Raw genomic sequence first — 57,671 nt, forward strand, 5'->3', positions numbered from 1 at the left:
ACCACCCTTCGTTCTACCGGGGTGCCCCGCCCTGTTACCGCGTTTGTGGGGCCCCCGCCTCCCCCCCCCACCCGCCCGGGGGGGGGGGGGGGGGGGGTGCGGGCCCGTGCGGGTGGGACGGGGCGCCGCCGAAATCGGCGCTCCGCGCCTCGTCCTCAAACGCCGGACGGGCTGGAAGGTGCGGGACGGGGTGAGAGGTTGCCGGGGCGGGCTGAGAGGTTGCTGAGGCGGGCTGAGGGTGCCGGGCTGTTGGGTGGTCTGGGGATAGATGGGGCGGGTGGGTGGGGGAGAGCCTCTCCGGCGTTTGAGGAGCGGGGGTCTGGGGGCGGAGCCCCCAGGTTCGGGAGCCCGGGGGCAGGGCTACTCGCGGATCTGGACCAGGGGTTCCTTGGTGAAGAGGGAGCCCAGGTGGGGGGCGTTGACTCGGCGGGAGGTGAGGCGGAGGGCTTCCCAGAGGGTTACCTGGTTGGCGGTGAGGACCGGTTTGCCGAGGGCCGCCTCCAGGGGCTGGATGTGGGCGGCGGTGTGGAGGGCGGTGTCGGGCAGGAGGACGGCGGCCGCGTCGGGGTGGTCGCCCGCGCGGGCGAGGGCGAGGACCTCGTCCCAGCCCCAGGTGCCGACCTCCGCGGCGGTGATGATGCCGCTGCCCCGCATGGCGACGACCTCGACCCCCGCCGACTTGAGGAAGGCGGAGAAGTGAAGGGCCACGTCCTCGGGATAGGTCGCGGCGATGGCGACGCGATCGACGCCGAGTTCACGTACCGCGTGGGCGAAGGCGAAGGACGTGGAGGAGGCGGGCAGCCCGGCGGCGCGGGCGAGCGCGCGGACCTGGTCGTGCGCCCCGTCCCAGCCGAAGACGAAGCTTCCGCTGGTACAGGCCCAGACGACGGCCTCCGCGCCGGTCAGGCGCAGTTCCTCGACCCCGGCGACGAGCCGCGCCGTCGAGCCCATCTCCAGGAGCGCGTCCACGCGGTGCGCGTCCTCGCCGATGTCCGTGTGCACGACGTGCAGGCGGATGTCCGAGTCGAGGAGTTGTTCCATGCGGGGGTAGTCGTCCTCGGCCGAGTGTCCGGGGTAGAGGAATCCGAGTGCGGTCAAGTCCAGCCTCCTTCGGTGGTCGGTCCTGCGGGCCCGGTGGGTTCCGCGGGCCCCGACGGCCCCCCGGGCGGGTCGGGCAGGCTGTCCGAGGGCGCCACGGCCGGCGGCACCGCGGGTGACACCGGTGGCTCGGCCAGCGCGTCGAGGGCACCGAAGTCCGCGGTGCCCGGCCGCGCGCCCGCGTTGATCAGCGCTTGGTAGGGCCCCACGGCTCGCGTACCCAGTCGGCGCAGGGACGACCACATCGTGACCTGGTTCGCCGAGATCACCGGCATCCGCAGCTCCGCCTCCAGCTGGGGGATGACGTCGTACGTGGGCAGGTTCGTACAGCTGATGAACAGCGCGTCGACGGTGCCGGACGCCGCCTGGCGCGCCATGTCGGCCACGTCCCGGTAGGGCACCTTCCAGATGTGCCGGGTGAGGCCCAGGTAGGCGCGGCCCACGACCGAGACGCCCGCCTCGGCCAGATACTCCTCCAGGGACTGGGTCACCGACCAGGTGTAGGGCGTGACCAGGGCGATCCGCCGCGCGTCCAGCTCGTCGAGCGCTTCGAGCAGGGCGCCGGACGTCGTCACCGAGCCGACCGAGCCCTCCCGCGACATGGCCTCGCACATCGCGCGCTCGCCCGCGATGCCGCCGACGAAACTGCCCGAGGTGCAGGCGTAGGCGAGGACTTCGGGTTCGGCGGCGGTGAGCGCGCGCACCGCCTCGGCCAGGGTCTCGTGCTCGCTGACCAGGCGGGCCAGGTCGAGGCTGACTTCGACGGGCACGTACGGCGTGCGCGTCAGATGCAGGGAGACCTCGTCCGGGACCCAGCGCCACAGCTCCCGGTCCAGGGCGAAGTCGAAGGGTGCGACGACACCGACACCGCGCTGAGGGTGTGGTCCGCCGAGGGTGGAAAAGGAAGTGACGTCCATGAGCAGGCCCTAAGTTCGTGCGTGCAGGGACAGGGCCGGCCGGGGGCCGGAAGTGGAGCTTGGCGGCGCGCGACGCGCCGGGACGTCGGGACGGGGGTGCGTGTGCGGCGAGCACACCGTGCGCGAGGGAAGGAGCACCCAGCGTGCTCGTCCCCTGTGATGGCGGAGCTGAACAGCTTCTGTTGACGAAGGTAGGTTGGGGTGCCAGCGTGGTCAATCCGCACATCTCAGACGGCTGAGAACGTCGGCCGCCGGGACGCTGCGGTGTCGTCCTGACGCTCTCCCAGGGAAGCGGGCTCTCGTTGCGAAACGGTTTCTCTGCCATGTCCGAAAGCGGTGGCTCCGGGAGCTCCGCGCGTGCCGGAAGCGGGGGCTTCGAGGGCGGGGCTTCCGGAAGCACGGCGCCCGGTGAGGGCGTGCCCCGGAGCACCGGGGCGCGGGCGGCGGGGCCCGCCGAGACCCTCGCGCCCCCCGCCGCCGCCTCCGCCACCTCCGCCACCTCCGCCACCTCCGCCTCTACTCACCCCACCGCCCCCACTGCCCGCACCGTCCCCACCACCCCCACCGTCCTGGTGCTCGACGCCCCCTCCCCCGCGCCCCCGCCCCGCCTCGGCTCCCTCACGGGGCGCGCCCGGGTGCTGCACGCCGACGAGGACTCCCTCGCGGACCGGCTGCCGGACGCCGACGTGCTCCTGGTGTGGGACTTCCTCTCGCACGCGGTGCGGCGCGCCTGGCCCGGAGAGGGCTCGCGGCCCGCCTGGGTGCACACCGCGAGCGCGGGCGTCGACCATCTGATGTGCCCCGAACTCGCCGCGTCCGACGCGGTGGTGACCAACGCGCGGGGCGTCTTCGACGAGCCGATCGCCGAGTACGTGGCCGCGCTCGTGCTCGCCATGGCCAAGGACCTGCCGCGCACCCTCGACCTCCAGCGGGAGCGGACCTGGCTGCACCGCGAGAGCCGGCGGATCGCGGGCACGCGCGCGTGCGTGGTGGGGTCGGGGCCGATCGGCCGCGCCGTCGCCCGCACCCTGAAGGCGCTCGGCATCGCCCCGGCGCTGGTCGGAAGGGCCGCGCGCGCCGGTGTGCACGGCCCGGAGGACCTCAACCGCCTGCTGGCGCGCGCCGACTGGGTGGTGTGCGCGGCGCCCCTGACGGACGACACCCGCGGCATGTTCGACGTCCGCCGCTTCGGCGTCATGCAGCCGTCGGCGCACTTCATCAACGTGGGCAGGGGTCAGCTCGTCGTCGAGGACGACCTCGCCGCCGCGCTGTCGAAGCGGTGGATCGCGGGTGCCGCGCTCGATGTGTTCGAGCGGGAGCCGCTGCCCGCGGACAGCCCGCTGTGGAGCGCTCCGGGCCTGATCGTCTCGCCGCACATGAGCGGCGACACGGTCGGCTGGCGGGACGAACTCGGCGCGCAGTTCGTGACGTTGTTCGGCCAGTGGGAGGCGGGTCGGCCGCTGACGAACGTGGTCGACAAGAAACGTGGGTATGTCCCTGGGCACTGATCGTCCGGCGCCCGCGCCGGGCACCGTCCGACCGGCGCCCGGCCGTCCTCGGCGCCCGCCCCGCCCCCGTCTCCCTGAGGAGCACGCATGACCGAGCTCACGGACCTCACCGCCGTACAACTCGTCGATGGCTACCGCAAGGGCGAATTCAGCCCCGTGGATGTCACCCGTGCGGTGCTGCGCAGGGCCGAGGAGATCCAGCCGGTCGTCAACGCGTTCGTACGTCTGGACCCGGAGGGGGCCCTCGCGGAGGCCGAGGAGAGCACGGAGCGATGGCGGCGCGGTGAGCCCGCCGGTCTGGTCGACGGGGTGCCGGTGACGGTGAAGGACATCCTGTTGCAGCGCGGCGCGCCGACCTTCCGGGGCTCCAAGTCCGTGTCGGAGGAAGGCCGTTGGGACGAGGACGCGCCGTCGGTGGCGCGGCTGCGCGAGCATGGCGCGGTGTTCGTCGGCAAGACGACGACGCCGGAGTTCGGCTGGAAGGGCGTGACGGACAGCCCCCGGCACGGCGTCACGCGCAATCCGCACGACCCCTCGCGCACCGCGGGCGGCTCCAGCGGCGGCAGCGCGGCGGCCGTGGCCCTCGGCGCGGGGCCGCTGTCGCTCGGCACGGACGGCGGCGGCTCGGTGCGTATCCCGGCGGCGTTCTGCGGGATCTTCGGGTTCAAGCCGACGTACGGCAGGGTGCCGCTGTATCCGGCGTCGGCGTTCGGCACGCTCGCGCACGTCGGGCCGATGACGCGGGACGCGGCCGACGCCGCCCTGATGATGGACGTGATCTCCGCTCCGGACGCGCGCGACTGGTCCCACCTCGGGCCGGTGGCGGGGAGCTTCCGGGACGGGCTCGACGGTGGGGTGCGGGGGTTGCGGGTCGCCTATTCGCCCTCGCTCGGCGGGCAGGTCGCGGTGCGGGCGCCGGTCGCGGCGGCCGTGCGGGGTGCGGTGGGGACGCTGGCCTCCCTCGGCGCGTACGTCGAGGAGGCCGATCCCGACTTCGCCGATCCCGTCGAGGCCTTCCACACCCTGTGGTTCAGCGGGGCCGCGCGGGTGGTGCAGCATCTGGCGCCCGAGCGGCGGGAGTTGCTCGATCCGGGGCTTCGGGAGGTCTGTGCGCAGGGGGCCCGGTTCAGTGCGCTCGACTATCTGGCGGCTGTCGATGTGCGGATGGGGCTGGGGCGGCGGATGGGGGTGTTCCACGAGACGTACGACGTGCTCGTGACGCCCACGCTGCCGCTCACCGCCTTCGAGGCGGGGGTGGAGGTGCCGGGGCGGTCCGGGTTCCGGCGGTGGACGGGGTGGACTCCGTTCACGTATCCGTTCAACCTGACGCAGCAGCCCGCTGCGACTGTGCCCTGTGGGGTGGACGGGGACGGGTTGCCGGTGGGGGTGCAGGTGGTGGGGGCCCGGCATGCGGACGCGTTGGTTCTTCGGGTTGCTCAGGCGTTGTACGGCGGGGGCGCTGCGCGGGGCATTCCCCAAGCCCGCCCCTAGACGCCGGACGGGCCGACTGCCCTCACGCTCTCCGGAAGTTCAGGCTCTCCCCCAGCGCCCCCGACCGCCACAGGTCGTTGCACGCCTCGGCCATCTCCTCCAGGCCCTCGACGATCTGGCCCCAGACGATGCCAGGGACCCAGCCCACGTCGGCGTTGATCAGGAGGTTGTTGCGTTCGTAGAAGAGGGCCAGGTCGACGATGGTGCCGCGTTGGTCCTGTTCGTAGCCGTAGGACTTGGTGCCCAGTTCTGTGCCGGTGAAGGTGAAATAGCACAGATCGCCGGGGATGGGGGTGATGGTGGGGTTTTCCAGAGGAGGCTCCTCGGGGGCGAAAGCCGGGAACAGGGCATAGATCTCGTTCCGGGCATACTTCGCATGGAACACCTCTCCGCCCAGGGGGAGCGCGTCCCAGACCGCCGCGCAGGTCACCGGGGCCCGGTCGTCGAGGAGCTTCGCCGTGGCCTGAACTCCCCGCTTGGCGAGGGAGACTTCGATGTATCGGTCTGCCATGCGTCCCATGGTCCCCTCCGGGCCGAGGCTCACGTCAAGTGCGCAACGATCGGATCAGGGGCCGAAATTCAACGGCATATCTCGTGTCGACTCGGGTAGCCGCGCGGCCATGGCTCCACCATCGAGGAACCCAAACAAGACAGAGCGCGCATCCGGCGTGCGCCGCAGATCCGTGCTCGCCTCCGCCGCCGTCCTGGGCGCGGGCGCGCTCGGCGCGACGGCGTGCAGCCGGGTGCCGACGGGCGACACGCTGGCCCGCCTGAAGTCGCAGGGCACGGTGCGGCTCGGCATCGCGGGCGAGGCCCCGTACGGCTACATCGACGACAAGGGCGACTTCACCGGTGAGGCGGTGGAGCTTGCGAAGATCATCTTCAAGCGGCTCGGCGTGGACGACGTGCAGCCCGTCGCCACCGATTTCAGCTCGCTGATCCCGGGACTGAAGACGCAGCAGTTCGATGTCGTGTCGGCCGGTATGTACATCAACAAAGAGCGCTGCCAGCAGGTGATCTTCTCCGATCCCGAGTACCAGATGCTGGACGCCTTCATCGTGCGCAAGGGCAACCCGAAGGGCCTGCACACCTACGCGGACGTGGTGAAGAAGAAGGCCAAGTTCGGGACCGGGACGGGCTACGCCGAGATCGCGTACGCCGTCGACGCCGGGTACAAGGAGAGCGACATCGTGATCCTCCAGGACCCGGTGGCGGGGCTCAACGCCGTCGAGGCCGGACGGATCGACGTCTTCGGCGGCACCGCGCTCACCGCGCGCGGCGTGGTGAAGAAGAGCCGCAAGGCCGAGGCCACCGAGGCGTTCGCGCCCATCGTCGACGGCAAGAAGCACGTCGACGGCGGCGGCTTCACCTTCCGCCCCAACGACACCGAGCTCCGCGACGCCTTCAACGTGGAGATCCACAAGATGAAGAAGAGCGGCGAGCTCTTCCGGGTGCTCAAGCGGTTCGGGTTCACCAAGGACGAGATGACCGAGCTGACCGCAGAGGAGCTGTGCAAATGACAGCGGGACTGTGGGAACACTGGGTCCTCCCGGGCATCTGGATCACCATCCAGCTCACGCTCTACAGCGCGGCGCTCGCGACGGCCGTGGCCTTCACCGTCGGCATCGCGCGCACGCACCATCTGCGGGTGGTGCGCTTCTTCGCCGGGTTCTACACCGAGATCTTCCGCGGCACCTCGGCGCTCGTGCTGATGTTCTGGATCTTCTTCGTCCTGCCGCAGCTCGCGGGCTGGGCGCTCGTCCCGATGTGGGCGGCGGTGCTCGCCCTGGGCCTGTCGTACGGTGCCTACGGTGCCGAGGTCGTCCGCGGCGCCCTGAACGCGGTGGCGCCGGCGCAGCGCGAGGCGGGGGTCGCGCTGAGCTTCACGCCGTGGCAGCGGATGCGGCTCATCCTGCTGCCGCAGGCCGTGCCGGAGATGATCCCGCCGTTCTCCAACCTGCTGATCGAGCTCCTGAAGGGCACCGCCCTGGTGTCGCTGCTCGGCATCGGTGACGTGTCCTTCGCCGCCTACCTGGTGCGGCTCGCCACCACCGAGAGCGCGGAGATCTACACGATCACGCTCGTCATCTACTTCGTGCTCGCGTTCCTGCTGACCCGCGGGATGCGGATCCTGGAGCGCCGGGCCAAGGCCGGGATCGGACAGCGGCCCGAGCCGGGCGTCGGCTTCATGCGCAGGCTGAGCCTTCGCCAGTCGACGGACGAGCTGACCAGCACGGTGAAGCAGAACGGGGGCGTCTCATGAACGACGGTACGGACAAGTGGGACTGGGGCGCCGTCTCCGACTTCATGCCGCACTTCTGGGACGGGCTGCTCGTCACCCTCCAGGTGCTCGCCCTCGGCTCGCTGATCTCGTTCGGGCTCGGTCTCGTCTGGGCGCTCGCGTTCCGGGCGCCGACGCGGTTCGTCCGCTGGCCGGTCGGGATCTTCACCGAGTTCATCCGCAACACGCCGCTCCTCGTGCAGCTCTTCTTCCTGTACTTCGTGCTGCCGGAGTGGGACATCCAGTACTCCGCGATGACCACCGGCACCATCGCGATCGGCCTGCACTACTCGACGTACACCGCGCAGGTGTACCGCGCGGGCATCGAGGCCGTGCCCGTCGGCCAGTGGGAGGCGGCCAAGGCGCTCAGCCTGTCGTACACGCGCACCTGGACCGCCGTGATCCTGCCGCAGGCGATCCGGCGCGTGATCCCCGCGCTCGGCAACTACGTCATCGCGATGCTCAAGGACACGCCGCTGCTCGCCAGCATCGGCGTCCTGGAACTCCTGCAGCGCTCGCGCCTCGAAGCCGCGCAGACCTTCCAGTACACCGAGGCCCTGACCGTCGTCGGTGTCGCCTTCATCCTCATCGCCTATCCGTCCTCCCTCCTCCTGCGAGCCCTGGAGCGCCGTCTTGTCCGCTGACACCAACCTCACCAAAGACCAGCCGAACCCGGCGGTGGACGGCAGCGAGCTGATCCGCTTCGACAAGGTGGTCAAGCGCTTCGGGTCCAACACGGTCCTGGACGAGCTGGACTTCTCCGTCGCGTCCGGCAAGCACGTCACCCTGATCGGCCCGTCCGGCTCCGGCAAGACGACGATCCTGCGCCTCCTCATGACCCTGCTCAAGCCGGACGAGGGCACGATCAAGGTCGGCGGGGAGTACCTGACGCACGAGGAGAAGAACGGCAAGCTCGTCCCGGCGGGCGAGAAGCACGTGCGCGAGGTCCGCAAGAACATCGGCATGGTCTTCCAGCAGTTCAACCTCTTCCCGAACATGAAGGTGCTGCGCAACATCACCGAGGCGCCCGTCACCGTGCTCGGCCTGTCCAAGGACGAGGCGGAGCAGCGGGCCAGGGACCTGCTCGACATGGTCGGCCTCGGTGACCGCTGCGACGCCTACCCGACGCAGCTCTCCGGCGGCCAGCAGCAGCGCGTCGCGATCGCCCGCGCCCTCGCGATGCGGCCGCAGGTGCTCCTCCTGGACGAGGTGACGTCCGCGCTCGACCCGGAGCTGGTGGCGGGCGTCCTGGACGTCCTGCGGGACATCGCGCACACCACCGACATCACGATGCTGTGCGTGACCCACGAGATGAACTTCGCCCGGGACATCTCCGACCAGGTGCTGATGTTCGACGCGGGCCGGGTGATCGAGTCCGGGCCGCCGGAGAAGATCTTCACCGAGCCCGAGCACGAGCGGACGCGGGGATTCCTGTCGGCGGTCCTCTGAGCACGTCGGCGCGTCGGCCGCCGCACTGGCCGGCGCACCGGGCGGCGCCATGAGCACGGCGCGCAACGCGTGAGGCCATGGCACCGACGCATTCACTTGGCATATGCCAGAGTGGCGCGTTCCTGTTCAGCTAGTCGGAAACGCGCCACTCTTGTGGCCAACACCCCCTCCCCATGGGGTATTTGGCGGTTATCGTGGACAGTGTCCAGCTGTCCGGAACCGTTCCATCTCAGGCTCAGGGATCAGGGAGAAGCCGTGGCGGTGCAGCGCGAGTCGACGACGGCCCACCAGTTGGTGCAGAACGCCCTGCGGGTGCTCGAGATCGTCGCGCGCCGGGGCACCGGCGTCACCGAGGAAGAGCTGACCCGGCGCACCACCCTGCCCGCCGCCCAGCTCGCCGCCCTCCTGCGCATGCTGCGCCGCGAGGGGTACGTCGAGCAGATCACCGACGGGGCGTACGTCACGGGCGTCTCGCTCACCCGCCTCGGCTCCGCCCACGACCGCGCCCTCGCACTCCGCGACAAGCTCCGGCACACCCTCGGGGGTCTGCGCGACTCCATCGGCGCCGCGGTCTACGTCAGCCGGTACGTGGACGGCGAGATCCGGGTCATAGACGTCGCCGACGGGCCGCGCACGCCGAAGGTCAACGAGTGGGTGGACTTCCGGGTCTCCGCGCACGCCAGCGCCGTCGGCAAGAGCCTGCTCGGCCAGCTCGACCTGGACGCCCGCCGGGACCATCTGTCCCGGCACAAGATGGCCCGCCTCACCTCGCGCACCATCACCAGCGAGCGCGTCCTGCTCCACAACCTCGACGCCCAGGCCGCCACGGTCCCCGTCCTCGACCTCCAGGAGTACGCGGTCGGCACGGTCTGCGCCGCCGTCCCCATCACCGCGGGCGCCACGGTCGGCTCCCTCGCCCTCTCCCTGCCCGTCGAACACGCCCACCGGCTGCGCGAGGCCGCGGACACCCTGAACCGGAGGGCCGCCCCGGTCCTGCTGTCCCTGGCGATCTAGCCGACTCCGACCGAGTCCAGGTCAGGTCCTGTCCGGGTCACGCGCCGGTCCGCCCCCGGTGATCCCCGGTGGTCCTGAGCACCCCTCGGGACCAGGTATTATTTTCGAGTCAGCAGGCGCCGCTAGCTCAGTTGGTTAGAGCAGCTGACTCTTAATCAGCGGGTCCGGGGTTCGAGTCCCTGGCGGCGCACAGACAGGCAAGGCCCCTCGTGATCACGAGGGGCCTTCGCTGTTGTCAGTGGAAACTCAGCGTCCGGTACACCGTCACGTTCCCCGCCAGTTCCTGGCAGTGCTGGGCCGCCGCTGTCAGCTTGGTGTGGCAGTCGGGTGCCGAGGTGTCCAGGAGGATGCCGAGGGCCGTGCCGCTGTGGCCGACCACGACGCCCAGGCCGCCCACGGACGCGCAGATGGCGATCATCGGCTCCAGGGACCACTTGTGCCGCAGGACCTGGTTCATCCGGGCGCTGGCCGTGGCGACCCGGCCGACCTCCGCGAGGTCGCGGCGGGCCACGGCGCGGGTGACGCGGTCCAGGAGCCGGGCGTACTCGCGCTTGTCGGCGGCGGTGAACGGCTTGGGGATGTTGTTGAAGTCGACTGTGTCCACCGAGCCGCCCTCGTCGACGCTGACCACCGCCATCGACGGCAGCGAGCCGAGCTTCGCGCGCAGCCGCACGCTGCGGTGGTGGAAGGCGACGACCGAGGGGTAGAGCACGCCGTCGGTGGGCTCGATCCTGGCGAGGTAGGTCTCGATGCGGCGCGGCGGCATGGGCTCGCGAAGGGCGTTGGCGACCGCGCGGGCCGTGGCCACCAGGTCGGCGGACGAGCTGGCGAGGCCCTTGCCCTCGGGCAGGGTGCTGTCGAGGGTGAGCAGGCCGCCGCCGGGGCGTCGCGCGTCCTCCATGATCATGGAGGTGAGGCGGAGCGCCTTCTTCTTGTGCGGCGGGACGACCGTCAACTCCTTCTCGCCAGGGTCGAGTTCGAAGCGGGCCATGGCCCAGCGGGCGACCGGCAGCGTCACCAGGAAGTCGCCGTCCCGCTCGGGCAGCACGCCCTGGAGCAGCTCCCCGAAGGTGCCGAAGGCCGCGCTGACGCCGACGGCCGCCACGCCGGGCGGGGCCGCGCCGGTCAACAGGTGTGCGTGCGTGGTCACGTGGTTCCTCCTTGCCCGGGCGGCCCGGCACGCAGCGCGGCCCGCACCGCCGCCGCCGCGTCCGCGGGGCGGGTACTGACGAAGTAGTGGCCTCCCAGAGGCAGTTCGTGGCTCGTGACGTGGTCGCTGACCGCCTTCCAGTCGAGGTGCGAGCGCGCGGAGCGGGCGGTGGCCGGGTCGTCGCGCGCGACGACGACGTCCAGGGGCGCCCGCACCCGGTGCGCGTCGGGGTCGGCGCGCACCCGCAGGAGGTGCGTGTGCGCGGCCTGGAGGTCGTGTCGGCACGCACGGGCCACGACCTCGGCGCGCTCCGGCTTGAGCGTGTCCAGCTCCACGTACGCGCCGCCCGCGCGGAGGCCGTCCAGGAGCGTGGCGTCGTCCGCCGAGGCGGCCAGGTCGGCCCGCGCGCGCAGGGTGTCGGGGTCGTCGAGGAGCTGGGCGCCGACGAGGACCCGCGCGACGGGGTGGCCCGCGGCCTCCAGGAGCCGGGCGGTCTCCAGGGCGGGCGCGGCGCCCGCCCCGTGCCCCCAGAGCAGGACGGGGCCGGTGGCGCGCGCGACCAGTTCGTCCCGTACGCGGCGGGCGAGTCCGGGGACGTCCGCGAGGGGGCCCGCGGCGCCCGCGAGGTCGTGTCCGGGCGGCTCCACGCCGAGGACGGCGATGCCATCGCCCTCCAACTCAGCGGCGAGCGCGCGGTAGTTGACGGCGTTCCCGCCCTCGTACGGGAAGCAGACCAGGGTGTGGCGGGGATTGCGGACCAGGGACAGCTCCTGGAGCAGGCCGCCGCCCGGGGCCCTGGTGCCGTCGACGGCGGCGGCCAGGTCTGCGAGGACCGGGTGGGCGGTCAGCCGGGCGAGGGAGAGGGCGCCGTCGAGGTGGACGAGGAGGCGTACCGAAGCGAGGGACGTGCCGCCCAGCTCGAAGAAGCTGTCGGTGCGGCCGATCCGCTCAAGGGGTACGCCGAGGACCTCCGCCCACAGCATGGCGAGCCGCCGTTCGGTGGCGGTGGCGGGCGCGGTGTGCGGGGCGCCGCCGTGGCCGAGGGTCCCGGCGAGAGCGACCAGGGCGGGCTTGTCGGCCTTTCCGTTGCCGGTGCGGGGCAGTCGCCGCAGCTGGTGGACGTAGGCGGGCACCATGTAGTCGGGCAGGCGGGCGGCGAGGTGGTCGCGGACCCGGTCGGCGGGCAGCGGTCCCGGGCCGCTGACGAAGGCGGCGAGGTGGCGCGGGGCGCCGGTGCCCTCGCGCGGGCCGCCGACGGCACCGGTGTCACCGACGTGCGGGGTGCCGCCGTCGACGACCACGGCGGCCTCGCGGACGCCCGGCATCGCCGTCAACCGGTGCTCGATCTCGCCGAGTTCGATGCGGTAGCCGCGGATCTTGACCTGTTCGTCGTGGCGGCCCAGGTACTCGATGCGCCCGTCGGGCAGCCAGCGTCCGAAGTCACCGGTGCGGTACATCCGGGCGCCCGCGCGGAACGGGTCGGCCACGAAGGCCTGCCGGGTGCGCTCCTCGTCGCCCACGTAGCCGCGGCCGACGCACACGCCGGAGAAGGCGATCTCGCCGGTCGAGCCCAGCGGCACGAGGTCCAGGTTCGCGTCGAGGACGTACGGGTTGACGTTGCGCAGCGGGCGGCCGAGCGGCACGAAGTCGCGCTCGGGCACGGCGTCGAGCACCTCATGCACCGTGTCGTCGCAGACCTCGGTGGCTCCGTAGGCGTTGACGAGCCGGATGTGCGGGTACAGCGCGAACCACCGCCGGACCAGGCCGAGGCCCAGCGCCTCCCCCGTCACCGACAGGACGCGCAGGGCGCCGAGCGGGCGCGGCGGCCCGCTCTCCAGGTGGGTGAGCAGGACTTCCAGGTACGAGGGGACGACCTGCGCGACGGTGATGCCGCCGTCGACGACCTCGTCCAGGAAGCCGTCCACGCCCAGCTGTTCCGCGGTGTCGACGATATGGACGGCGGCGCCGGTGAGCAGGGGCGCGGCGAACTGCCAGAGGGAGATGTCGAAGCTCTGGGAGGCGGTCTGGGCGACGACTTGGCCGCTCCCGCCGCCCCCGCCGCCTCCGCCGTCCGGGTCCGCGAGCCCCATGGCGTCGATCTTCGCCTGAAGGTGGTTGAGCAGCCCGGCGTGCTCGCACAGGGCGCCCTTGGGGGTGCCGGTGGAGCCGGAGGTGAAGTAGATGTAGGCGGCCCGGCCGGGGGTCACGGTGACGTCGGGGGCGCGATCGGGGCCGCCTGCGGCGAGGATGCCGGGGACCGGGAGGATCCGCGGTGCGGTGGGGGTGTCCGGTGCCGCGAGGGTGTTCGGTGTGGGAGGGGTTTCTGGCGCGGCTGGGGTGTCCGGCCCGGGAGGGGTGCCCGGCCCGGCAGGGGTGCCCGGCCCGGCAGGGGCGTCCGGCCCGGCAGGGGCGTCCGGCCCGGCAGGGGCGTCCGGCCCCACGCGCACGTCCGACCCCGCGACTGCGCCCGGCGCCGCAAGGGCCTCCGGCACGGCAGGAGCCTCCGGCCCGACAAGTGTGTCCGGCGCGGCCAAGGCACCCGGCCCCGTGAGCACGTCCGGCCCCATGAGCACGTCCGGCCCAGCTGGAGCATCCCGTTCCGCGAGGGCCTCCGGACCCTCCAGCACGACGGCCACCGCCTCCCGCGCGGGCCCCTCGCCGTCCACGTCGGTGAGCGCGAACGCGGCGCCGCTGCGGGTGAGCAGAGCCGCGATGTGCTCGACGGGGAAGTCGGGGCGCACCGGCAGATAGACGCCGCCCGCCTTGAAGACGCCGAGCGCTGCGGCGATCCAGTCGGGGCTGCGCTCCATGACGACGGCCACCACGCCCTCGGCCGCCAGGCCCGCCGCGAGCAGCGCGTGGGCGACGGCGTCGGCGCTCCGGTCCAGCTCCCGGTACGTCAGCCGACGCTTTCCGTGGACGACGGCGAGCGCGTCGGGGTGGGTTCGCACCCGGTCCTGGAAGACGTCCACGAACGTCCGCGTCGCCAACTGCGCGCGCGGGCCCGCGAATTCGTACAGCTGGGTCTCCGTCTCGCGCGCCGAGAGCAGGCTCTGCCGGTCGTGGCGCGCGGCCGGGTCGGCTGCGAGGAGGCGCAGGGCCGCGAGGTGGTATCCGGCGACGCGTTCGGCGTACGAGGCGTCGAGTGCGGTCGTGTCGTGGGTGACGCGCAGGGCGAGCCCGCCGTCCGCGTCCGGGGCGAAGCGCACGCGCAGGACGGTGCCGTCGGGCAGGTCGGCGTCCGCCCGGTCCCGCCCCGACAGGTCGAGGGTGACCTCGGGGCGGACCCGGCCGCGGTAGGTCGTCGCCCCGGCCGCGCCCGCGATCAGCTCGGCCCAGGTCGAGTCGGGCACGGCCAGGCGCAACGGGCCCTGGAACGCGGCCTGTTCGTGCGGTACGTAGCCGATGAGCAGGTCGCGTTCGTTGGTGAGGGTCGCCAGGACCCGGGCGTGGGCGGCGAGCAGCAGGGCGGGCAGCGTGGCGCCCAGGCCGGTGGCGGTGCGCTCCAGGGCCCGGGTGACGTCGGCGGGCAGCCGGGCCGTGCGGGTGCCGGTGCCGGGCCTGCCTCCGGGCAGGGCGGTCCAGCGGGGGATCCTGGTGGCGGGTTCACCGGCGGGCTCCCTGGCCAGACGCTCGGAGGGCCCTTGGGTCGCTTCGTACGTCGGGGCGCGCTTCGGGTCGTATTTCGGGGTGCGCTCTGGGTCGTCTGTCAGGGCTCGCTTCGGTTCGTGTGTCAGGACGTGCTTCGGGTCCTGCGTCGAGACGTGCTTCGGGTCGTACGTCGGGACGCACTCTGGGTCGTGCGTCAGGGCGCGCTTCGGGGCGTGCTCCGGTGCGGCCTTCGCCTCGTGGTCGGTCATCGGTCCCCCTCCGCGGCCTCGCCGAGTTCGACGTCGATTCTGCGCGTCGCGTCCCGCGCGTGCCGCGCCGCCGCCTCGGGGTCGGGCCCTGTGGCCACGACGCACGCCAGGCGGTCCAGGAAGGAGTGCGTGACGCGTACGTCCCTGCCGACGGCGGTGCTGACGGTCGCCGCGACGACCCCGGGCGCGGCCAGCGCGTCCGACAGCCCCTCGACCGCCGTGACCCGCCCCTCCCCCGCCGCCCGCAGGAAGCGGACGGCGGCGTGCCCGGCGCCGGTCCCGGCCGCGGCGGGCGCGAGGCCCGACGCGCGCGCGATCACCGCGTCGACCAGGTCCACGCCGGTGGCTGCCCGGACGGCGACGGGGATCATGCCGCCCGCGAGCCTCGGGTTGACCTCGATCACGACGGGTCCCCGCGCGGTCAGGCGCAGTTCGGTGTGGGCCGCGCCCCAGCCGAGGCCGAGGGCGGTGAGCGCCCGCAGCGCGGTGGCGGCGAGGTCGGCCGCCGTGTCCTCGGGGACGGGCGCGGGTACGTCGTGCCCGGTCTCCACGAAGTACGGCTCGGCCCCGACGTGCTTGGCGACGACCGCGACCACCCGGTCGTCCAGGGTCTCCACGGAGAACTCCGGGCCCTGGACGGCCTGTTCGACCAGGATGCGGGCGGGGACGGGGGCGCCGCGTTCGTCGGTGGCCCGCTCCAGGAGGCGGCCGGCCCAGGCGCGGGTCTCCGCGGGGTCGCGGCACAGCCGCACGCCGACGGAGCCGGAGCCGCTGACCGGCTTGAGGACCACCGGGAACCCGGTCTCCTCGGCGGCCCGGACCGCGTCGGCCACGGTGCGGGCCTCGGCGAACGCCGGGACCGGCACCCCGTGGGCCGCGAGCGCGGCCCGCTGGGTGCCCTTGTCACGGCAGCGAGCGACGGCGTCCCCGTCGGCGGCGGGCAGGCCGAGCTTGGCCGCCGCGCGGGCGGCCGTCGCCACGAAGTACTCGGAGCTGGAGGCGACTCCGGCGAGCCCTGGGGCAGGTCCGGCGGCCCCGCGACTCCCGCGTACGGCGCCTCCGGCGCCCCCGTCACCCCCACGAGCAGCACCCCCATCACCCCCACTCCCGGCGCCCTCGGCGAGCTCCCCGCACGCCTCCACCACCGCCGTCAGGTCCCCTGTGTCCACGATCCGTACGTCGACGGCGTCCTCGGCTACGTACGGATAGCGCGCCGGGTCCCGGGTCAGGAGCACGGGCCTGAGGCCGCGTGCCCGGGCCGCGGCGCAGAACTCGCGGCCCGTGCCGGTGGTGTTGCTCTCGACGAACGCGAGGAACGCGCCCTGGCTCATCCCGAACCTCCTGTGGCTTCCCCGGATCCGGCAGCCGCCGGTGCCCCGGGCCCGTACCGTCCGACGACCTCCGCCACGGCCGCCGCGAGCGCGCCGTCGGCGTCCCGCAGCCGGTCCCGGCAGGCCGTGCCCCAGTCGGCGTGGGCGCCGAGCCGTCGGCGCAGCGCGGCCACGACCTGGTCGCATTCGCCGGGGCCGCCGCCACGGTCGTGGTCGGCGACCACGGCGGCGAGCGGGGGGAGCGTCCCGCCGAGGCCGGGGTGGCCGTCGGGCGGGGTGATGTCGGTGAGTTCGGCGGCGCCGGAGTCGACGGCGGCGCGGACGGCGGCGCCCACGGCGTGGTGGGCGGTGCGGAACGGGACGCCTTGGGCGACCAGGCGGTTGGCGATCGCCGTGGCGGTCACGAAGCCCTCCTTGGCGCGCTGTTCCATCCGGGCGGGCACCGGCCGCGCCCCCGTGACCAGGACCTGGGTCAGGAGCACGGAGTCCCGCACGGCGGCGAGGGCGGGCCACACCACGGCGACGGCCTCCGTGCCGACCTCGATGGAGTTGGTGAACGGCGTCGACTTCATCGCGGACGCCGACGCGGTCCAGGCGCCGACGGCCGCGGCGGCCTTGGCCTTCACATGCTCCAGGAGGAACGCGTTCCGTTTCTGTGGCATGGCTGAGCTGCCGCCGACGAGCCGCTCCGGGAACTCCACGAAGCCGAACTCCTGCGTGGACCACAGCTGCAGGTCGGTGGCGAGCCGGCTCAGGGTCACCCCGGCCGACGCGGCCGCGGCGAGCGCCCGCAGCGCGGTGTCACGGGCGGCCACCGCGTCCGTGGCGTGCAGCGGCGGACCCGCGAAGCCGAGCAGGGCCGCGGTGCGCGCGGGCCGGATCGGCAGGTCGGTGCCCGCCACCGCGCCCGCGCCGAGCGGACAGCGGCGGCCCAGCTCGTCGACGGTGTGCCGAAGGCCCGCGATGTCCCGGTCGAGTGCGGTGGCGAGGCCCGCGAGGTAGTAGCCGTAGGTGACGGGCATCGCGGGCTGGAAGTGGGTGTACACGGGCATGACCACGTCCCGGTGGACGCGGGCCCGGGACAGCAGGGCCGCCTGGAGGCGGAGCAACTGGCTGAGCAGCTCCAGGAGTTCGCCGCGCAGCCGCATCGCCGTGACGGTGGCCTTCAGGTCGTTGCGGGAGCGCCCGGTGTGCAGCTTGCCGCCGACGTCCGCGCCGAGCTCGGCGACGAGGTGTCCCTCGTACATGAGGTAGAGCCCGCGCGGCGCCGGTGCGCCCACGAGGTCACGGAAGCCGTCGGCCCGCAGGCGGCCGACGCGGTCCAGGAGGGCCGCGGCGGCGGGGCCGGGGAGCAGTCCGCTCTCGGTGAGCATCACGACGTGCGCGAGGTCGACGGTGCTGGTGAGGTCCAGTTCGGCGCGGATGTCGGTGGGGGTCGGCTCGCCGTAGACGACGCGGCGGGTGCGGGGGCCGAGGACGGCGGTGAGGCGGCCGGTGCCGGGGGGCGGAGGCGGATTCGGGGCCGGGGACGGGGCAGGGGGCGGATTCGGGCCCGAGGTCGGGACTTGGGGCGGATTCGGGCCCGAGGGCAGGACCTGGGGCGGATTCGGGGCTTGGGGGGTCTCAAGGGTCCGGGACTGTTCCGGGGGCGGGGCCGCCGGGTCCGGGGCTCGGGACGGCTCCGGGGCCGCGGTGGACGCCGGGGCGCCGAGCGGTGGGGCCGTCACGACAGGACCTGTTCCGCGCGGTCGCGGGCCGCCGGGCGCGGCACCACGCCGGGCACGTCCTCGTAGCCGCGGCGGTTCCACGCGAACCGGGTCCAGGCCTCGCCCGCCTCGTCGGGCGAGGCGACGGTCACGGGTTCGGCGTCGGGGCGCGGGTCGAGGACGTACCCGTTGTCCGCGAGCCAGGCGTCGTCGTACACCGTGGCCTGATAGCGGTAGCCCTCGTCCGGCATCATCACCACGCACAGCTTGTCCGGGTTGCGCCGGGCCCACCACTGCGCGACGAGGTAGGCGGCGCCGCTGGTCGGCCCCTGGAACAGGGCGTGCTGGGCGTGCAGGGCGCGGGTGTGCGCGTACGCCTCCTCGGCGGCGCACCAGTGGACCTCGTCGAAGACGCCGTGGTCGAGGTTGGCGGGCCACAGGCTGTTGCCGAGTCCGCGCAGCGAGCGCGGCCCGTCGTCCTGGCCGAACAGCACACTGCTGTGCGTGTCGACGCCGATGGCGAGGGTGTCCGGGTCGTGCGCGCGCAGGCCGCGCGCGGTGCCGCACATCGAGCCGCCCGAGCCGACGGGGCCCACCAGGCAGTCCACCGCGCCGAGCGTGCGGATCAGCTGCTCGGAGACCCGCTCGTAGGAACGGGGGTTGTCGGGGTTGGTGTACTGCTCGGGGCAGAACGTCGAGGGCAGCGCGGCGCGGATCTCCGCGAGCCGCCGCAGCCTGGCCTCCTGGAAGCCGCCGACGGCGGCGGGCTCCCGGCAGATCTCGACCTTCGCGCCGAGGTCGCTGAGCCTGCGGTACAGGTTCGCGTCGATGGCCGGGTCGCTGACCAGGATCAGCTCGCGCTCGGTCAGCGCGGCCTGCATGGCGAGGGCGAGGCCGAAGGTACCGGACGTGGTCTCGACGATCACCGTGTTGTGGTGCAACTCGCCGCGCTCGCGCGCGCGTTGGAGGATGAAGTGGGCGGGCAGCAGCTTCATCAGGGTGAAGACCGCGCCGTAGAGATTGGGGCCGATCCGCACGAGGCGCGGCATCATCTGCGCCTCGGTGATCGAGTGGTACGTCGGGGGGGTCACCGGCATGGGAGCTCCCTGGGAATCGGGGTGGTGCTGGTCGGTGCGGCGGCGGGCGGAGCCCACGGGGTGGGCGGCGGAGCCCGAGAGGCGGATGGCGAGCGCGCCACGGGGGACGCGGGCCGGGCTCCGCGGGAGGCCGGCGCTGAGGCGGTGCCTCTCCTTCGGTCAGGATCCCGGGGACCCCTGACAGCGGACTGACAGGCCGGACGGGGGTGGGGCGCGGGCCGGACGGCGGTCGGGCGCGGGGCGAGTGGGGGCGGGGCGCGGGGCCCGGCCGGGGTGCCGCAGCTCACGTTCGGCGGTCAGGTCGCTGTCAGCGGGCGGTGGAATCATGGGGGCCGACCGGTGTGCCGTCGCACGCCGGTGGACGACCGGCTGACTGGGGGACGGCAATGGTGTGGACGCAAGCAGTCGAGGCACGGCCCTTCGCGGCGGGCCGCCTGGTGTGCTTCCCGCACGCCGGGGGCTCGCCGTACTTCTACCGCTCGTGGGGCAAGGCGCTCACGGACGTGGAGGTCCACACGGTCTGCTATCCGGGGCGCGCCGACCGCATCGCCGAACCGCCCGCCACGGACCTGAAGGCGATGGCCCGCGACCTCGCCGAGGAGCTGCGCCCGCTGCCCGACGGGCGGCCCACGGCGTTCTTCGGGCACAGCATGGGCGCGTTCGTTGCCTATGAGGTGGCCCGGCTCTGGCAGGCCGACGGCGCGGAGGTGAGCCACTTCTTCGCGTCGGCGGCCCGCGCCCCGCACACGGCGACCGGCACCCCGGAGCGCGCCGCCGAGGTGGACGACGCGGCCGTCCTGCGCACCCTCGCCCAGCTCGGCGGCACGGACGCTGAGCTGCTCGACAACCCGGTGTTCCTGGAGCTCGTGATGCCGTACGTGGGCGCGGACTTCCGGATGGTCGCGGGCTACGCGGGCGGCCCCGACGCGCTCCTCGACTGCCCCGTCACGGTGCTGCGCGGCGAGGCGGACACCCGGGTGAGCCCCGCCGAGGCCGCCGCCTGGTGGGAGCAGACCCGGGGCCCGGTCACGCTGCACACGCTCGCCGGCGGGCACTTCTACCTGACGGACGAGCCGCCGCTGCGGATCGTCGAGGACGCCCTGCGCGCGAGCTGAGGCCGGTGGGCGCGGGCTGAGGCCAGTAGGCGCGGGCTGAGGGTCGGGGGGCGCGGACCTGGCCGGGGCGGGCCCTCGTCAACTCCCGCCGCGCCCCCGGTACATCTCGGCGAGCAGGAACGCCAGGTCCAGGGACTGGGCGCGGTTGAGGCGGGGGTCGCAGGCCGTCTCGTAGCGGTGCGGCAGGTCCTCCTCCAGGACGGCGTTGCCGCCGCCGACGCACTCGGTCACGTCGTCGCCGGTCAGCTCGACGTGGATGCCGCCGGGGTGGGTGCCGAGCTCCTGGTGGACCTCCACGAACCCGCGCACCTCGTCGAGGACGGTGTCGAACCGCCGGGTCTTGTGGCCGCTCGGCGCCGTCGTGGTGTTGCCGTGCATCGGGTCGCTGACCCATGCGACCAGGGCGCCCTCGGCGTTGACCTTCTCCACGAGGGTGGGCAGCAGGTCCCGCACGCGGTCGGCGCCCGCGCGCACCACGAACGTGAGACGGCCGGGCTCCCGGTCGGGGTCGAGCCGGTCGAGCAGGGCGAGGACGGTGTCGGGGGAGGTCGTCGGGCCGAGCTTGACGGCGATGGGGTTGGCGACGCGGGAGAAGTACTCGACGTGGGCGCCGTCGAGGTCGCGGGTGCGCTCGCCGATCCAGAGGAGGTGGCCGCTGGTGGCGTAGGCGCGGCCGGTGCCGAGGTCGGGGTCGGGGTCGGTGCGGGTTCCCGGGTCGGTGCGGGTTCCCGGTTCGGTGCGGGCAGCGGGCTCGGTGCGGGTCAGGGCCGCCTCGTAGTCCAGGAGCAGCCCCTCGTGGCCGACGAAGAACTCGGCGGTGGCGAGCTCCCGGGTGTCGACGCCGCAGGCCCGCATGAAGTCGAGGCTGCGGCCGATCTCGTCGGCGAGCTGTGCGTAGCGCTCGCCGGCGCCGGACGCGGCCACGAACCCCTCGTTCCAGGCGTGCACTTGGCGCAGGTCCGCGAAGCCGCCCGTGGTCAGGGCGCGCACCAGGTTGAGGGTGCGCGCCGACGCCTCGTACATCGCGCGCAGGCGGCGCGGGTCGGGGACGCGGGCCGCCTCGGTGAACTCCAGGGCGTTGACCGCGTCGCCCCGGTACGAGGGCAGGACGACCCCGGCGCGCTCCTCGACGGCGCTGGACCGCGGCTTGGCGTACTGCCCGGCCATGCGGCCGACCTTGACGACGGGGAGCGCGGTGGCGTGCGTGAGGACCACGGCCATCTGGAGCAGCGTCTGGAGCTTGCCGCGGATCGCGTCGGCGGTGGCCCGCTCGAAGGTCTCGGCGCAGTCGCCGCCCTGGAGCAGGATGGCCTCGCCGCGCGCGACGGCCGCCATGCGCCGCCGCAGCTGGTCGCACTCGGCGGCGAAGACCAGCGGCGGCGCGGTGGCCAGGTCGTCGGTGACGGCCCGCAGGGCGCGCGGGTCCGGCCAGTCGGGCTGCTGCCGGGCGGGGAACGCCCGCCAGGATTCGGCGGCCGGATTCTTCGCCGCGATTTCCCTTTTGCTGGCTCTTGCGCTGGCTTTCATGACGGCCTTCCCCGTGCGGACATAGGACAGGAGGAACGGAAACGCCCCACAACTGAATCCGTACGGCCCCGCCGGGGTCAAGCGTTTCGGAATTGGTCCGCCCCGAGTCCCCGGAATTGGTCTGGCACGGTTCACGGCACCGCTGTTTGACTTTCCGGCAGCACCGAAAGGCGGCCGTGGGACAAGCCGACGGCGGCGAATTCACAAGGAGTTCACCATGCCGGACTTCACGCCGGACCGCACGCCGGACTTCACGCCGGTCGACGTGCGGGTGACCGATGCCGAACTGCCCCGCCACGACCCCCTGGACCTGTACGTCCCCCTGCGCGCGGCCCTCGGCGGGGACGACGTGTTCCTGTTCGAGAGCGTCGACGGCGCCGACCAGGACCGCCGTGCGGCCGTCGTCGGCTTCGGGCGGCTCGCGGAGATCCGGGTGTACGACGGGTACGTCGACCTCGACGGCACGCCCGCCCTCACCCGCGCGCTCGCCGGTGCGGCCCTGGCGGCCGGGCTGCGCGGGGACCATCCGCGGGAGCCGGACCCGGGCGTGCACCGGCTCCGCCTCACCGCCGCCGACCAGGTCTGGGACTTCCTCGGCCGCGCGCAGCACCTGTTCGCCCTCGACACCGAACTGCCCACGACGGCCTACGCGTTCGGCTTCCTCACCTCGCTCGCGTACGAGGCCGCCTGGCACCTGGAGGCGCTGCCCGCCAGGACCGGGGAGCCGGACGCGCCGGACATCACGCTGACGCTCTTCAGGGACACCGTCTGGTACGACCTGGCCGACGGGTCGGTGCGCCATCTGCGGGCCGAGAGCCGGGCGTTCGGGGACGGCGATCCGACGGCGGCCCGGGCGGTGGCGCACGAGGCCGCACACGCGGCGGCACGGTCGGGCGCGCGGCCGTCCGCGGTGGTCCCCGAGGCGCCCGGGCCCGAGTCCGTGCGGGACAGCGTGGACCGCGAGACGTTCCTGGGCTGGGCGAGGACCTGCCTGGAGCACATCGGGGTCGGCGACGTCTACCAGATCCAGATCGGCCACCGCATCGACGTCCGCACCGCGTTGACGCCCGTCGACGTCTACCGGCGGCTGCGCGCCCGCAACCCGTCGCCGTACATGTATCTGATGCCGCGCGCGGGCCGCACCCTGATCGGGGCGAGCCCTGAGCTGTTCTTCCGGATCGAGGGCGACGAGATCGTGATGCGCCCCATCGCGGGCACCGCGCGGCGCGGCCCCGACGAGGAGGAGAACCAGCGCCGGGTCAAGGAGATGCGCGAGTCCATCAAGGAGCAGGCCGAGCACATCATGCTGGTCGACCTGTGCCGCAACGACATCGGCCGGGTCACCACGGCGAGCACCAAGCCGGTGGACCGGCTGATGGCCGTGGAGGGCTTCAGCCACGTCTTCCACCTGGTGTCGACGGTGTCGGGGCAGCTAGAAGAGGGCGCGGGCACCTGGCAGGCGGTGCGGGCGACGTTCCCCGCGGGCACCATGACCGGGGCGCCGAAGGTGCGCGCCATGGAGATCGTCGACGGTCTGGAGCGGGAGCGGCGCGGTGCCTACGCGGGCGCGGTCGGCCTGGTCGACGTGCGCGGCTGGAGCGAGCTGGCGCTGTGCATCCGCACGGTCGAGCACGACGGGGACACCTACTCCACGCAGAGCTCGGCGGGGCTCGTCGCCCAGTCCGAGCCCGAGGCCGAGTGGCGCGAGACGCTGGCGAAGATGGGCGCCGCGTACTGGGCCCTCACCGGTGCGGAGCTGCTGCCGTGACCGGCGCGCCGCACCTTTGGCCGCTCGGGCCGCGCGGGCTCACCCCGCCGCCCGCACCGGCCGGGCCCCGCGCGCGGTCCGCGTACGACACTCCCCCGGCCCCGTACGAGAGAGGCATCCCGGACATGAACGTCCTGCTGATCGACGCCTACGACAGCTTCGTCCACATCATCGACCAGTACCTGCGCACGCTCGGGGCGCGCACCCGGGTGGTGCGCTCGCTGACCCGCTCCCCCGCCGAGCTGGCCGCGACCGAGCCCGACGCGGTGGTCCTCGGGCCGGGGCCCGGGCATCCCGCCGCGTCCGGGCACGTGGAGCTGGTACGGGAGTTCGCGGGGCGGGTGCCGCTGCTCGGCGTGTGCCTGGGGCACCAGGCCGTCGCGCTCGCGTACGGCGGGCGCGTCGAGGTGGCCGGGCAGGTGATGCACGGGCGCACCAGCACCGTGCGGCACGACGGCGCCGGGGTCTTCCAGGGCCTCGGGCACACCCTCGAAGCCACCCGCTACCACTCCCTGGTCGTCGCCGAACCGCTGCCCGCGCAGCTGGTGACGACGGCCACCGCCCTCGACCACGGGTACGTGATGGGCCTGCGGCACCGGACACTGCCCGTGGAGGGCGTGCAGTTCCACCCCGAGAGCATCATGACGAACGGGGGGCTCGCGATGATGGAGAACTTCCTCGGGCAGGCCGCTGCCGCCCGGGCCGGGGCCGCCGAAGCCGGGGCCACGGCGCCCCCGGCCGGATTCGGGGCCGCCACCGCCGCGTTCACCTCCCCCTGACCACCTCCGCGAGCTCCCGCACCGCCTCCGTGACGCCCGAGCGGGGCAGGTGTGCGTGGCCGACGACCAGGGCGGGCGCGGTGGGCCCCGGCCGGGCGTGGAACGCCGCGCCGCCGCGCACCAGGACGGACCGGGCGAGCGCCCCGGCGACCACCGCGGCCTCGTCCACGTGCCGGGGCAGCCGCACGTACGCGTGCAGGCCCGCCGCCCGGCCGATGACCCGGGCGCCGGGCAAGTGTTTCCGCACGGCCTCCTCCAGGGCCTCGCGGCGGCTGCGGGCGCGGGCGTTGAGGCGGCGCAGATGGCGGTCGAACAGGCCGCCGCGCAGGAGTTCGGCGAAGGCCAGCTGGGTGAGGGTGTCCGTGCCCAGGTCCTGGCGGGCGCGCACCCTCAACAGGCGGTCGAGGAGCGGCCGGGGCGCGGCGATCCAGCCGAGGCGCAGGCCGGGGGCGAGGGTCTTGCTGGCCGTGCCCGCGTACACGACGTGGTCGGGGGCCTCGCGCTGGAAGGCGAGCGGGCGGATGCCGCCCTGTTCGTACCAGAGCCCGCCGTCGTAGTCGTCCTCGATCACCAGGCCGCCGGTGTCGCGCGCCCAGCGGGCCAGGGCCTCGCGGCGGCTCGCGGACAGTTTGACGCCGGTGGGGAACTGGTGGGCGGGCGTGACCAGGACGGCGCGCAGGCCGGACGCGGCGAGCGCCTCGACGTCGACGCCCTCGGCGTCCACGGGCAGCGGCACCGGGCACAGGCCGCTGTCGCGCACGAACTGCCGCTGCCCGGGGTGGCCCGGGTCCTCGATGCCGAGCGCCGTCACCCCGTCCTGGGCCAGGGCCGCGCACACCAGGGACAGCGTCTGCGCGAATCCCGCGACCACCATCACCTGGTCGGCGCCCGTGCGCACGCCCCGCAACCGGCCCAGGCAGTGGGCCAGTTCGAGGCGCAGCGCCGGCTCGCCGGCGAGCGGCGGATAGCCGTGGCCGGTGGCGTCGGCGCGGTTCAGGACGCGCTGGTAGCAGCTGAGCCACTCGCGGCGCGGGAACGCCGCGAAGGTGTGGCCGCCGGGTCTGAGGTCCCAGCGGGCCCCGGCGGCGTGCGCGTCCGGTCCCTCTTCCAGGAGGGCGGGCACGACCTGCGGCGGCTCGGCCTCCAGGTGCGCCACCACGCGGGTGCCCGCGCCCCGCACCGCCTCCAGATAGCCCTCGGCGACGAGCTGCCCGAACGCCTCCACGACCACGCTGCGGGAGACGCCCAGGTCGTCCGCGAGGCGGCGGCTCGACGGCAGGCGCGTGCCCGGGTGCAGGATGCCTTCCGCTATCTCCTTCCTGATGAAGCGCTGTATCTGGGAGGTCAGGGACTGTTCGGATTCCCTGACGACGTCCACTGCCATGTGCAGGGCCACGGCCCCTCCCTTTCCTGTGCCTCGTGAACTTCTTCGAGTTCTTCTGGAATTGGCCCGTACGGCTCCTCGAAAAGTGGTCTGGAATGTGTGTCGGCCGCTCTCCAGAATGAAAGGGACGTGCTCTTCTTCTTCGAGGATTCGAGGAGAATTCCCGTGACCGCCGATGAGCCACAGGGCCGTACCTGGCCGGAACTGCTGAACGCACTGCTGAGCCGCAGGGATCTGACCTCGGCCGAGACCGCCTGGGCGATGGATCAGGTGATGTCGGGCGCCGCGGGACCCGCGCGGCTCGCGGGTCTGATGGTGGCGCTGCGCGCCAAGGGCGAGACCGCCGAGGAGATCGACGGCCTGGTCGACGCCATGTACGCGCACGCCGTGCCGCTGTCCGTGGCCGGGCCCGCCCTCGACATCGTCGGCACCGGTGGCGACGGCTCCCACAGTGTCAACATCTCCACGATGTCGGCCGTCGTCGCCGCCAGCGCCGGGGCGCGCGTCGTCAAGCACGGCAACCGCTCGGCGTCCTCGGCGTGCGGCTCCGCCGACGTCCTGGAGGAGCTGGGCGTGGCGCTCGACCTGCCCGCGCCGGAGATCGCGGAGGTGGCGGAGGAGGTGGGCATCACGTTCTGCTTCGCGCCGCTGTTCCACCCGGCGATGCGGCACGCGGCGGGGCCGCGCCGGGAGTTGGGCATCCGCACGGTCTTCAACATCCTGGGCCCGCTGACGAACCCGGCCGCGCCGGTGGCCCGTGCGGTGGGCGTGGCCGACGCCCGGCTCGCGCCGCTGCTCGCGGCCGTCCTCGCCCGGAGGGGCGTGTCGGCGCTTGTCTTCCGGGGTGACGACGGGATGGACGAGCTGACGGTCACGACTACCTCCACGGTCTGGTCGGTCTCCGGCTCCGGGGTGCGCGAGGAGTCCTTCGACCCGAGGGACATCGGCATGGCGTACGCCACCGGGGACGCGCTGCGCGGCGGTGACCGGACGCACAACGCGCGGGTGGCACGCGAGTTGGTCGCGGGGGCCCGCGGTCCGGTCAGGGATGCCGTCCTGCTCTCGGCCGCCGCGGGGCTCGCGGCCCTTGAGCCGAGCACCGCCTGCGTCACGGAGCGCATCGCCGCCGGGGTGGACCGCGCCGCCGAGGCCCTCGACTCGGGCGCCGCCGCGGCCGTGCTCGACCGGTGGGCGACGGTCACGACGAAGCGCCGCGACCAGGGGGCGTGAGCGGGACAGCCGGGACGAGCACCGTCCAACGGGCCCCGGGCGACCGGGGCCTTCGGCCGTCGGGAGGGCAACTGCCACGAGCCCGGGCCGGACCACACGCCACAGGCTCAGGCTCAGGCAGAACCAGGTTTCACAAGCACAAGCACAAGCGCAGACGCCTGTTCAGACGCAGACGCAGACACGAACCCCGCGCTCACCCGATCCCCCCGACCCCCCGCCCCCGCTGCCGCGCCAGGCCCCGCCCCGCCGCCACCAGTTCGGCCACCGCCTTCCTGCTGTCGCCGCCCGTCACCACGGACTCGCCCACGAGGATCGCGTCGGCGCCCTGGGCCGCGTACGCCATGGCGTCTTCGGGGCCCCGGACGCCGGACTCGGCTATGCGCACCACGCCTTCCGGAATCTCCGGGGCGAGCCGGGCGAACATGCCTCGGTCCATCTCCAGGGTGCGCAGATCGCGGGCGTTGACGCCGATGATCCAGGCGCCCGCGTCGAGGGCGCGCTTGACCTCCGTCTCGTCGTGCACCTCCACCAGGGGCGTCAGGCCGATCTCGGCGGCCAGCGCCAACAGCTCGGCGAGCAGCGGCTGTTCGAGGGCGGCGACGATGAGCAGGACCAGGTCCGCGCCGTGCGCCCGCGTCTCCCAGAGCTGATACGGGTCGACGATGAAGTCCTTGCGCAGGAGCGGCACCCGCACCCGCGCCCCCACCGCGTCCAGGTCGGCGAGGTGGCCGCCGAAGCGGTGCCGCTCGGTGAGGACGCTGATCGCCGCCGCGCCACCCGATTCGTACTCCGCGGCGAGGCCCGCCGGGTCGACGATGTCGGCCAGGCACCCCCGGGACGGGCTGTTCCGCTTGACCTCGGCGATGACCTTCATGCCGTCCGCCCCGGAGAGCAGCGCGGCGCAGTCCAGGCCGGGGCCGACCTCCGCCACGCGGTCCGAAAGCTCGGCCTCCGGAACCAGCCGGCGCCGCTCCGCCAGGTCGGCCCGCACCGCCCCGATGATCTCGTCGAGCGCGTTCATCCATCCGTCCTTCCCTATGCCGACAAACCTAAGGACGGCCGGAGCCCCGGACCACACCCTTTAGCGTTCGTTGAAAGTCCCAGGTGGGAGGGTGTGGTCCGGCGGTCCGCCCGTCGAGCAGCGGGCTGCGCGCGGTCCGGGGAGCGGCGGCCGGGACCACGTCGGTCCAGGTCACGGCGGTCCGGGCCGCGCCGCTCAGGTCATGGACACCACCACCTTGCGCGTGCCGGTGAAGGCCTCCCGGCCGTGCAGGACGGACATGTTGTCGACGATCATGATGTCGCCGGCCTGCCAGGGCTCGGCGATCCGGTTGGCGCGCTGGGACGCGCGCACGTCGGCGAGGTCCTCGTCGGAGAGCGGAGTGCCGTCGGCGTAGGTGATCCAGTGCGGCAGTTCGTCGTGGTCGTCGATGAGGGAGAGCAGGGTCTCGGCCTCCTCCGGGGGGAGGTTGGAGGGGTGCCACTGGTCGGCCTGGTTGAACCAGGTGTCGCGGCCGGTGCGCGGGTTCTTGCGGATACCCGGCCGGTGCTGGCGCACGCGCAGTCCGCCGTCCTCGGTCCAGGTGAACTCGGCCTCGGACGCGGTCAGGAACTCCTCGACGACCGCCTTGTCCTCGGTCTCGAAGGTCGCCTGCCAGGACTTGCCGAGGCCGAAGCCGCCGTGCAGGTGCTGGTGGTAGACGACGCCGTCGGCGAAGCGCGCGCGCACCTCGGGCGCGAGGCCCGCGAGCAGCGCCTCGCCGTCGCACACGGGGGTGGCGCCGCCGGTGTCGGCCGCGTCGAGGCAGCAGAAGTACAGCCGTGTCGGCCAGGCCTTGGCGTACGACATCTCGTTGTGGAGGGAGATGTCGTAGCGCGCCGGGTACTCCGTGGACGTGAAGACGCCGTCGGACACAGTGGCGCGCGGGGTGTTGCCGCCGCGGTAGCTGCCGATGAGGGAGTCGCCGAAGCGGGTGACGGTGCGGTGGAAGGCGGCGGCGTCCGCGATGCCGAGTCCGCGTACGAGCACGGCGCCGCACTCGGCGATCAGCTCGTCGGCCCGCACGCGCACTGCCTCCCAGGAGTCGGATGCTCCGCTTCCGGCCCCCTTACCCACCTGGACGCCGCTGTCACCACGCGCCCCGGAGCCACCGTCCGACCCGGAGCCACCGTCCGACCCGGAGCCACCGTCAGCCCCGAAGTCACCGTCCGCCCCGAAGTCGCCCTCGACGTGCAGCACGGCCAGCGTCGTCCCGCCCGTCGTACGCCTCTCGTCACGCATCGCCGTCCGTCCTTTCCCTGGCCGGCTCCGCCGTGAAGGCGACGGGCAGACCGCTGTAGCCGTGTACGAAGTTGGAGTAGAGCCGCCGCGCGGGACCGCGCAGGTCGATCCGCGCGACCTGGTCGCGCACCGTCTCGACCATGGCGTTCACATGGACGCGGCCGAGGAACGCGCCGAGGCAGAAGTGCGGGCCGTGCCCGAAGACGACGTGCTTGTTGGGGCTGCGCCCCACGTCGAAGGAGTACGGGTCGGTGAAGACGTCCTCGTCGAAGTTGGCGGAGCTGTTCCACAGGGTGACGACGTCGCCCGCCTTGATGACCTGCTCGCGCAGGGGTACGTCGACGAGGGCGCGGCGCCCGAAGTGCATGGCGGGCGTGGTCCAGCGCAGGATCTCCTCGGTGGCGCTGTCGGAGGTGACCTCGCCCGCCTTGAGGCGCCGCCACTGCTCCGGGTTCTCGGCGAGCGCGATGAGACCGCCGACGAGGGACATGCGGGTCGACTCGTCGCCGCCGAGGATCAGGCTGTAGCAGTTGAGGACGATCTCGTCCTCGGTCAGCGGCTCCCCGTCGACGGTCGCGGTGGCCAGGACGCTGATGACGTCGTCGCCGGGGGCGCGGCGTCGCTCGGCGGCGAGTTCGGAGAGGTAGAGCAGTATCTCGTTGCGCGCCATGAGCGATTCCAGCTCGCTGTCCTCGCTGCTGTGCCGGGACAGGGTCTGGGTGTTCCACTCGACCAGGCGCGGGCGGTCGGCGTGCGGGATGTCCATGAGGTCGCCCATGGTGTGGATCGGCACGTGGTCGGCGACGTCGGTGACGAAGTCGGCGTCGCCCGACTCGACGGCGCGGGCGACGAGTTCGCGGGTGTGCCGGTGCACCCCGTCGACGACGGGCTGCAGGACGCGCGGCGCGAAGGACTTCAGCATGAGGTTGCGGATCGCGCGGTGGCGGGGCCCGTCGGTGACGGCGAGCATCTTGCCCGCGGCGGAGTCGCCGCCCTGGAGCAGGGTGGTGAGGACGTTGCCCTTCTCCGAGGTGAACCGCTTGTTGTCGCGGTACACGGCGACGGCGTCCTCGTACTTGGACACCACCCAGAAGCCGGGCGCGCGCTCGGTCGGCGGGTGCCAGTGGACGGGGCTCTCCTCGCGGAACCGCCGCCACAGGGCGTGCGTGTCCACGTCGTGGAAGGTGCGGGGGTCGGTGAGGTCGACGGCTGCCGGGTCCGGCGGCGCCAACACCTGGGTCAGGGACATGAGGTGACTTCCTTCAGGCACGGGGCTCAGGAGCCCGCGGTACGGAACCGGGCCTAGGAGCCCGCGGTACGGAACCGGCGCAGGCTCACGACGACGCAGGTCGCGAAGAGCGCGCCCAGGGTCACGGCGACCACCACCAGCGGATGCTCGCCGGGGAAGCCGCCGCCGCTGGTGGCCGGGTTGCCCCACAGGTCGCGGCAGGAGGCGATGACGGCGCTCACCGGGTTCCACTCGGCGACCGGGCGGATGGCGCCCGGCATGGACTGCGGGGCGAGGAACGCGCTGGACAGGAACGGCAGGACGACCACGATGAACGGCGCGACCACGCTGATCGTCTCCACGCTGCGCAACGTCATCGCGAGGAGCACGCCGAGCCAGAGCATCGCGTACAGGAAGAGCGCGACGATCCCGAACCCGGCGAGCGTGGGCAGCACCCCGGTGTGCGAGCGCCAGCCGAGCGCGAGGCCCGCGCCCGCCGTGACGGCGAGCCCGGCGAGCCCGACGAGGAGGTCGGCGAGGGTGTACCCGATCGGCACCGCGGATCTGCTGATCGGCAGCGAGCGGAACCGGTCGACGAGCCCGCCGCGCAGGTCCATGGCGATGGACACCGCCGTCGGCCCGACGCAGGCGAGGCCGACCTGCACCGCGCCGCCCGCGAAGACGTACTCGGTGTACTCGCCGCCCGCGGGCAGCGTGATGGCGTCCCGGAAGAGATAGCCGAGCAGGACCATCGACACCAGCGGGTTGAGGACGATGCCGATGGCCCGCCCCGGGGCCCGGCGCAGCCGCCGGAGCCTGCGGCCCGCGACCGCGAGGACCTCGGTGAGGAGGGCCGCGGGGCCGGTCCGGGCGGGCGGCAGTGCGGCACCGGGCGGGCCGCCGGGTCCTGGCCGCCCGGCGGGTCGGCCCGCCGGCGGGCCCGGCTCCAGGAGGGTGGCGGTCATGACGTCTCCCGCCCGGCCCTGGCCGCACGCTCCGACTTGGCCTGCATCCGGGCCAGTTCGGCGGCGACGAGCGGCCCGATCTCGGCGAGCGGCCCGGGGTCGAGCATGTCGTCGTGCGCGCACTCGACGCGGTGGACGGCCACTTCGCCCGTGCAGTACGGCTCCCACAGCCGCTCCTTGTCCGTCACGTCGCCCCAGGGCGAGTGGTCGGCGAGGAAGAGCCGCATCCGGCCGTCGAAGGCGCCCGGCGTGTAGTCGGGGATGATCGCCTGGTGCCGGGCCATGAGCCGCAGCATCCGGCCCATGCGCTCCTCGCCGAGCCGCGCCAGCGGGTTGCCGTCGCGCCGCAGGACGTCGATGACGTCGTCGGAGGTGAGGTCGCGGTCGCCGAACTCGGAGCGGTGGTGGCCGACGCCCTCCAGGAACCAGGCGAGCATGTTCTGCTCGCCGCCCCTGGTGTCGGCCACTCCGGTACGCGGATACGAGTCGAGGTTGGCCACCAGGCCCACCTCGTCCCCGGCCGCGCGCAGCTGCACGGCGATCTCGTACGCGACGATCCCGCCGAAGGACCACCCGAGGAGGTGGTACGGGCCGCTGGGCCGTACGCCCTTGATGAGCCGGACGTACGCGGCGGCGATGTCCTCGATGCTGTCGGGCAGCGGGGCGCCCGCGACGACGGCGGGCGCCTGGATGCCGTACACCGGGTGCTCCGCGTCGATGTGGCGCGTGAGCGGCAGGTACGAGAGGGCGAGTCCGACGCCGCTGTGCACGCAGAACACGGGCGGGCGCGAGCCGGTCTCGCGCAGCGGGAGGACGGTCGCGAAGGGGTCCGCCTCGTCGTTCCCGGCCGCCGTGCCCTGCGAGCCGATGGCGTCGATGGCGTCGGCGACGATCTGGGTGCTGCCGCGGGGGGCCGGGGACGCGGCGGGGGGCGCGGGGGCGGGGTCCGGTGCGGGGTCCGGTGCCTCGGGGTCCTGCGGGGTCTCGGCCGGTTCCGGGGTCAGGGTCGCGGCCAGGGCCCGCACGCTCTGGTGCGCGAAGACGTCCGCGATGCTGATCTTCAGCCCGGCCTTGCGCGCCTGGCTGACGAGGCGCAGCGACTTCATGCTGTCCATGCCGCCGGACACCTCGAAGAAGTTCTCCTCGGCGGCGAACCGCTCGACGCCCAGGAGCCCCGCGACGATGTCGCAGAGGGTGTCCTCGGCGGTGGGGAGCAGGGGTTCTGCCACGGGCTCCACGGCTTCGGCCGCCTCGGGGGCCGCCTCGGGCTCCACGACCGCCTCGGCCACCGCCTCCACCCCCAGCTCGCCGAGCCGCACGTCCGGGTCCGCCGCCACGGCCCGCAGCACCCGCGTGAACTGCTCGACCATGTGCTCCGCGGTGGCCCGCGCGTACAGGTCGGTGCTGAAGGTGAGGAGCCCGCGCAGGCCCTCGTGGCCGGGCCAGGCGACCAGTTCGAGCAGCAGGTCGAGCTTGGCGTGGTCGGAGCCGACGTACTCGGGGCGGACCGTGAGGCCCGGCAGGTCGAGGTCCGTGACGCCCTCCGTGCGGACGCCGAGGCCGATCTGGAACAGCGGGTTGCGGCTGAGCGAGCGCGGCGGCTTGAGCGCGTCGACGACCTGGTCGAAGGCCACGTCCTGGTGGGCGTACGCCGCGAGGTCGGTCTCCCGGAGCCGCCCGAGCAGCTCGCGGAAGGTGGGGTCGCCGCCGGTGTCGCCGCGCAGGACGAGGGAGTTGATGAACATGCCGACGAGGTCGTTCAGCGACTCGTCGGCGCGGCCGGCCACCGAGACGCCGAGGGGGATGTCGGTGCCCGCGCCGAGCCCGGTGAGGAGGGCCGAGAGGGCCGCCTGGAAGACGATGAAGTCGGTGCTGCCGGTGGACCTCGCCAACGCCGCGAGCGCGTCGGCGAGGTCGCGCTCCACGTCGAAGAGGACCACGTCGCCGTGCGAGGCACTCGCCTCCGGGCGCGGGAAGTCCGTCGGCAGGTCGAGCTCGTCGGGAAGACCGGCGAGGGCGTCCCGCCAGAAGGCCAACTGCCGCCCGGCCAGACTCTCGGCACCCCCGTCGCCGTCACCGCCGCCGTCGAGCAGCTCCCGCTGCCACACCGCGTAGTCAGCGTACTGCACCGGCAGCGGCGTCCAGCGCGGCGCGTGCCCGGCGGCGCGGGCCCGGTAGGCGGTGGCGAGGTCGTTCTGCAGGGGCTCCATCGACCAGCCGTCGAAGACGATGTGGTGCAGAACCAGGAGCAGCACGCACTCGTCGGGCCGCACCGGGAAGAGCCGGGCCCGCCACGGGAGTTCGACGGTGAGGTCGAAGCCCTGGTCGCCCTCGGCGGCGAGCGCGGCGGCAAGGTCGGCCTCCGGGACGGTGACGGCCTTCAGGTGCGGCCCGCCGGTCGCGGCGTCCCGCACCTCGGGCGCGGGCACGCCGTCGGTCTCGGGGATCACCGTGCGCAGCACCTCGTGGCGCGCGGCCACGTCGGTGAGGGCCCGCTGGAGCGCGGCGGTGTCGAGGCGGCCGGTGAGCCGGAAGGCCAGGAGCGTGTTGTACGAGCCGTCCTCGCGCCCCTGTCGCCGGTTGAGGAACCACTGGCGCTGCTGGCTGTACGACAGGGGCCGGTCGGCGCCCGCCGGTGCCGGGGTCAGCGGCGGCCTGGCGTGGGCCGCCGCCTCGACGTGCCCGGCGAGGGCCACGACGGTGCGGGCGTCGAACAGCGCGCGGATGGGCAGTTCCACGCCGAGCGCGGTGCGGGCGCGGCTGACCAGGCGGGTGGCGAGCAGCGAATGCCCGCCGATCTCGAAGAAGTCGTCGTCGATGGAGACGTGGTCGGCGCCGAGGATGTCGGCGAACAGGCCGCACAGGATGCCCTCGGTGAGGGTGCGCGGCGCGCGTCCGCGCGAGGCCGCGCCGAGTTCCGGGTCGGGCAGGGCCCCCCGGTCCAGCTTGCCCTGGGCGGTCATCGGCAGCGCGTCGAGGGCGACCACGGCCGAGGGCACCATGTAGTCGGGCAGGGCCTCGGCGAGGCGGTCGCGCAGGGCGGTGGTGTCGGCGGCGGCGACCCCCGCGCCCGTACCGGAGGAAACACCGGCACCGGAGGAAGCACCCACACCGGAAGCGGCAGCTCCCGGCCCGGATCCCGTGCCCGGCCCGGAGGCCACCACGTACGACACGAGCCTGCGCTCCCCCGCCTCGTCCTCCCGCACCACCGTGACGGCCTGCTCCACGCCCGCCTGGGCGAGCAGCGCCGAGGAGATCTCGCCCAGCTCGACGCGGATGCCGCGCAGTTGGACCTGGTCGTCGACGCGGTCGAGGTAGTCGAGTTCGCCGTTCGGCAGCCAGCGCACGAGGTCGCCGGTGCGGTACATGCGTTCGCCCGCGGGGCCGTAGGGGTCGGCGACGAAGCGCTCGGCGGTGAGGCCGGGCCGGGCGAGGTAGCCGCGGGCGAGGCCGCCGCCGACGTACAGCTCGCCGGGCACGCCGGGCGGTGTCGGCCTGAGGTCGCGGTCGAGGACGTACACGCGGTGGGCGTTGGTGGGGCGGCCGATGGGCGGACGCCCTGATGCGGTGAGGGGGCCGCTGACCGTGCAGCCGACGACGGCCTCGGTCGGACCGTACCCGTTGAACATCTTCACCGACCCGGCCCACCGCTCCACTACCTCCGCGGGCACGGCCTCGCCGGTGCCGACCAGGCGCAGGTCGGCGGGGAGCGTGGCGCCCTCGGGGAGCGCGCCGAGGACGACGGGCGGCAGGGCGACGAGGTTGATGCGGGCGTTGTTGATCAGGTCGACCAGGGGCTGTCCCGGGGTGCGGCACTCCTCGTCGGCGATGACGAGGGTGCCGCCGGGGAGCAGCGCCAGCATGATCCCGAAGATGGACGCGTCGAAGCTGAACGAGGCGAACTGCAACACCCTGGTGTCCGTGTCGAGTTCGAAGCGGTCGGAGAGGCTGTCGACCATCGCGAGCAGCCCGGTGTGCGCCACGACGACGCCCTTGGGGCGGCCGGTGGAGCCGGAGGTGTAGATGATGTACGCCGGGTGCCGCGGCCGCAGCGGAGCGGTCCGGTCGGCGTCGGTGAGGTCGGCGGCGTCGAGGGCGGTGAGGCGCGCTGCGGTCTCCGGGGCGTCGAGCAGGACCAGGCGGGTCGTGGCGTCGGCGTGCGCGCCGACGGTCCCGGGCAGTCCGGCGGGCCGCTCCGCGAGGGCGGTGTCCGTGAGGAACACCGTCGGGCGGGCGTCCTCGACCATGTAGCCGACGCGGTCCGCGGGGTACTCGGAGTCCACGGGGACGTAGGCGGCGCCCGCCTTGACGGCGGCGAGGGCCGCGACGAGCAGGTCCGGGGTGCGCGGCAGCATCACCGCGACGGCCCGTTCGGGTCCGGCGCCGAGCTCGACGAGCAGCCGCGCGAGCCGGTTGGCGCGGGCGTTGAGGTCGGCGTACGGCACCTCCTGCTCGCGCAGGACCACGGCGGTCTTGTCCGGGGTCTCGGCGGCCCGCGCCTGGAACACGTCGGTGGCGAGCCCGCCGCGCTCCGGACGTGCCCCGCCGCTGCCCGACCAGTCGCCGAGCACCTGGCGCAGCTCGTCCTCGCCGAGCGCGTCGAGGCGGCCGAGGGGGGCGCCGGGCGCGGCGGCGAGCTGTTCGAGGACGCGGGTGAAGCGGCGTACGAACACGGCGACTTCGCCGGTGTCGAAGATGTCGGGGCGGAACTGGGCCTCCAGGCGCATCCGGTGGCCCTCGACCGGGAACACGCCCATCGCCAGGGGGTATTCGGCGACGACGCGGGCGTTCCAGGCCCGCGTTGACAGGCCGGGGACGTGCTCGCCGAGGGTGTCGAGGGCGCCGGACGGATAGTTGTGGAAGCTGACGACGGTGTCGAAGAGCTCGCCCGCGCCCGCGCCCTGCTGGACGTCCGCGAGGCCGAGGTGCTGGTGCGGCTCCAGGGCGAGTTGGCGGTCCTGGAGGTCGGTGAGCATCGTCTCGAACGGCACGGACGGGTCGAGCGTCACCCGCACCGGCAGCGTGTGCATGAACGCGCCGACGATCCGCTCCACGTCCGGCAGGTCCGCCGGGCGCCCGGACGCCACCGCGCCGAACGTGACGTCGCGCCGCCCGGTGAGGCGGCCGAGCGCGACGGCCCAGCAGCCCTGCATGACGGTGTTCAGGGTCAGGCCGCGCGCGTGCGCCCACGCGGAGACGGCGGCGGTGAGCTTCTCGGGCAGCTCGGCCGTCAGCGTCTCGGGCAGCACGGACACCCGGGGCCGGTCGGCCGGGCCGAGCCGCGTCGGCTCGTCGATCCCGGCGAGCTCCTTCTGCCATGCCTCCCTCGCGGCGGCCTTGTCCTGCGCGGCGGCCCACTCCAAGTAGGCCCGCACGGGGGCGATTTCGGGGAGTACGGAGGTGTCGGCGCCGTTGGCCCACAGCGTCACAAGATCGCTCGCGAGGACCGCGGACAGGGACCAGCCGTCGACGAGCATGTGGTGGGTGGTCCACACGACGCGGTGCCGGTCGGCGCCCGCGCGGTAGACGGTGAAGCGGGTCAGCGGGCCCTCGCCGACGTCGAAGCGGCGCAGCCACTCCTCGTCGGTGCGCCGGGCCAGCTCGGCGTCCACGGCGTCGGCGGCCACGTCCGTCAGGTCCACCTCGGCCCATGGCACGTCGACCGCGCCGGGGATCAGCTGGACGGGGTCGCCCGCGTCCCGTTCCCGGAAGCGGGCGCGCAGCCCGGGGTGGCGGCCCACGAGGGCGGTGGCGGCGGCGCGCAGGGCGGCCGGGTCGAGGGGTCCTTCCACGTCGAGGACGACCTGGAGGGTGTAGGCGTCCATGCCCTGCCGGTCGAACTCGGCCTGGAACAGCAGGCCGCGCTGCAGCGGCGACAGCGGCAGGATGTCGTCGAGGCGCGCGAACTCGGCCTCGTACGCCTCGATCTCGCGCTGGGAGACGGTGACGAGCGGGAACTCCGACGGGGTGCGGCCCCCGGCGTCCGGCCGCTCCGCGTGCGCGGCGAGCGCCCCGAGCGCCCGGAACCAGCCGTCGGCGAGCGCCCGTACGTCGTCCTCGGCGAGCAGCGCGCCCGCCCAGGTCCACTCGGCCACGAGCACCGGGCCCTCGGGCCGGTCCTCGGTGAGGGAGACCAGTTCGAGTGCGTGCCGCAGCGGGGTCTCGGGGGCCGCGCCGAGGCCGAACGTACCGGCCTCCATGGTCCAGTCGCGGCGCTCCCCGACGGTGAAGCGGCCCAGGTAGTTGAAGCCGACGCGCGGGGTGCCCGCGCGGCCGAGCACGGCGGCGGTCTGCGGGTTGAGGTGACGCAGCAGTCCGTGGCCGAAACCGTGGTCGGGCAGGGCGCGCAGGGTCTCCTTGACGCGCTTGAGGGCGGCGGAGCAGGCGGGGCCGCCCGCGTGCAGGTCGGCCCACTCGGCGTCGCCGAGGCCGCCGACGTCGCCCAGGTCGAGGGCGACGGGGAAGACGCTGGTGAACCAGCCGACGGTACGCGACAGATCGACGCCACCGTCCTCGGCGGCGCCCGCGAACTGCTCACGGCCGTGGCCCTCCAGCTCGACCAGCGCGCGCCCGGCCGGGGCGCCCCGGCGCCGGGCACGGTCGGCGAGAGCCAGCGCGAGGCCCGTCAGGAGCACCTCGTTGACCTCGGTGCCGAAGGCCGCGGGCAGCCGGGTGAGCAGGGCCCGCGTCCGGTCGGCGGGCAGCTCGACGCGGAGCGCGCCCGCGCCGGCGCGCACGTCGACGGCGGGGTCCAGGGGGCGGTCGCCGAGGGCGGCGGCGTCGGGGCCCGGGGTCGACTGGGCGCTCCACAGGGGGAGTTCGGCGACGCGGCTCGCGCTGCGGGCCTCCTCGGCGAGGAGGGTCGCCCAGCGGCGGTAGGAGGTGGCGACGGGGTCGAGCCGGGGGACGCGGCCCGCGGCGAGCGCGGTGTACGCGGCCTCCAGGTCGGGCAGCAGGATCCGCCAGGACACGCCGTCGACGGCCAGGTGGTGGATGACGAGGAGGAGCCTCGGGGCGGCCGTGCTGGTCGCGGCGTCGGGTCCGGCGTCGGCTGCGGCACCGAGCCCGGCGGCGAGACCGGCACCGGTCGCGGCATCGCCACCAGCACCAGCCCCGGCCTCAAGCTCACCCCCGCCCGCTCCCCCGCCCTCGCTCTCCAGCAGCACCGCCTGGACCACCAGCCCGTCCTCGGGGCGCAGTCGTGCCCGCGCCGCCGCCACCTGCTCGGTGAGGACGGCGTCCGGGTCGGCCGTCGGGGCCACGGTGACGCGGCTGAGCACGTCGGCCGCCGCCACCTCGCCCGGGGGCAGCGTCCGCAGCGACCACAGCCCGGCCACCGGCACGCCGAGGCGGAGGCGCAGTGCGTCGTGCTGGTCGAGCACCGTCTGGAGGGCGCGCTCCAGGACGTCGGCGGACACGTCGCCGGGCACGGAGACCGTGACGTACTGGCTGAACTCACGGGTGGCATCAGGGAGTTGGGAGACCTCTTCGCGGAGCTGGTCGACGATCGGGGTGAGGGCGACCTCGCCGACCCCGTCCGCGACGGCGACCGGCTTCGCGGCGGCGCGTCCGGCGACGGCCGCGATGGCCGCCGCGGTCCGGTGCTTGAACACGTCGCGGGCGGTGACGACGAGGCCCGCGCGGCGGGCGCCGCTGACGACCTGGAGGGAGCTGATGCTGTCGCCGCCCAGCTCGAAGAAGCTGTCGTCGGCGCCCACTTCGGGCAGGCCGAGGACGTCCGCGAGCACGGCGCGCAGGATCCGCTCCGCCTCGGGACGCGCCCTGCCGCCCGCGTCGCCGCCGCCCGCGCCCCCGGCCGCCGTACCGCCGAGGCCACCGGTGCGCGCGCCCTCGGCCTGCTCCCAGCGCGGCGCGGGCAGCGCCTTGCGGTCGACCTTGCCGTGGGCGGTGAGCGGGAGTTCGTCGAGGGTCAGGAGCACGGAGGGGACGAGGGCCCCGGGCAGCAGCGCGGCGAGCGCGGCCCGCAGTTCGCCCGGCGCGGGGGCCGCGCCCGTGGTGTCGCCCGCCGTCTCCATGACCACGTAGCCGACGAGGCGGCGCTGCCCCGCCGGGTCCGTGACGGCCGCGGCGACCGCGTCGGCCACCCCGTCCAGGGCCCGCAGGCCCGCCTCCACCTCGCCCAGCTCGACGCGCTGGCCGCGGATCTTCACCTGGTGGTCGCGGCGCCCGACGAAGGCGAGCTGCCCGTCGGGGCGCAGGACCACCTGGTCGCCGGTGCGGTACATCCGGGAGCCGTCGGCGGCGAACGGGTCGGGCACGAAGGTGACGGCGGTGCGCCCCGGTTCGTCGAGGTAGCCGCGGCCGACGCCCCGCCCGGCGATGAACAGTTCGCCCGGCACCCCGCGCGGCACCGGCCGCAGGTCGTCCCCGAGGACGTACAGGCGGGTGTTGCGCAGCGGCCGCCCGATCGGCACGACGGGCGTGTCGAGGTCGGCGGCCGAGCGGACGTAGGCGTGCGTGACGTCGTCGGAGCACTCGGTGGGGCCGTAGAGGTTGGCGAGCGGGATGCCGGGGTGGCGGGCGAACCAGCGGGCGCACAGGTCGGCGGGCAGCGCCTCGCCGTTGGAGATCATCCAGCGCAGCGCGGGCAGCGCGGGCGCGCTCCCGGCGGCGTCCCACACGTCGAGGGCGGCGCGCAGCAGGGACGGTACGACTTCGAGGACGGTCAGGTGCTCCTCGGAGATGACGCGGAACAGCGCGTCGGGGTCGGCGAGGTCGAGGCGGTTCACGGCCCGGACCCGGCCGCCGACGAGCAGTGTGGTGAGGGTCTGCCAGACGGTGACGTCGAAGGTGACGGGCGCGTTGTGGACGAGCGCGTCGGCCGCGTCGAGGCCGAACTCCTCGACCTTGGCGAGCATGTGGTTGACCATGCCGCCGCGCTGCACCATCGCGCCCTTGGGGCGTCCGGTGGACCCGGAGGTGTGGATGACGTACGCGAGGTCGTCGGGGCCGCCGACGACGGGGGCGAGCGCGGTGTCGGGGTCGCGGGTGCCGTCGAGCACGTGGACGGGCAGGGGGCCGCCGGGCAGGTCGGCGGTGATGTGCTCGGCGAGGGCGCGGTGGTGGGCGTCGGTGAGGACGAGGGCGGCGCCCGCGTCGCGCAGGAGCGCGGTGAGGCGGGGCAGCGGGGCGCCGGGGTCGAGCGGCATGAAGGCGCGTCCGGCGCCGAGGACGGCGAGTTCGGCGGTGACGAAGTCGCGGCCGGGCTCGGTGAGGATCGCGACGGGGCCCGTCGGGGCGGGAGCGGTGATCAGCGGCGGGACGGGGCTGGTCGGGCCGGGTCCGGCCCCCGGCTGCGGCACGGCGCCCGTGAGGGCCGATCCGCCCACCGACAGCGACACAGCGCCCGTCAGGGCAGATCCGGCCCCCGACTGCGGCACGGCACCTGTCAGAGCCGATCCACCCCCCGACGGCGACACAGCGCCCGTCAGCACGCGCGACACGGCGCTGGCCCGCCCGACGAGCCCGGCGTAGTCCAGGCTGCCGCCGTCGTCGGTGACGGCCACGGCGCCCGGGGTCTCGGCGGCGCGCTGCCGGATCCGCTCGACGACGCCGAGGTAGGGGGTCTCGCGGACCGGCCCGGTCAGGTCGGCGTCGCTCTCGCCGGGGGCGGCGAGGTCGAGGGCGGACAGCGGGGTGTCGGGCGCGGCGGTCAGGAAGCGGTCCAGGAAGCCGGTGAAGCGGGCGAGGTGGTCGCGGATGTCGCGGGCGTCGTAGCGGGCCTCGTTGCCGCTGAGGTCGACGGCGATCCCGGCGTCGCCCTTGTCGGCGACGGTGAACTCCAGGTCGTCGACGAGGCCGGGGGACGGGGTGTGGATGGTGGCGGTGGCAGGGCCGATGGGCAGGCGCTCGACCTGCGGCAGGACGTTGACGTACGGGCCGAACGGCCTGCGGTCGTCGCTGCCGAGGCCCATGGCGCGGCGGATCTGGCTGACGCGGTGGCGCTGGTGCTTGAGGCCGTGGGTCAGCGACTGGTAGGCGTCCGCGAGGAGTTCGGCGCGGGTCGTCGTGGGGTACGCGGTCAGGCGCAGCGGCAGGCAGTTGACGACGACGCCGGGGGTGGCCTGCATGGCGGCGCCCGCGCGCGCGGTCACCGGCAGGGAGAGGAGCACGTCGTCGGTGGCGGCCATGCGGGCGGTGTACGCGCCGATCGCGGCGACGAGCGCGGTCTGCCAGGTCACCCGGGCCTCCCAGGCCACGGCCCGCAGCCGCTCGGCGACCTCGGCGTCGAGGACGGCCACGTCCCGCAGGAACGTCTGGCCGGGCGGCACGTCGCGGGCGGCGAGGCTGACCAGCGGCGGCCGGTCGGCGACCCGTGCCTGCCAGTAGGCGCGGTCGCGGTCGGCGCGCGCCGAACCTCCGTACGCCGCCTCGGCGTCGGCCAGGGTCGACAGCGGCGCGAAGGCGCCCTCGGTCAGCGGCGTACCGGCGAGCAGCGCCTCGTAGATCGCCGCGAGCCGCCGCCACAGCAGCACGACGCTGAAGCCGTCGGTGACGAGATGGTGGCTGACGAGGCAGAAGAAGGCGCGGTCCGGGCCGATGGTGAACAGGCTCAGGCGGAACAGCGGGACGTGCGCGGCGGCCCGCACCGGGAAGGCGGTGCGCAGGTCGGCGTCGATGGCGGCGCGGGCGGCGGCCTCCGGGTCGTCGGCGCCGCTGACATCGGTGACCGTCAGGGGCAGCCGGTCGAGCTCCTCGACGAACTGCCGGGGCCGGCCGGTCGCGTCCTCGGTGGACTCGGCGAACCGCACCCGCAGGCACTCGGCCTCGACGGCGAGCCGCTCGAGGGCCGCCCGGAAGAGGCCGGTGTCCAGGGGGCCGCGGATGTCCCAGTAGGCGGCGGTGTTGTAGGTCGCGCCGCCGCCGGACAACTGCTCGTCGAACCAGATGTCCTGCTGTCCTGCGGTGAGCGGAAGGCCCTCCGTCGCCGGGTGGTCCGTCGATATGCGGTTCATAGCAATCCCCTAGCGAAGGTCACTGATGTCACAGCCTCGATCGTCGGAAAACCGCGCTGACAGCGGGCTGATGTCGGTCTGACGCCGGTCCGGAGGAAGGTCCGGGAAGGGTCCGGCGGAAGGTCCCGGGCATGCCGGGAGCGCCGTCGGGGCGTCGGCTCCGACGGCTTCTCGTGGCGCTGGTTCAGACGACGAGTCCGCCGTCGACTCCGAAGACCTGTCCGGTGATGTACGAGGCCCGGTCGGAGGCGAGGAAGGACACGAGGTCGGCGACTTCCTGGGGGCGGCCGAAGCGGCCCAGCGGGATGCGTTCGGTCATCCTGCGCACGTGGTCGTCGGAGAGTTCGGAGAGCATGTCGGTCACGATGAAGCCGGGGGCGACGGCGTTGGCGCGGATGCCGTAGCGCCCCGACTCCTTGGCGAGTGCCTTGGTGAAGCCGATGATCCCGGCCTTGGTGGCCGAGTAGTTGGTCTGGGTCGCGTTGCCGTACACCCCGGCGACCGACGACAGCGTGATCACGGAGCCGGTCCGGCGTTTCATCATCGCGAACACGGCGGCCTTGCACAGGTGGTACGTCCCGTCGAGGTTGACGCGGACGACCTGGTCCCAGTCCTCGGGCGAGAGCATGACCAGGGGGTTGTCGCGGACGATGCCCGCGCAGGACACGACGGTGTGCAGCGGGCCGAGTTCGCGTTCGGCGCCGCGCACGAAGTCGCGTACGGCCTCGTGGTCGGCGACGTCGGTCCGCGCGGTGTGCACACGGGCTCCGGCCGCCGTCGCGGCCTCGACGACGGCGTCGGCGGCCTCCTTGTTGGACTGGTAGCAGAAGGCGACGTCGTATCCGTCCTGGGCGAGCCGGATCACCACGTGCCGCCCGATGCCCCGCGAGCCCCCGGTCACCAGGGCCACGCGCCGTGCGGTTGCGGACATGCTGCTTCTCCTCTGTCGGGCGCGGGTGAGTTGTTCGGCCCGTCCGGCCTGGGCGAGTTGTCCGGCCCGTCCGGCGCGGGTGAGTTGTCAGCCCGTCCGGCGCACGGAGGGAATTTCAGCCCGTCCGGCGTTTGAGGACGAGGCCGTTCAGGCCGATCGGGGGTCTGGGGGCGGAGCCCCCAGGGACGGCACCCCGGGGCGGTGGCCCCAAAACGCGGGGTCACACACCGCCAAGCAGGGCGCAGCCCACCGTGCCGTCGCGTTCGACACCGGTCACCAACGCCACCTCACCGGGCCGGAGGCCCCCTTCGCCCGCGGCGGCGAGGACGGCGGCGATCTGGAGAGAGGTGGCCGCAGCCGAGGTGTCCCCGAGCAGCGCGCTCACCCGCAGCCACCGGGGCCGGGCGTCACCGAGCGCGTCACCGACGCCCCGCTCCTCGTGCACGGCGAGCGCCCCGCCGAGGCCGAGGGGCGCGACGAGACGTACGGCGTCGGCACCGACCCCGGCCGCGTCAAGGGCACCGCGCACACAGGCGGCGAGTGCCTGCCGGGCGTCGTCCGGGGCGTGGTAGGCGCGGAAGCGCGTGGCGAGAACCCGAGCGAGCGTCCCCCGCCCCGCGGCGCGAGCGTCCGCGGCGGGTTCCACCAGGAACACGGCCCCGCCCTCGCCGAGCGGCACGTCCCGCTCGGCCTCACCGCGGCCGTGCCACTCCAGCCAGGCGCGCTGCGTGGAGTACTCCTCGGCGGCCCCGCACAGGACGCGGGCGCAGTGCCCGGCCCGGTGCAGCCTGAGGGCGTAGCTGAGGGCGAGCAGGCCGGTCAGGGCGCCGCCCGCGACGGTGGTGTTGGGGCCCTTGATGCCGTGCCGGATGGCGCTCTGCCCGGTCGCGCGGTTCATCACGGTGCTCGGGAACCGGGCGGGGTCGACGTGGTAGGGCCGCTCCCCCGTGAGCGAGTCGCGGGTGAAGTCCATGATGCTCTGTACGCTGCCGGATCCGGTGCCGAGCACCAGGCCGACCTCGTCGGGGCGTTCGGTGAGGTCCGCGCCGCACTCGGCGATGAGGCGGCCCACGGCGGTGACGGCGATCGCCGTCTCCCGGTCCATGGTCCGGGTGCCCTTCCGGCCGACGTACTCGGCGGCGCTGAAGTCCGGGACGATCCCGCCGCGCGTGAACGGGCCGGGGTGGCTCTCGCGGTCGAGGACGGCGACGGCCTCACGTCCGGAGGTGATGCCCGCGCGGAACGGCTCGCCGCCCACGCCGTAGGGGGTGACCGCCGACCAGGCGGACAGGACGAGGTCGTTCATCGCGCGGCCTCCCGGTGGTGCCGGCCGAGGATCAGGACGGCGTTGTTGCCCGCGAACGCGAGCGCGTTGTTCTGCACCACGTCCAGGTCGGCGGGGCGCGCCTCGTTGGGTACGCAGTCCAGGCCGCACTCGGGGTCGGTCTCGCCGTGGTTGACGGTGGGCGGGATGAAGCCCTCGGTGAGGGCGAGGGCGCAGGCGGCGGAGGCGAGCGCGCTGGCCGCCCCCATGGAGTGGCCGATCATCGACTTGATGGAGACGGTGGGCGGCGGGGTCGCGAAGACCTGCCGGATGGCGCCGGTCTCGGTGACGTCGTTGGCGCGGGTGCCGGTGCCGTGCGCGGAGATGAAGTCGATGTCGTCCGGCTTCACCCCGGCGTTGCGGTGGGCCACCTCCATGCAGCGGGCCAGGGAGTCCTGGTCGGGGGCGACGGGGTGGTGGGCGTCGCAGTTCAGGCCGTAGCCGAGGACCTCGGCGTAGATGCGGGCGCCGCGGGCGAGCGCGGAGTCCAGGCTCTCCATCAGCAGGATGCCCGCGCCCTCGCCGGTCAGGATGCCCTTGCGGTCCTTGTCGAAGGGCTGGCAGACCTCGGGGGCGACGGTGCCGAGGCGGTAGAAGCCGACGAAGTTCTTGCGGCACACCGCGTCCGCGCCGCCGCACAGCGCCACCTCGACGTCGCCGTCGCGGATCGCGTCGAAGCCGTTGCCGATGGCGTAGTTCCCGGCCGCGCAGGCGGTGGGGATGGTCAGCGCCTCGACGTCGGTGAGGCCGAGTTCGCGGACGATGCCGGTGGAGAGCCGGCCGGCCTGCGCGCGGCGTGCCACGGCCGGGTCCAGGTGCTCGGGTCCGGCGGCGAGTTGGGCGGCGGTGAGCGTGTCCAGGTCGCGGGTCTCGGCGTCGGTGGTGCCGACGGAGACCAGGGACCTGCGGGCCCGCAGCTCGCCGTGGCTCAGGCCCGCGTCGGCGACGGCCATGCCCGCGGCGGCCACCGCGAACTGGGTGGCTCGGCCGAGGGTGTCCGGGTCGATGTGGTGGATCCAGCGGGCGGGGTCGAAGTCGTCGACCTCGCAGCCGTTGGCGTGTGCGAATCCCGTGGTGTCGAAGCCCGTGATGGGCTTGACGCCGCCCCGGCCGGATCGCAGCCCGTCGAGAAACGCGGCGACGCCCAGTCCGATGCTGGTGACCGTCCCGAGGCCGGTGATCACCACGCGGCGCGGTCGCTGCTCCTTGTCGTGCACCATGCCCTCCAGTCGTCGATGGCCGAGGTCCGTCGGGGGCGGCGGCTAGGCGCGGGCCGCGACCGAGTCGGTGACCACGGCGACGATGCCGTCGAGGTGGATCATGCGGGGCAGGTCGGCCTGGTCGATGTCGACGCCGAAGGCGCGCTCCAGCTGGGAGAGGATCTCGATGGCGGCCATCGAGTCCGCGTCGTGCTCCTCCTTGAAGAGGCTGGTGTCGGTCAGTTCGTCCGGCTCGATCTCGAGGATGGCGCAGACGATGTCCTTGATCCTGGCGCGGTCCACCGCGGCGACTTCCTTGGCTGTAGTCATGCCGACGATGCTGGCGAACGGCCCCTGACAGGTGGCTGATTTACGGCTGACGCAGGAAACGCCGCAGCCCCCGCGCCGCCGGACAGGGCGGTGCGGGGGCTGACACGTGCAGCCGGACGATCGGCGGTCCTCAGGACGACGAGGTCGGCGGGGTGAACCCGTTCAACTCCAGGAAGTCCCGCGGGTGTTCGACGATCCAGTGCCAGTATCCGGGGACCGTACGGGCGTACTCGCCGTAGTACTGGCGGACGGTGTCGACCAGCTTGCGCAGGGTCTCGCGGGGCACCGCGCCGCTGCGCCACACCAGGAGCATCTCGACGCGCTCGGGTCCGGTGAGGGGCACCAGGCGCACGTCCGTGGTGGCGCCGGTGGGCGGCGTGAGGGCGGCGACGCCGAGGTCGCGCACCCAGTTCATCGCCTCGCGGTGCCCGTCGACGCGGTGCAGGATCTCCAGGTCCGGGTGGTCGAAGGCGGCGAACAGCTTCCGCTCGATGGCGTGGAACCAGTGGTCCTGCGAGTAGCGGACCCAGCCGAGCGTGGCCAGTTCGCCCGGCTCCAGGCTGTAGCGCCCGGCGAGCGGGTGCTGCAACGGCAGGGCGAGCCAGACGGGTTCGCGCACGATCAGCATCTTGCCGAGGGCCGGCTCGGGCCCCTCGGCCGCCTCGGCGACGGTGATGCTCGGGACGAGTGCGGCGGTGAGCGTGCCGCTCTGGACGCCCTCGACCGCGGTCGCCGGGTCCATCGTGACGGTCTGCAACTCGACGGCGGGCAGGGCCGACTGGAGCGCGCCGCGCAGGGTCGGCGGCGTCCACTCCATGTTCCCGAACCGCAGCGGGCCCGAGGTGGGCGCGGCCGCCGCGGCCATCACCTCTTCCGCGCGTTTGACCAGGTCGGCCAGCATGGGGATGAGCCGCTCACCGAGTGCGGTGCGGGTCACCCCGGCGCGGGACCGGATGAACAGGTCCCCGCCCACTGCCCTTTCGATCCTGCGTAACTGTGCGGTGAGACTGGGCTGCGGCAGATTCAGCTCGCCTGCCCCCTTTGAAATGCTCCCGGCAGCGTCGATTGTGGCCACTATCCGCGCGTGGCGCAGCTCTATGTCCAAGTCCCCGTAACCCCCTGAAGGCAAATCCCCCGAACGCCTCACGGAAGTTGTTGAAGACGTGCACGTGAACTGGAACGACCGCATGCGAGACGCCCAAGAACCTTAACCAGGCGGGACGTTGACTGTCTACCGATCACCGCGTTAACAGGTTCCGGGGTGAACGGAAGTTCACGGCGTTCAGGCCATACCCACAGGATTGACAGAGGATCCCGTTTGAGGGTAATTCGTCAGGATGTCTGCCCCATGTAAGCGAGCGCCTGGCGGGGTTCTCCGAGGCCTTCGTCCTGCTGCAGGATCGCCTGGTAGACGCGGTGCAGGGCGCGGCCGGGCTCCAGACCCAGATCGCTGGCGAGGCGCTGGCGCGCTCCGTGGAACACCTCAAGTGCCTCCGCCTGCCGTCCGTCACGGTAGAGGGCGAGCATCAGAAGTTCACTGAGCCGCTCGCGCTCGGCGTGTTCCGTGGCCAGTTGACGCAGTTCCGTCACCGATACCCGGTGCGCCTCGACGGCCAGTTTGGCGGCGGTCAGGTCCTCGTACGCGGTGATCCTGCGCTCTTCGAGCTGGGCGGCGCTGATGCGGCAGCGCAGGCCCTCGCAGGCGTCCATCAGGGCGGGCCCGCGCCACAGGGCGAGCGCCTGCTCCAGCCGGGCGATGGCCGCGGCCGGGTCGCGGTGGACCAGGTCGGCGCCGGCGTCCGCGAGCTTCAGGAAGCGGTGGGCGTCCACGGTCTCCGGCGGCACGTCGAGCAGATATCCGCTGCCGACGGTGCGAATGAGATCGCCGCCCTTGATTCCCGTGATGGTTTCCAGATATTTGCGGAGCCGGCCGACATTGGCGTGCAGCGCGTTCCGCGCATTCGCCATCCGGCGCTCGCCCCAGAGTTCGTCAACGAGTTGGTCCGACGAAATCGGCTCACGCGGGGTGAGGGCGAGAACGGTGAGTACGGAACTGACGCGCCGGGACGCCATCGCGTACTGCTTGTCTTCGTGGGACAGGAAAACAGAGCCAAGGATTTGAATTTCCATCGTGCCAGACCCCCGTAACGAATCGTCGGCCAGGTGGTGAGATCCATCGTGCCCCGGCGGGCCGCACCGCGGGAAATACCATCCGGCGGGCCTCCCGGCCCGATGGTGGTATGGCCGACCGTGTGACATCCACGAACTGGACTTCGTCGCAGGCGAGAGGCGCCGGACCGGTGGGGGAATCCGGTCCGGCGCCTCGCTCGGGAGGGCGGTCTCAGGGGGTACGGGCGGCGACAGGGGTGCGCTCGCCGACCTCGGTGGACCCGGCGACCACGGTGGACCCCCTGGCCCCGGTGGCCCGGCGCAGCTTCGTCGAGGGCCACCAACTGGCCCTGCCCAGCAGGATCATGGCCGAGGGCAGGATCAGGATGCGGATGATGAAGGCGTCCAGGAGCACGGCCACGGCGAGGCTGAAGCCGATCTGCTTCATCTCCGCGAGGTGCAGGAAGACGAAGGTGGAGAACACCGTCACCATCACCACGGCCGCGCTGGTGACGACCTTGGCCGACTTGGCAAGACCGTCGAGCACCGCCTCGCGGGTGGGCATACCGGCGAGCGCCGCCTCCCTGATGCGGCTGACGACGAAGACCTGATAGTCCATCGAGAGCCCGAAGAGGATCACGAACAGGAACAGCGGTACGCGGCTGCCGATCTCACTGGTGGCGCTCGCCTCGAAGCCGAACAGGGTGGACGCGAGCCCCCACTGGAAGAACACGGTGAGCACGCCGAACGCGGCGGCCACGGACAGCAGGTTGAGGACGACGCCGATGAGCCCGAGGACGACGGAGCCGAAGACGAGGACCGTCATCACGAAGGTGACGAGCAGCAGCACCCCGAGGATCAGCGGCATCTTGGCGTTCTGGTTGTCGAGGTAGTCGCGGTCGACGGCGATGGGCCCGTCGACTCCGTACTCGGCTCCGGGGATCTTGCCGACAGTGGCTGGGACGTAGTCGTCACGGAGGTGGGTGAGGGAGTCCTTGGCCTGGTCGGAGCCCAGTTTGAAGGGGACGCGCAGGGTCAGCAGGCTGGTGCGGCCGTCCTTGGAGGTGCGCACCTCCAGGGGGGTGCGGGCGAAGTCGGGGTCGGCCTCGGTCCGCTTCTTGAGGGTGGCGAGGGCGTCGGTGACCTTGTCCTGCTGTCCCTTCGGGGCGTGCACGACGACCCAGTGCTCGCCGCGCAGCTGCGGGAAGGCGTCGTTGAGGCGGTCGTAGGCGCGCATCTCGGGGATCTGGCGGGAGTGGGTGTCCTTGTTCAGGACGCGCAGCTCCATGCCGAGCGCGGGGGCGGCGAGGCCGAGCATGACGAGCACGGAGCCGATGAGCGTGAGGACGGGGTGCTTCTGGGCGGGCTTCAGCAGGGCCGACCAGACGCGGCCGTTCTTCTCCGGGGTGCGGCGCCTGACGGGCTTGCCGCGCTCCATGGCGCGCCGGGCCCTGCGGTCCATGCGGTGGCCGATCTTCACCAGGAGCGCGGGCAGCACGGTGACGGAGCTGACCATGGCGACGAGCACCACGACGATGGTGCCGGTGGCGAGCGTGGAGAAGATGGTGTCGTTCGCGAGGAAGAGCGTGGCGGTGGAGACGATGACGGCGAGCGCGGAGACGACGACGGCGCGTCCCGAGGTCGCGGCGGCGATGCCGACCAGCGCCTCGGGCGAGAGCCTGCCGCCGGCCAGCTCGCGCTCCTCGCGCTCCCGCTTGAGGTAGAAGAGGGTGTAGTCGACGCCGACGGCCATGCCGATGAGCAGGATCATGTTCATCCCGAGCCCGGAGTCCGGCACCGCGTGCGAGACGACCATCGACAGGCCGACGGCGCCCGCGATCGAGGTGAGCGCGAGGAGCAGCGGCACACTGATCATGATCAGCGAGCCGAAGACGACGAGCAGGGTCACCAGCGTCACCGGGAACGTGATGAGTTCGGACTTGGTGAGGTCCTTGCCGCGCTGCTTCTCCAGGCCGTACGTCACGGACGCGTCCCCGATCTCCTCGACGACCAGGCCGGGGTGGGCCTTCTGGGCGGCGGCGGTCTGGTCGAGGAGCGGTTCGATGTAGTCCTTGGCCTCGCGCTTGGTGCCCTTCATGGACACCTCCACGCGCAGCATCTTCCCGCCGTCGGCGGTCACCGGGTCGCGTACGCCCACGACTTCGGGCAGTCGCTGCATCCGGGCGGTCACGTCCCGGGCGGCGGCCTCGGCCCGTTGTTCGTCGAGGGGGCCCGACCTCGCGTAGATCATCACGTGTTCGGTCGGCCGGTCCTGCACGTCGGCCCTTAACGCGATGGCCTCGGCGCGGCCGGACTCGCCGACCTGGAAGTCGCCGTCGCCCGCGCGCTGGTTGCCGAGGGCGAGGCCGACGGCGAGGCAGAGGGCGACGAAGGCGAACCACCCGGCGATCGCCCGGCCCGGGTGCAGGGCGCTCCAGTTGGCCACTCTCAAAACGGTCGGCTGCTTCTTCACGGCACCGGCTCCTCATACTCGTTCAGCACGTTCTTTCATGTGTAAGTTGAGGATTACAGGTGCCTTGAAGAAGCGTCAACCACGCCTCCGCATCTGGCCGAGTCCCGCCCACGAGGGTCGGTCCGGCACCCGGAACCGGCTGGTCCGCGCGTTGCCCACCGCGAATTCCGGCGGCCGAAAACAGCCACCTCCATGGCCGGAACACCGAGGGCACGCAGAGGCCCGAAGCTATGCTTGCGAACTTCCTCTGACACATCTCTGACAAGCGCTTAGCGCTTTCTGTGAACGGTCGCGTTCCTTCGCTTCACCTGCGAGTTTCGGCCGATGCTTAAGGACCTGGTTCGGCGTTCCGCGCACTCCTAGGCTCATTTTCAATCGTGAAGCCACCCGACGGGAGTCACCAATGCTCAACCGTGTAGTGATTGTTGGCGGCGGAACTGCAGGATGGATGACGGCCTCGTACTTCAAGGCCGCGTTCGGCGACCGAATAGACATCACGCTCGTTGAATCCGGCAACGTGGGCACGGTCGGTGTCGGCGAGGCGACCTTCAGCGATATCCGGCACTTCTTCGAGTTCCTCGGGCTCAAGGAGAAGGACTGGATGCCGGCGTGCAACGCCACGTACAAGCTCGCCGTGCGCTTCGAGGACTGGCGCGAGAAAGGGCACTACTTCTACCACCCCTTCGAGCAGATGCGGTCGGTCAACGGCCTGCCGCTGACGGACTGGTGGCTGCAGCAGGGCCCCACGGACCGGTTCGACAAGGACTGCTTCGTGATGGCCTCGGTCATCGACGCCGGGCTCAGCCCGCGCCACCTGGACGGCACGCTGATCGACCAGCCCTTCGACGAGGGCGCGGACGAGATGCAGGGCCTGACGATGTCCGAGCACCAGGGCAAGACCCAATTCCCTTACGCGTACCAGTTCGAGGCCGCCCTGCTCGCCAAGTACCTGACGAAGTACTCCGTGGAGCGCGGCGTCAAGCACATCGTCGACGACGTCAAGAAGGTCGACCTGGACGAGCGCGGCTGGATCTCCGGCGTCACCACCGGCGACCACGGCGACATCACCGGCGATCTGTACATCGACTGCACCGGCTTCCGCGGCCTGCTCCTGAACAAGGCCTTGGAGACCCCCTTCATCTCGTACCAGGACACGCTTCCCAACGACAGCGCCGTGGCCCTCCAGGTGCCGATGGACATGCAGAAGCGCGGCATCCTGCCCTGCACCACCGCCACCGCCCAGGACGCGGGCTGGATCTGGACGATCCCCCTCATGGGCCGCGTGGGCACGGGCTATGTGTACGCCAAGGACTACCTCTCGCCCGAGGAGGCCGAGCGCACGCTGCGCGAGTTCGTCGGCCCGGCCGCCGCGGACGTGACCGCCAACCACATCAAGATGCGCATCGGCCGCAGCGAGAACTCCTGGGTGAAGAACTGCGTGGCCATCGGCCTGTCCAGCGGCTTCGTCGAGCCCCTGGAGTCCACCGGCATCTTCTTCATCCACCACGCCATCGAGCAGCTCGCGAAGAACTTCCCCGACGAGGCCTGGGACCCCGCGCACCGCGACCTCTACAACGACGCGATCGCCCACGTCATGGACGGCGTCCGCGAGTTCCTCGCGCTGCACTACGCCGCCGCCAAGCGCTCCGACACCCAGTACTGGCGCGACACCAAGACCCGCCCGCTGCCCGACGGACTCGCCGAGCGCATCGAGAAGTGGAAGGTCCAACTGCCCGACTCCGAGACCGTCTTCCCCTACTACCACGGCCTGCCGCCGTACTCGTACATGTGCATCCTGCTCGGCATGGGCGGCATCGACCTCAAGGCCTCGCCCGCCACCCGGCTCAGTGAACCCGACGCCGCCGCGCGCGAGTTCGCCGCCATCCGCGAGAAGACCCGGGCCCTCACCTCGGCCCTGCCCAAGGCCTACGACTACTTCGCGCGGATGCGGTGACGCCGGGCTCCCCCGGCCGCGCCACCGACGTCCCGGGCATCCCGGCCCCGCGCCCCGCGGCCGGGATGCCCGCCCCCACCGAGCAAGGAAGGCCCTCCCATGAGAGATCCAGCCCTGCAAGTGGCCGCCGAGGCGACGCCCGACGGCTTCCGCACGATGATGAGCCGCTTCCCCACCGGCGTCTGCGTGGTCACCGCGCTCGACGCCGACGGTGAGCCGCGCGGCATGACCTGCTCCGCGGTGTGCAGCGTCTCCATCGACCCGCCCACCCTGCTCGTCTGCCTCCGCGCGGACAGCCCGACCCTGGCCGCCGCCCTGGCATCCGGCGCCTTCACGGTGAACCTGCTCCACGAAGGCGCCCAGGACGTGGCCGAGCTCTTCGCCTCCGGCGACCCCGACCGCTTCCGCGCGACGCCCTGGGAGCGGGCACCGGACGGCGCCGGACCCCATCTGATCCGCGACGCGCACACCGTCGCCGACTGCGACGTGGTCCTGACCCAGCGCATGGGCAGCCACGTCACCGTCTTCGGCGAGACCCGCCGGATCACCCAACGCCACGTACAGGAACCGCTGTTGTACGGACTGCGGCAGTTCCGCTCCTGGTCCCGGACCTGACCCCGCCGGCCCCGCCCGCCTCTTCGGCCCACGGCCCGAGCGACGCTCCGCGACCCGCCACCAGCCCATTCACTCCCCACGAAGGACGCCATTCATGAGCGGGACCACAAGCCCCGACCCCCAGGAAGTCGTACGGCTCGACGCCGTGCGCAAGGTCTACGGCGGCGCCAAGGGCCAGAAGAACCAGGTGGCCGCCCTCGACGGCGTGTCCATCGGCCTCGACCGGGGCACCTTCACCGCGGTGATGGGGCCCTCCGGATCCGGCAAGAGCACCTTCCTGCACTGCGCCGCGGGCCTCGACCGGCCCACGTCGGGCTCCGTGCGGCTCGACGGCGTGGAGCTGTCCACCCTCAAGGAACGCGCGCTGACCAAGCTCCGCCGCGAGCGGATCGGCTTCATCTTCCAGGCCTTCAACCTGCTGCCCGCCCTCAGCGTGCTCGACAACGTGACGCTGCCGCTGCGGCTCGCGGGCAACAAGCCCGAGCGGGGCGCCGTGGACGAGGTCCTGGAGCGGGTCGGGCTCGCCGGGATGCGGGGACGGCGCCCCGGCGAGCTGTCCGGCGGCCAGCAGCAGCGCGTCGCCATCGCGCGGGCCCTGGTCACCAAGCCCGCCGTCATCTTCGGCGACGAGCCCACCGGCGCCCTCGACACGCACACCGCTCGCGAAGTCCTCATCCTGCTGCGCGAGTCCGTGCGCTGGGCGCGCCAGACGATCGTGATGGTCACGCACGACCCGGTGGCCGCCGCGCACGCCGACCGCGTCCTCTTCCTCGCCGACGGCCGCATCGTCAGCTCCCTGGAGCAGCCGACGCCGGACCAGGTGGCGGAGCGGATGACGCATCTGGGGGCGTGGGGTTCGGAGCGGGTCGTTCCGACCGCGGCGGGGCCGGGGGCGGAGCGGAGTGCGCTCGGGGCCGAGGGGCCCGAGGGGGCAGCCGGGGCCTGGGGTGCCGCCGGGGGCGGCCTCGGCGCCGGGGGCGGGGCCGGACCGGCGTCCGGACCGGCGCCCGGTGGGCGGGCCGTGCGGCCGTCGTCGCGGACCTCCGTGCAGGCGCCCGCGTGGGAGGGCCTGCGATGATCAGGATCGCCCTGCGCACCCTGCGTCACCACCGCAACGGCTTCCTCGCCTCGTTCATCGCGCTGTTCTTCGGCGCCGCGATCGTCGTCGGCTGCGGCGGACTCCTGCAGAGCGCCCTGAAGAGCACGGCCGAGCCCCAGCGGCTCGCCGCCGCGCCCATCCTCGTCAGCGCCGACCAGCGCTATCTCGGTACGCAGAGCGAGGAGCCGTTCGTCGAACGGGTCCCCGTGGACGCGAAGCTGGCCCAGAAGCTGAAGTCCGTCGACGGTGTCGCCGCGACGGCGGCCGACGTGTCGTTCCCCGCCGCGCTCGGCTCCGCCGACGGCAAGCGGGCCGAGGCGAAGGTCACCGGACACGGCTGGTCGTCCGCCAAGCTCACCCCGTACCGCGTCAGCGACGGCGTGGCGCCCTCGAAGCCGGGCCAGGTCGTCCTCGACGAACGCCTCGCCGGGCAGGCCGGGTTGAAGCCCGGCGACCGCGTCCGGCTCCTCGTCGGCGGCGGCACCCAGAACTTCGAGGTCTCCGGGCTCGCCCGCGGCGACGGAGGCTCCGGCACCGTCTTCCTCACCGACGCGCGGGCCGCCGAACTCTCCACGCGCCCCGGGAAGGCCGACGTCATCGGAGTGTTCCCGGACTCGGGCGCGGACACCGCCCAGGTCGCGAAGGCCGTCGAGAAGACCCTCGACACCCCGGCCCTCACCGTCCTCACCGGCTCCGAGCGCGGCCGCGCCGAGAACCCCGACATCGTCTCCGGCGGCGACGACCTCGTCGCCCTCGCGGCGGCCTTCGGCGGACTCGCCGCGATGGTCACCGTGTTCGTGGTCGCGAGCACCCTCGGCCTGTCCATCCAGCAGCGGCAGCGCGAGATGGCGCTGCTGCGCGCGATCGGCACCACGCCCGGGCAGCTGCGCCGTCTGATCCTCGGCGAGACGCTGCTGCTCACGGTCATCGCGACGGCGCTGGCCTGCGCGCTCGGCCCGCAGTTCGGCCGCGTCCTGCTCGACGCGTTCGCCTCCGCCGGTGTCGTACCGGACACCATGGAGTTCCACCCCGGCAGCGTCCCGCTGATCGCGGGCGCGGCCACGGCCCTGGTCACGGCGGTCGGCGCCGCGTTCATCGCGGCCCGCGGCCCGGCCCGCACCCGGCCCACCGAGGCGCTCGCCGAGGCCGGCCTCGAACGGAGCTGGTTCAGCTGGCCGCGGGTGATCCTCGCGGTGCTCTGCCTCGGCGGCGGCACCGCGCTCGCGGTGGTCACGGCCGGGATGGACGGGCCGAAGGCGGCCGGGGCCGCGACGCCCGCGGCGATGGTGTGGACCGCCGGGTTCGGGCTGCTCGGCCCGGTGCTCGCGCGGGCCATGACGCGCGGGCTCTTCCGGCCCCTGCGCTCCCTCTCCGGCCTCTCCGGGCGGCTCGCCACGCTCAACTCCGAGGCGCGCACCGCCAGGTTCGCCGGCGCGGTGATGCCGGTGATGCTGGCCACGGGCCTGGCCATCGCCCTGATCTACATGCAGACCACCAACTCCCGTGGCGCGGAGCGGGCGTTCGACGACAGCCTGCGCGCCGACCTGGCCGTGACCTCCGACGCCGGGGGCCTGCCCCTGGACATGGTGGAGAAGGTGCGGCGCCAGCCCGGCGTGGCCGCGGCGTCCGCGCAGGTCTCCAGCATGGGGTACGTCGAGCCGAGGACACCGGTCGAGCCGACCGCGGACAGCGGTGAGGGCGCGGCGGACCCGCCCGAGATGGCGCTCGCGGGCATCACGCCCGAGGGCATCTCGAAGACGACGGCGTTCCGCGCGACCGAGGGCAGCCTCGACGCCCTGCGCGGCGAATCCGTGGCCCTGCCCACCCGCTACACCGACGGCCACAAGATCGGCGACATGGTCCCGATGCGGCTCGGCGACGGCAGCCTGGTCAAGCTCAAGCTGGTGGCCACGGTCAAGGGCGAGCGGGGGTACGAGACGGCGCTGCTGCCCGCCGCGTTCCTCGCCGCGCACACCGACTCGGGCCTGATCCCCCGCATCATGGTGACGGCTGAGCCCGGCACGGACCGCGCCGAACTGACCGCCACCCTCTCCGCGCTCTCCGGCGACCAGCCGGGGCTGCGCGTGACCACCCGCGACACGCTGGCCGCCGCGCAGGCCGAACAGGACGACACCCAGGCGTGGATGGCGTACCTGGTCCTCGGCGTGGTCGTCGGCTACGCGGTCATCGCCCTGGTCAACACCCAGGCCCTGGCGACCACGGAACGCCGCCGCGAGTTCATGCTGCAACGCCTGATCGGCGCGACCCGCCGCCAGGTGATGCAGATGATGGCGATGGAGGCCGCCCTGGTCTCCCTGGCCGGCATCCTCCTGGGCTCCCTGGTCGCGGCCCTGACCCTGGTCCCCCTGAGCATGAGCGTCCTGGGCACGGCCACCCCCGAGGGCTCCCCCTGGATCTTCGCCGCGGTCGTCTCGGCGGCCTTCGCCCTGACCCTCGCGACCACCCTGGTCTCGGCACTGACGGTGCTGCGGAACCGGCCGGTGGAGGCGGTGGGGGTACGGGAGTAGGCCCCTGGCCCTTACGGGACCCGGCACACGCGAAGGTGCGTGTGCCGGGTCTTCGGCTTCGCGGGGGCCGCCCCGCGGAAAAGGGGCGGGAACGCCGAAGCAGCCCTCGACGAGGGCTGCTTGGTGAGGAGCGGAGGTGCGGCTTACGACGCGTGGCGTACCGCCCGCTGGGCCGGTATCGCGTCCACGACGCGGAGGCGGGTGGACTGGGTGCTGCGGCGGCGAGGAGCGTGCTCGACCTGGGCCGGGCGCGCGGCCATGCCCTTCAGGAGGGCGACACCCAGGGGCGTCAGCGTGTGGAGCACCGTGTTGCGGATGCGGCGGGTCGTGATGAGGCCGGTCTGGCGGAGCACCGCCGTGTGCTGGCTGGCCCCGGCCGCGGAGATGCCGAGGCGGTCGGCGAGCTGGCTGGTGGTGCAGCTGGCGCGCAGGACGTGCAGGGCGGCGGCGCGGGTCTGGCCGACCAGGGCGCCGAGGCTCTGGGTGCTCTCCTCGGGCTCCGGCTCGTCCCACAGGGCCGCCGCCTGCTGTACGTCGGGCGGGGTGGCGAACGCCAGGACGACCGGGCTGTTCTCGCCCAGCTTGCGGGTGACGCGGCCCGCGCGGTGGTTCAGGAACACCGACGGCGTGAGGACGAGGCCACGCCCGTCGAGGTAGATGTCCTCGTCGGGCCCGTCGTGGATCTCCAGGACCGGCGCCTTCCACGTCATCTTGGAGTGCAGGGTCGCCAGGAGCAGCTCGACGCCGCCCGCCATCACGACCCGGCCGCGCGCGTCGCACTCGGCCTCCAGGTAGGCCACGATCCGGTCCCAGTACGGCGCCACGACCGCCTTCCACAGCTGCGACAGGTCCCCCGCCGCCTCCTGCGTCGGCAGCTGCGGGACCGGCGCCGCCGCGTCCAGGAGCTCACCGCTCATCGCCCGGTCGGAACGCTCGATGCTCCGCAGCAGGGAG

At 73.3% G+C, this 57,671-nt stretch carries 37 protein-coding genes, 1 tRNA gene and 1 pseudogene (1 of these 39 running past the window's edge); 16 read left to right on the top strand and 23 right to left on the bottom strand.

The genetic code is table 11. The features are described from left to right. Positions 1–360 precede the first annotated feature (360 nt). The gene (locus tag ACFVHO_RS08920) at positions 361–1,098 is read right to left on the bottom strand and encodes a decarboxylase (protein ID WP_385711677.1); all 738 of its coding nucleotides are present in this window, start codon (positions 1,096–1,098) and stop codon (positions 361–363) included. Beyond that, positions 1,095–2,015, bottom strand: coding sequence for a decarboxylase (locus ACFVHO_RS08925; protein WP_385711679.1), 921 nt, complete (start codon positions 2,013–2,015; stop codon positions 1,095–1,097). Before ACFVHO_RS08925 ends, ACFVHO_RS08920 begins: the two co-directional genes overlap by 4 nt. Before the next feature lie 572 nt (positions 2,016–2,587). Between ACFVHO_RS08925 and ACFVHO_RS08930 the strand changes: the two genes are divergently transcribed. Then, positions 2,588–3,523 carry a D-2-hydroxyacid dehydrogenase gene (locus tag ACFVHO_RS08930; RefSeq protein ID WP_385711845.1) on the top strand — a complete coding sequence of 312 codons (936 nt, stop codon included), beginning with the start codon at positions 2,588–2,590 and terminating at the stop codon, positions 3,521–3,523. 87 nt (positions 3,524–3,610) lie between these two features. After that, complete coding sequence (locus tag ACFVHO_RS08935) at positions 3,611–5,014, top strand: amidase (RefSeq protein ID WP_385711681.1); 1,404 nt, start codon at positions 3,611–3,613, stop codon at positions 5,012–5,014. A gap of 22 nt (positions 5,015–5,036) precedes the next feature. On the opposite strand, the gene ACFVHO_RS08940 is transcribed toward ACFVHO_RS08935, so the two are convergent. Next, the gene (locus ACFVHO_RS08940; protein WP_385711683.1) at positions 5,037–5,525 is read right to left on the bottom strand and encodes a DUF3830 family protein; all 489 of its coding nucleotides are present in this window, start codon (positions 5,523–5,525) and stop codon (positions 5,037–5,039) included. Positions 5,526–5,634: 109 nt separating this feature from the next. On the opposite strand from ACFVHO_RS08940, the gene ehuB reads away from it, so the two are divergent. The 6 genes from ehuB (at position 5,635) to ACFVHO_RS08970 (ending at position 9,948) form a co-directional block, all read left to right on the top strand. Next, on the top strand, positions 5,635–6,534 hold the full coding sequence (gene ehuB, locus ACFVHO_RS08945; protein ID WP_385711685.1) for an ectoine/hydroxyectoine ABC transporter substrate-binding protein EhuB: 900 nt from the start codon (positions 5,635–5,637) through the stop codon (positions 6,532–6,534). Further along, positions 6,531–7,277, top strand: coding sequence for an ectoine/hydroxyectoine ABC transporter permease subunit EhuC (ehuC, locus tag ACFVHO_RS08950; RefSeq protein WP_385711687.1), 747 nt, complete (start codon positions 6,531–6,533; stop codon positions 7,275–7,277). The genes ehuB and ehuC overlap by 4 nt, the downstream gene beginning before the upstream one ends. Beyond that, complete coding sequence (ehuD, locus tag ACFVHO_RS08955; protein WP_385711689.1) at positions 7,274–7,939, top strand: ectoine/hydroxyectoine ABC transporter permease subunit EhuD; 666 nt, start codon at positions 7,274–7,276, stop codon at positions 7,937–7,939. The genes ehuC and ehuD overlap by 4 nt, the downstream gene beginning before the upstream one ends. Continuing rightward, on the top strand, positions 7,929–8,744 hold the full coding sequence (gene ehuA, locus ACFVHO_RS08960) for an ectoine/hydroxyectoine ABC transporter ATP-binding protein EhuA (RefSeq protein ID WP_385711691.1): 816 nt from the start codon (positions 7,929–7,931) through the stop codon (positions 8,742–8,744). The genes ehuD and ehuA overlap by 11 nt, the downstream gene beginning before the upstream one ends. A gap of 255 nt (positions 8,745–8,999) precedes the next feature. Further along, positions 9,000–9,758 (top strand): IclR family transcriptional regulator, encoded by a 759-nt coding sequence (locus ACFVHO_RS08965; protein ID WP_385711693.1) that lies wholly within the window; start codon positions 9,000–9,002, stop codon positions 9,756–9,758. A gap of 116 nt (positions 9,759–9,874) precedes the next feature. Next, a tRNA-Lys gene (locus ACFVHO_RS08970) sits at positions 9,875–9,948 on the top strand. 45 nt (positions 9,949–9,993) lie between these two features. Here ACFVHO_RS08970 and ACFVHO_RS08975 read toward each other — a convergent pair. From ACFVHO_RS08975 to ACFVHO_RS08995, 5 genes are read right to left on the bottom strand one after another with little or no spacing between them, the layout of a single operon-like run. Further along, positions 9,994–10,908 carry a kinase gene (locus ACFVHO_RS08975; RefSeq protein ID WP_385711695.1) on the bottom strand — a complete coding sequence of 305 codons (915 nt, stop codon included), beginning with the start codon at positions 10,906–10,908 and terminating at the stop codon, positions 9,994–9,996. Next, positions 10,905–14,768, bottom strand: a complete 3,864-nt coding sequence (locus ACFVHO_RS08980; protein WP_385711697.1) for an AMP-binding protein — start codon at positions 14,766–14,768, stop codon at positions 10,905–10,907. Before ACFVHO_RS08980 ends, ACFVHO_RS08975 begins: the two co-directional genes overlap by 4 nt. Further along, complete coding sequence (locus ACFVHO_RS08985) at positions 14,765–16,099, bottom strand: ATP-grasp domain-containing protein (protein WP_385711699.1); 1,335 nt, start codon at positions 16,097–16,099, stop codon at positions 14,765–14,767. Before ACFVHO_RS08985 ends, ACFVHO_RS08980 begins: the two co-directional genes overlap by 4 nt. After that, positions 16,096–17,826 (bottom strand): argininosuccinate lyase, encoded by a 1,731-nt coding sequence (argH, locus tag ACFVHO_RS08990; protein ID WP_385711701.1) that lies wholly within the window; start codon positions 17,824–17,826, stop codon positions 16,096–16,098. Before argH ends, ACFVHO_RS08985 begins: the two co-directional genes overlap by 4 nt. Further along, positions 17,823–18,902, bottom strand: coding sequence for a cysteine synthase family protein (locus ACFVHO_RS08995; protein WP_385711702.1), 1,080 nt, complete (start codon positions 18,900–18,902; stop codon positions 17,823–17,825). Before ACFVHO_RS08995 ends, argH begins: the two co-directional genes overlap by 4 nt. Positions 18,903–19,291: 389 nt before the next feature. Here ACFVHO_RS08995 and ACFVHO_RS09000 point away from each other — a divergent pair, with 389 nt between their 5' ends. Then, positions 19,292–20,017, top strand: a complete 726-nt coding sequence (locus ACFVHO_RS09000) for a thioesterase II family protein (RefSeq protein ID WP_385711704.1) — start codon at positions 19,292–19,294, stop codon at positions 20,015–20,017. A gap of 78 nt (positions 20,018–20,095) precedes the next feature. Here ACFVHO_RS09000 and ACFVHO_RS09005 read toward each other — a convergent pair whose 3' ends face one another. Beyond that, on the bottom strand, positions 20,096–21,544 hold the full coding sequence (locus ACFVHO_RS09005; protein ID WP_385711706.1) for a class II 3-deoxy-7-phosphoheptulonate synthase: 1,449 nt from the start codon (positions 21,542–21,544) through the stop codon (positions 20,096–20,098). A gap of 217 nt (positions 21,545–21,761) precedes the next feature. Between ACFVHO_RS09005 and ACFVHO_RS09010 the strand changes: the two genes are divergently transcribed. Together ACFVHO_RS09010 and ACFVHO_RS09015 are read left to right on the top strand one after the other, a co-directional pair. Beyond that, positions 21,762–23,312: an anthranilate synthase component I family protein gene (locus ACFVHO_RS09010; RefSeq protein ID WP_385711708.1), complete on the top strand. Its 1,551-nt coding sequence runs from the start codon at positions 21,762–21,764 to the stop codon at positions 23,310–23,312. A 125-nt stretch (positions 23,313–23,437) separates the two neighbouring features. After that, positions 23,438–24,091 (top strand): anthranilate synthase component II, encoded by a 654-nt coding sequence (locus ACFVHO_RS09015; RefSeq protein ID WP_385711710.1) that lies wholly within the window; start codon positions 23,438–23,440, stop codon positions 24,089–24,091. Here the strand turns inward: ACFVHO_RS09015 and ACFVHO_RS09020 are convergent. Continuing rightward, positions 24,078–25,487 carry a PLP-dependent aminotransferase family protein gene (locus tag ACFVHO_RS09020; RefSeq protein WP_385711712.1) on the bottom strand — a complete coding sequence of 470 codons (1,410 nt, stop codon included), beginning with the start codon at positions 25,485–25,487 and terminating at the stop codon, positions 24,078–24,080. The two genes, ACFVHO_RS09015 and ACFVHO_RS09020, sit on opposite strands and share 14 nt — an antisense overlap. Before the next feature lie 147 nt (positions 25,488–25,634). Here ACFVHO_RS09020 and trpD point away from each other — a divergent pair, with 147 nt between their 5' ends. Further along, positions 25,635–26,705 (top strand): anthranilate phosphoribosyltransferase, encoded by a 1,071-nt coding sequence (gene trpD, locus ACFVHO_RS09025; protein WP_385711847.1) that lies wholly within the window; start codon positions 25,635–25,637, stop codon positions 26,703–26,705. A 193-nt stretch (positions 26,706–26,898) separates the two neighbouring features. Here trpD and trpC read toward each other — a convergent pair whose 3' ends face one another. From trpC to ACFVHO_RS09085, 12 genes are all read right to left on the bottom strand, one after another. Further along, positions 26,899–27,726, bottom strand: coding sequence for an indole-3-glycerol phosphate synthase TrpC (gene trpC / locus ACFVHO_RS09030; RefSeq protein WP_385711714.1), 828 nt, complete (start codon positions 27,724–27,726; stop codon positions 26,899–26,901). Between the two features lie 195 nt (positions 27,727–27,921). Beyond that, positions 27,922–28,986, bottom strand: a complete 1,065-nt coding sequence (locus ACFVHO_RS09035; protein ID WP_385711716.1) for a TauD/TfdA family dioxygenase — start codon at positions 28,984–28,986, stop codon at positions 27,922–27,924. After that, positions 28,979–30,235, bottom strand: a complete 1,257-nt coding sequence (locus ACFVHO_RS09040; protein ID WP_385711718.1) for a cytochrome P450 — start codon at positions 30,233–30,235, stop codon at positions 28,979–28,981. The genes ACFVHO_RS09035 and ACFVHO_RS09040 overlap by 8 nt, the downstream gene beginning before the upstream one ends. 53 nt (positions 30,236–30,288) lie before the next feature. Continuing rightward, positions 30,289–31,179 (bottom strand): ABC transporter permease, encoded by an 891-nt coding sequence (locus ACFVHO_RS09045; RefSeq protein ID WP_385711720.1) that lies wholly within the window; start codon positions 31,177–31,179, stop codon positions 30,289–30,291. Further along, positions 31,176–42,155 carry an amino acid adenylation domain-containing protein gene (locus tag ACFVHO_RS09050; protein WP_385711722.1) on the bottom strand — a complete coding sequence of 3,660 codons (10,980 nt, stop codon included), beginning with the start codon at positions 42,153–42,155 and terminating at the stop codon, positions 31,176–31,178. The genes ACFVHO_RS09045 and ACFVHO_RS09050 overlap by 4 nt, the downstream gene beginning before the upstream one ends. A 184-nt stretch (positions 42,156–42,339) precedes the next feature. Next, positions 42,340–43,086 carry a 3-oxoacyl-[acyl-carrier-protein] reductase gene (fabG, locus tag ACFVHO_RS09055; protein WP_385711724.1) on the bottom strand — a complete coding sequence of 249 codons (747 nt, stop codon included), beginning with the start codon at positions 43,084–43,086 and terminating at the stop codon, positions 42,340–42,342. Between the two features lie 220 nt (positions 43,087–43,306). Continuing rightward, entirely contained in the window at positions 43,307–44,392 is a 1,086-nt protein-coding gene (locus ACFVHO_RS09060) for a beta-ketoacyl synthase N-terminal-like domain-containing protein (RefSeq protein WP_385711725.1), read from the bottom strand. Next, complete coding sequence (locus ACFVHO_RS09065; RefSeq protein ID WP_385711727.1) at positions 44,389–45,630, bottom strand: beta-ketoacyl-[acyl-carrier-protein] synthase family protein; 1,242 nt, start codon at positions 45,628–45,630, stop codon at positions 44,389–44,391. Before ACFVHO_RS09065 ends, ACFVHO_RS09060 begins: the two co-directional genes overlap by 4 nt. 42 nt (positions 45,631–45,672) lie before the next feature. Next, positions 45,673–45,939, bottom strand: a complete 267-nt coding sequence (locus ACFVHO_RS09070) for an acyl carrier protein (RefSeq protein WP_385711729.1) — start codon at positions 45,937–45,939, stop codon at positions 45,673–45,675. Positions 45,940–46,069: 130 nt separating this feature from the next. After that, positions 46,070–47,086, bottom strand: a complete 1,017-nt coding sequence (locus ACFVHO_RS09075; RefSeq protein ID WP_385711731.1) for a LysR family transcriptional regulator — start codon at positions 47,084–47,086, stop codon at positions 46,070–46,072. A 185-nt stretch (positions 47,087–47,271) separates the two neighbouring features. Continuing rightward, the gene (locus ACFVHO_RS09080; RefSeq protein ID WP_385711733.1) at positions 47,272–48,069 is read right to left on the bottom strand and encodes a BTAD domain-containing putative transcriptional regulator; all 798 of its coding nucleotides are present in this window, start codon (positions 48,067–48,069) and stop codon (positions 47,272–47,274) included. Between the two features lie 211 nt (positions 48,070–48,280). Beyond that, positions 48,281–50,521 carry an MMPL family transporter gene (locus ACFVHO_RS09085; protein ID WP_385711734.1) on the bottom strand — a complete coding sequence of 747 codons (2,241 nt, stop codon included), beginning with the start codon at positions 50,519–50,521 and terminating at the stop codon, positions 48,281–48,283. A 403-nt stretch (positions 50,522–50,924) separates the two neighbouring features. On the opposite strand from ACFVHO_RS09085, the gene ACFVHO_RS09090 reads away from it, so the two are divergent. The 4 genes and pseudogenes from ACFVHO_RS09090 to ACFVHO_RS09105 all read left to right on the top strand — a co-directional run bounded on the left by ACFVHO_RS09090 (position 50,925) and on the right by ACFVHO_RS09105 (position 56,717). Beyond that, positions 50,925–52,475 (top strand): tryptophan halogenase family protein, encoded by a 1,551-nt coding sequence (locus ACFVHO_RS09090; RefSeq protein ID WP_385711735.1) that lies wholly within the window; start codon positions 50,925–50,927, stop codon positions 52,473–52,475. Between the two features lie 99 nt (positions 52,476–52,574). Continuing rightward, positions 52,575–53,090 (top strand): flavin reductase family protein, encoded by a 516-nt coding sequence (locus ACFVHO_RS09095; RefSeq protein WP_385711736.1) that lies wholly within the window; start codon positions 52,575–52,577, stop codon positions 53,088–53,090. Between the two features lie 94 nt (positions 53,091–53,184). Further along, positions 53,185–53,946: pseudogene (locus ACFVHO_RS09100) on the top strand (ABC transporter ATP-binding protein); the annotation flags it as partial. Positions 53,947–54,164: 218 nt separating this feature from the next. Then, the gene (locus ACFVHO_RS09105) at positions 54,165–56,717 is read left to right on the top strand and encodes an FtsX-like permease family protein (protein WP_385711738.1); all 2,553 of its coding nucleotides are present in this window, start codon (positions 54,165–54,167) and stop codon (positions 56,715–56,717) included. 143 nt (positions 56,718–56,860) lie between these two features. Here ACFVHO_RS09105 and ACFVHO_RS09110 read toward each other — a convergent pair whose 3' ends face one another. Next, positions 56,861–57,671, bottom strand: the 3' portion of a protein-coding gene (locus tag ACFVHO_RS09110; protein WP_385711740.1) for an ArsR/SmtB family transcription factor. It continues 197 nt past the right edge of the window; 811 of the gene's 1,008 nt are visible here — the last part of the coding sequence; its start codon lies beyond the right edge, outside the window; it ends in the stop codon at positions 56,861–56,863.

This window comes from Streptomyces sp. NPDC127108 (assembly GCF_042677545.1).
Lineage (GTDB): Bacteria > Actinomycetota > Actinomycetes > Streptomycetales > Streptomycetaceae > Streptomyces.

Excerpts from the sequence above, each read along its gene's own strand:
- ACFVHO_RS09070 (WP_385711729.1), bottom strand. The coding sequence starts at position 45,939 with ATGACTACAGCCAAGGAAGTCGCCGCGGTGGACCGCGCCAGGATCAAG.
- ACFVHO_RS09065 (WP_385711727.1), bottom strand. The coding sequence starts at position 45,630 with ATGGTGCACGACAAGGAGCAGCGACCGCGCCGCGTGGTGATCACCGGC.
- ACFVHO_RS08940 (WP_385711683.1), bottom strand. The coding sequence starts at position 5,525 with ATGGCAGACCGATACATCGAAGTCTCCCTCGCCAAGCGGGGAGTTCAG.
- ACFVHO_RS08980 (WP_385711697.1), bottom strand. The coding sequence starts at position 14,768 with ATGACCGACCACGAGGCGAAGGCCGCACCGGAGCACGCCCCGAAGCGC.
- ACFVHO_RS08985 (WP_385711699.1), bottom strand. The coding sequence starts at position 16,099 with ATGAGCCAGGGCGCGTTCCTCGCGTTCGTCGAGAGCAACACCACCGGC.
- trpC (WP_385711714.1), bottom strand. The coding sequence starts at position 27,726 with ATGAACGCGCTCGACGAGATCATCGGGGCGGTGCGGGCCGACCTGGCG.
- ACFVHO_RS09040 (WP_385711718.1), bottom strand. The coding sequence starts at position 30,235 with ATGTCCCTGACCCAGGTGTTGGCGCCGCCGGACCCGGCAGCCGTCGAC.
- ACFVHO_RS09015 (WP_385711710.1), top strand. The coding sequence starts at position 23,438 with ATGAACGTCCTGCTGATCGACGCCTACGACAGCTTCGTCCACATCATC.
- ACFVHO_RS09010 (WP_385711708.1), top strand. The coding sequence starts at position 21,762 with ATGCCGGACTTCACGCCGGACCGCACGCCGGACTTCACGCCGGTCGAC.
- ACFVHO_RS09080 (WP_385711733.1), bottom strand. The coding sequence starts at position 48,069 with ATGGAAATTCAAATCCTTGGCTCTGTTTTCCTGTCCCACGAAGACAAG.
- ehuB (WP_385711685.1), top strand. The coding sequence starts at position 5,635 with ATGGCTCCACCATCGAGGAACCCAAACAAGACAGAGCGCGCATCCGGC.
- ACFVHO_RS09060 (WP_385711725.1), bottom strand. The coding sequence starts at position 44,392 with ATGAACGACCTCGTCCTGTCCGCCTGGTCGGCGGTCACCCCCTACGGC.
- ACFVHO_RS08995 (WP_385711702.1), bottom strand. The coding sequence starts at position 18,902 with ATGCCGGTGACCCCCCCGACGTACCACTCGATCACCGAGGCGCAGATG.
- ACFVHO_RS09035 (WP_385711716.1), bottom strand. The coding sequence starts at position 28,986 with ATGCGTGACGAGAGGCGTACGACGGGCGGGACGACGCTGGCCGTGCTG.
- ehuC (WP_385711687.1), top strand. The coding sequence starts at position 6,531 with ATGACAGCGGGACTGTGGGAACACTGGGTCCTCCCGGGCATCTGGATC.
- ACFVHO_RS08935 (WP_385711681.1), top strand. The coding sequence starts at position 3,611 with ATGACCGAGCTCACGGACCTCACCGCCGTACAACTCGTCGATGGCTAC.
- ehuD (WP_385711689.1), top strand. The coding sequence starts at position 7,274 with ATGAACGACGGTACGGACAAGTGGGACTGGGGCGCCGTCTCCGACTTC.
- fabG (WP_385711724.1), bottom strand. The coding sequence starts at position 43,086 with ATGTCCGCAACCGCACGGCGCGTGGCCCTGGTGACCGGGGGCTCGCGG.
- ACFVHO_RS09095 (WP_385711736.1), top strand. The coding sequence starts at position 52,575 with ATGAGAGATCCAGCCCTGCAAGTGGCCGCCGAGGCGACGCCCGACGGC.
- ACFVHO_RS09005 (WP_385711706.1), bottom strand. The coding sequence starts at position 21,544 with ATGAAAGCCAGCGCAAGAGCCAGCAAAAGGGAAATCGCGGCGAAGAAT.
- ACFVHO_RS09045 (WP_385711720.1), bottom strand. The coding sequence starts at position 31,179 with ATGACCGCCACCCTCCTGGAGCCGGGCCCGCCGGCGGGCCGACCCGCC.
- ACFVHO_RS09050 (WP_385711722.1), bottom strand. The coding sequence starts at position 42,155 with ATGAACCGCATATCGACGGACCACCCGGCGACGGAGGGCCTTCCGCTC.
- ACFVHO_RS09090 (WP_385711735.1), top strand. The coding sequence starts at position 50,925 with ATGCTCAACCGTGTAGTGATTGTTGGCGGCGGAACTGCAGGATGGATG.
- ACFVHO_RS09105 (WP_385711738.1), top strand. The coding sequence starts at position 54,165 with ATGATCAGGATCGCCCTGCGCACCCTGCGTCACCACCGCAACGGCTTC.
- ACFVHO_RS08925 (WP_385711679.1), bottom strand. The coding sequence starts at position 2,015 with ATGGACGTCACTTCCTTTTCCACCCTCGGCGGACCACACCCTCAGCGC.